This is a genomic window from Rhodococcus sp. P4_F3_2 (genome assembly GCF_056401335.1).
This window is the reverse complement of the sequence record NZ_JBFUJN010000016.1, coordinates 1-57,671: the sequence shown is the minus strand read 5'-3', so window position 1 is coordinate 57,671 and position 57,671 is coordinate 1. Positions and strand designations below refer to the sequence as shown.

Genomic DNA, 57,671 nt, shown 5'->3' with positions numbered 1-57,671 from the left:
ATTTCGACCGGTTCGCCGAGTTCGCCTGCGCCGTACGCGACGGCTGCGGTGAATCCTGCGATTCCTCCGCCCAGTCCGCCGAGAACGAATGCGGGGGCGCCGGCGACGAGGGCGCCCGTACCGGCGCCGACGGCGGTTCCGGCGAGACCACCAGCTACCCAGCCGATTCCGGGGACGAAGACGTTGCCCAGTCCGAGGCCGATGTTTCCGCCCACGGCGCCGCCGACCAGCGCTCCCCCGATGGCGAACGGGGTCGCGAGGCCGATTCCTCCGGCGAGTGCTCCGGCTGCGGCACCGCCGACTTGGGTGGCGGCGTCGCGGCTGGCTTTGTCAACGGGGACACCGAAGGAGTTCCAGCCGGTGGCGACTCCGGATTCGATGATGGCGGTGGTGTTGTTGGTCCGTTCGAGGTCGACGTCGGAGACCCAGTTCGGTTGTGCGATGTGGAATGTTCCGATGCGGAGGGTGTCGCGTGGGGCGATGATCGGCGCGACGACATCGACGGGGCCGGGGAGATGGAGCTGGGTGTAGTCGGTCGGGGTGGTGTCGGTGTAGGTGGGTGGTGTGTAGGTGTTGGTGTCGTAGTCCCAGTTCGGTAGCGGCTGGTAGTCGATGTTCTGGTATTGCGCGGGTGGGTCGACCCAGTAAATGGGCTCGGTCTGGGCTGGAGGTTCTGTGGCCGGCGGCGGGGTGGGTTCGGTGGTCACCCCGGACTGTCCACCTCCGTCGGTGATGCCGGCTTGCCCTCCTCCGTCGGTGATGCCGGCTTGCCCGGGCGCTGCGAGTGCTGGTGGTGCGAGCGTGATTCCGGCGGCCACTGCTGCGGCCGCGACGACGGCGATGGCGCTCTGGCGGGCGAGGGTGTGGCGGCGGTGTCGGCCGTGTCGGTGTGCGCGGCGGGCGGCTCGGTTTCCTACGGTGGTGTCGATGCTCATGTGGTGCCTTTCGTTGAGGAGGGTGCGGATGGATGCAGGGAGGGAGGCCCGTGTGCGGGGCCGGCTGATACGAGGTCAGTCAGCGGTATGGGCGATGAGATCGATGACGGTCGAGGCAACAACGGTCAGGGCTTCGGTGGTGCTGCGCCGGAGCTTCGAGGGCGCGATGCGCTCGCCGGAGGCGAAGAGAGGTTCGAACGGCATCCGGGCGACCGAATGGACTCCGGCGTCGAGAAAGGCGTCGACAGCGTCGATTTCGACCATCGGTGCGTCTCCGGGTCCGTCGGTGATGACGACGATGGTGCGAGCCATCATCGCCGGGCCTGCGGTGGCGGCGAGGTCGAGGAGCATGCGGTGCGCGGCTGCGGCGGCGTCGCGGCGGAGCGGTACCGGTACGAGGAGGACGTCCGCGTGGATGGTTGCCCAGTGCCAGCTGCCGGCGAGGCGGTTGTTGCCGGTGTCGGCGATGAGGATCTCGCGGTGCTGAGACAAAAGCTGTGCCGCGGCGTGGGCGTCGTCGTAGCCGAGACTGGATCCGTGGGCGCCGTTGTTGCCGGCGACGATGTCGTCCCCGCTTGGTTGGCGGGTGAGGTACTGCGAGAGCGCCGAAGGTCGGATGCTGCCGGGCTCGCCTGCCTCGGCGGCGATCAGTGAGCGCACGTCGTGTCCGTCGCGGGGTGGGGCGCTGACGCGGTCGGCGAGGCTGCCGCCGACGTCGGCGACGTCGACGCAGACCGTGGTTGCGGCGCCGCGGTGTTCGGCGATGATCGCGTTCAGCCCTACCGCGAGTGGGGTTTTGCCGACGCCTCCTTTCGGGTTGGCGATGGTCACGATCGAGAACCCCGGGAGGGGGCCGGTGATGGATGCGATGGCGGCGCGTTGGCGCATTTCGGCGGACTCGGGTTTCGCGGCGATGCGGAGGTTGAGGAGGGTGTTGAGTCGGCCGCGTAGTCCGGTGCGGGCGGGTTCGTGCGAGCCTGCCGCGATCTCGGGTGCTGCGAGCACTGATGTCGAGGTCGGTGTGCGCGCCGCGGGGACTGGCCGAGCATGAGCGTCGGCTCCCCCGGATGGCGGTGAGTCGACGAGGGGTGTCACCGCCATCGTGACCGGTTCGTCCACATGACGATCCGGCCGCGTCTGTGGTGTGTCGGCGGGTGCGGGGATGGGTCCGGCGGGCAGCGATTGCGCCACCTTCCCGTCCGGGGCGACGGTGAGTTGGCGGGAGCGGCCCGCTTCCTGCACGGTGACCTCGACGGGTGAGCCTGCGTCGGCGGAGTGCTGTCGGCTGAACTGTGCGATCACCGCGTGGATCGACTGCCCGTTCTCGGCGGACAGTTCCACTTTCTCGTCCCCTGCCCCGCTCACGAGTGCGGTTCGCTCGGAGGTGATTTCGATGGCAAGGGTCGACATCACGCGGTGGTTCCGGTGAAGGCTCCGACGCCGGAGAGTTCGGTGTCCATTTCGAGGACGATGGTGTCGGCCTTGTCGAGGGCGGCCAGGGCGTCGTCGCGGGCTTTGCCGTCGGGGAGTACTTCGATGATCTGGCGGCGGGTGGCGACGGCTCTTTTGATTTCGTCGAGTCGCGGAGCGGTCAGTTCCTGGTCTTCGCTGAGTTTCGGCAGCCACGTGGGGATGGCGTTTTTGAGGACGCGGCGTAGTTCGGTGATGACGGGGTCGCCGCCGCCTTTGGGGGCTGCGAAGGGGTTGCGCAGCACGGTGATGTCGTCGGCGGTGGGGGTGATCGATTGGGAGATGCGGCGGCTCATGGGCGGACCTTTCGGGTGAGGGTTGTGCGGGTGTGTCAGCGAAGTCGGGGCTCCGTTGTCAGGTCGCGGGTGCGGTGGTGTCGGGTTCGGGGAGCAGGACGACTTCGTGTGGTCCGTAGGTGATGTGGTTCTTGACCCGTCCGGTGCCATGGAAGGTCAGGGTCGTTTCGGTGACGGCGCCGCTGTCTTTGTCGCGGATGACGGTGACCGCTGCGACGGTTGCCGGGTGCTCGTTGCCGCGGCTGTCGTCGATGAGGACAGTCATTCCTTGCGTGACCGCGGAGGCGGGTATCGCATCGGCGAAGTCATCCCCTGCGTCGACGGCAGGTGTGTCGTCGTGGTGGCCGAGGACGGTGGGCTCGGGAGCTCGACCGTAGGCGCGGGCCGCGACGGCGACGGAGCGTTCGGATTCGACGAAGTGGCGCAGTTCGGTCGAGTAGAACGCGATGTGCGGTTCCTGCTGGGGCCGTAGCCCGTCGATGATCTTCTTCTCCGAGGTCGAGAGTTGATTCCATTTGTTGGGGTGCGGGTCGACGTTCGGTGTCCACCACATCTGCGCATCGACGGGCACACCATCGTTGCCGAGGGCGACTCCGCGGCCGGGGACCGAGGTGTCGATCTCGCGGCCGATCTGCGAGTCGCCCCACAACATCATCGCGCCGTCCTGCGAGAGGTTGCCGAGGGAGATGCGGGTGCCGAAGTTGTCGCGCGCGTTGCCCGAGGCGCCGCCGAAGAGGGACGCGTCGGGTCGTTGCACACCGAGCAGGAGCCGGATACCAGCAGAGCGTGCAAGGACAGCGAGATCGGCCCACGCGCCCAGTGGGTCGAGTTCTTTAAGGAGATCGCGGGTTTCGTCGTCACCGGTTTTGGCGAGGCGCTGCCATTTGCCGGAAAGAATGAAGAACTCGTCGAGGACGGCGATCAGCAGCGGAAGTTGGGACGGCTCGATCTTCTTCACATGGACGTAGTGGTTGCGGGCCATCATTTCGCTGTGCAGGGCACGCACGAGCATCGCGGAGCGGACGGCGTCGTAGACGATGGCGGCGCACCCGGGGTAGCCCTCGAGTCCGTCGAGTTCGATCATTTTCGGGTCGACGCCCAGGAACGGGATTCCTCGTCGCGATGCTTCGGTGAGCAGGGTGCGGATCACCGATGTCTTGCCGCCGCCGGTGGGCCCGACGATCAGGCAGTGAGGCTTGTTCGACTTGGTGGAAATGTCCCAGAACATGTTCACCTCCGATGCTGCCGTCGCGTAGGGCAGGTGGCGCAGGTTCTCGTCGACGAGTTCGAGAGGGTGATCGACGCGGGTGGGCAGCGGGGCGCGCAGGCTCATCAGGAGGTAGCCCTCGGAGGGAAACCAGTCGGTGGCCCAGGTGCGGCCGGACTCGTGCTCGCCGGCGAGGGCAGCGAGGGCTTCATCGACCTTCTTCTGAAATCCGCGTGCTCCGCTGGAGAGGGTGGGTGTGAAGGTGATCTTGAAGGCGGTTTCGACGTCGCCGTCGAGCGCGGCGACGCTCACGGCCGGCTCTTTCAGCGGTCCGTCTTTGAGAGAGTTCGCCAGTGCCTTGTGCCGCGGTGATCGGAGGTCGGGTTGAGTCAGCGTGCGGGTGATGCGGATTCGGTCGCGGTGGGCGTCGTGGACGACGGTGTAGGTCCACTTGCTGGTGCGCCGGCTCGCGGAAGCTCTTACTGCGGTGGTGAATTCGTCGAGTTCTTTCGGTCGGATGATGGCGCCGCGGGCAAGGGTGATGGTGGCGTTGCGCAGGGTGGTGATGCCGGGCGGGTATCCGGTGGTGATTTTGACCGGTGTGTGGCGGGTGCTTTGCCGGATTTGGGCGTCGAGTCCGGCGCGGTGACGGTGGGTGAGGAACCGTGCGATATCGCAGGCAAGCAGGCAGACAGTGAGGGCGGCCAGTGGCCACCGATACTCGTGGACTGCGGAGACTGCGCTGCCGATCTGAGGGTTCGCGAATTGTTCGGCGAGTTCGAGGAGTCGCGGCGCGAGAAACGCGAGTGTTGTTGCAATGACAGCGAAAGGCGCCCACGCCCTGTACGGGCGGATGGCGAACTCCCCCGCCTGGCCTGTTCGCGCGTGGGGTTTGTCGGAGCCGAAGAGGTCGACGAGAAAGTCTTTGAGCGGGTCCTGCTGGCTTCTGCTCACCCGTCTACTCCTCTCGCTCGAATCCAGTCCACGACGGTCGTCGTGTGGGTGTGTGTGTGGGGGTGCACTGTCACAGAGCGCGGGAAGCAATCTCAACCCGCCTGTGGATAACTTCTTTCGCGGGTGCGTGGTTGGAGCGCGCATCACATGCCCTAGCTGTGATACCGGGGCGCGATAGACACCCACCGCCTCTACCCGCAGACGGTTCTGGTTGTGACGCTGCGCATTACCGATCGCAGGACCCGCGACGACATCGCCGCTACACCGTTTGGGGACTTGTTCAACCACCTACGCCGCGGGCCCGACGACGATGTACATCTCGGGTGGTTCTCGTCTTCCTGCGCCACGGTTCGCGGACCCCCTTCAGGCTCTCGAACGACTCGCTTCGTGAGGTACAGAACCCGGTGCGCGAACAGCCGAGAACGGTGTCGACGACACCGCGGCAGGCGCCGCGCCAGGAAGATCCTGGCGATACTCCGAACAGAACCCTGACCAGCAGTTGATCGAAATATGTTGGCGCGAAGCAATTTTGACAAGTACACTCCCCCTAGGCCCGAAGGGCCGGGGGAGTGACCCCGAAGGGGAAGAGTGAATCGGGCCCCTGAATTTCGCCCCGGTCCGCGACCACTGCACGCCCCTCGATGCGGGACTCTTTGAGCATGGGGTGCGCGGCCTGCTGCGTGTGCGTGCTGAACACGCTATGCATGCAGCGCATGCACATCACGCAGGCAATGGTGAAGAACTGTTCTTCGAACTTCAGATCATGACCACGGCACGGGTGCATTGAGCAAGCTCCAGCAGGGGTCACCCGCACAGCTGGCGGACACGTTCCGAAAAAGGTTCTGCGCCAAGTTCTTCAGGAGGACGAAGACCACGAAGCACAACGACGGAGACATGTGTCGATCGCCACGGTCTGCGGCGGGTCCTTCGACCATGCCGATTCGCGACCCTCTGCCGCTCCACTCAAGGAACGCTCCCGGCGGCGTGTGAGGAAGACTTCCGCGGACACCCGCAGCGAAGACCACGACGTCGACACGCATGCCCAACACTCGAAGTAGTTCCCCGCGAGCACCGAGAGATCCCCGACGGATAAATCGCGACACCTGACCACACTCCACACGACGACACGCGCCAACGCTGATCGACAAACCCGCCAACCGCGGAGCCGAAAAGTTATCCACAGGTCGCATTGAAATTCCTACCACCACTCTTCTACGTTTCCGCACAACCACATTCGTGGGGTCTGGTTTCACCACTGTGTTGGAGAGTGCTCATGTTTTCTCTTGCTTCCACCGTGATCGACGTGTCGATCCCGGCGACGCATCCACCGCTCGCCGCAGACGCGGTGACACTCGCGCAGTCGACGGACGTCAATACCGGTGGTCTGCGCGCGTGGATCAAGGACAACATCGTCTTCACCATCCTCATCGCCCTCGCGTGTGTGGTTCTCGTCGGTGGGCTCAAGGGCAATTTGTCGCGGGTCTTCACCGTCGGTGGACTCGGGTTGTTCGGGCTTGCCTACCTCGGTATCGCGACATCGGAATCGGCGGCCACGGGGATCGGCAATTGGCTTCTCGGGCTCGTCGGTATCTCGACCTAACCGCTGATGCCTGCGCAGAGAACATTCGAAGGGGATGCTCGGTGATCGACAACGACGACCTGATGTACCGCGTGGACCGGCACTACCTCGGTCCGACCGGTTATCCACTGCCCGTGCGGATCCGCTACACCGCCGGCATCGTCGGCGTGGTTGCTTTCGTGGTGGTGTTCGTGATCGGTCGCGGAATTCTGCACGTCCCGCTCGGATTTAAATCTCTGATGGTGATGGCCGTGATCACGGTGTGGCTTACTACCCGGATCGCGAAGTTCGTCACCCCGGACCGCCCACTGCGGTCGGTTCTCAAGGCCGCCCTCAACGACCTCGTTGCACCGCGCCCACCGAAGCGCGGTGCACCCGTGTTCATCTCGCTACCTCAGCGGTTGACTACAGGAGAACCTGCCGTCGTACCTGTTCGCCTCGACGGTGAGGATCACCGATGACCTTTCCCGAGAACGACATTGCGGCTCTGTTCGATCCGAAGCTCGACGACCCGGTTCCGGTCATTCCTCCCGGTGCCCTCCCTCCGTCGTGGGCAGCAGTACAGTCACATGCTCCGCAACCGGCGCGTGCGTGGTCCGAAGCCGAACACCCACACACTCCGGATGGTTCTGAACACGACAACGGCGAGGACGCCACCGACAGCCGCACCTCCCCTGCAACCGATCCGGACCACGTCGCAGACAAAGCGCTCGGCCGTCAGCGTCGCCGCATAGGCAAGAAACGGGCAAAGTCGGCAACAGATCGAGACAAGGCCGCAGCGAAGAAACGTGCAGACCGCGAACGAAAAGCGGTACGCCTGAAACTGACCGGCACATCAGCGAACATCACCCGCACTGCGACCACCTCCACTGCATGGTTCGTCCAACGCCAGGGGCCGTGGAATTTCCGCACCACCGGAAAGCAGCGCCGCTTCATCCAGGACGAAGCGATCATCCTGACCAACCTGCAGAAGGCCGGCGTCAGCACGCTGCATCGCCGCCTCGTGCGCACCCCGTTCCCCGTCGCACAGTGGGCGGTCGATCACGACACGTGGGCAACCCCGATTCCCGATGTTCCCGGCGCACTGTCATGGGCGGACTACCTGCGCGGGCAGCAGCATGCGATGTTGTGGTCCAACGCGACGATCAAAGGCCGCTACTGGGGTATCGAACTGCCGCAACGCTCCTCACTCGGCCAGGGGTTGGACTGGACCGCCCGGATGCTGCGCCACCTCGCTCACTGGCCGCTGCTGGGCAGAGTGTGCACCGGGGTGAACAGCTGGGCCGACGACGCCTTCGAACGGGAGCAGAAGGCCCTTGCCGATCACCTCGCCACACTCGAACGAATCATGTCCGGCCGCGGTGTGAAAGCAACCCCGGCCACACCGGCCGCGATCGACTACTTGCTGCGCCGATCAGCGACCATCGGTCTGCCACTGGAAGCTGGCGGTGCGATCGCCGGCGCCGGAGATTGGGAAGAAACCGACGTCGCCGCCCTCGAAGACCTCACCGACCTCTCCCTCACCCCAGGCGACGGGTACACCACTGTCTCCGGCGTCGTCGACGGCCGCAAGTACACCGGCGTGGTGATCGTGCTGACGATCGGCCGCATGGCTCCCCTACCGATTCCGGAACGGATGTTGCCGTGGCAGATCATCGGCGATCCGTCCGGTGAACCTCTCGAATGGTCCGATCGCATCGAGCTGCACGACAAAGCGAAAACGATCCGCACCATGCGCTCGCTGACCGGCAAGATCGAATCGCAGTTCGACCACTACACCGTCGAACACGATCAGGTCCCGCCGAAAGAGTTGGCGGAGCAGCACGCCCGCGCACAGGACGTGATCTCCGACGTCGAAGAAGACCATTCCGGACTCTCGACTCGAACCACCGGGTGGTACCGCCTCGCGGTGGTCGGCACCGACCCCGACGATGCGCGGCAGAAAGTCTCCGATCTGCAGGAGATGTACTCCCCGCACATCGCGCTCGAACAAGAGCACGGCCAATACCAGTTGCTGCGCGAGTTCATACCCGGTGAGCCGCAAGCCAACATCGCCAACAAACGGCACATGGATGTCGAAGCAGTCGCCGCCGGAATGGCAACTGTCAGTGACCGGATCGGTGACCGCCGGGGCGTCGTCCTGGGCGAGACCGGATCCATCTCGCCGCGCCCGGTGATCTGGGACCTGTTCGCCGCGCACGAGATCAAGCACAAGTCCGGTCTGACACCGATCGTCGCCGTACCCGGTTCGGGTAAGACGTTCCTGGCCGGCATGATCGTCTACCAAGCCGTGAGGGCCGGCGCGCACGGCGTTGTCCTCGACCCCTCCGGTCCGCTCGCTGCGTTGGCCGGTCTACCGGAGTTTCGCGACATCGCCCGCGTCTACGCCCTCACCGGTCGCGATTCACGCGCTGGCGCCTTGAACCCCTACCGCGTGATCACCGATCCACGTCGCGACGATCCCGAGTACGACGCCCGCAACGTCGAGTTCGCCCGGGATGCCGATCCGTTCGCGGCGGCGCAGTCGACGTTCGACGCGGATATGCGTGCAGCCGCCGCCGAGCGCGTCGAGGTCGCCGTCTCGGTGCTCAAGATGATGCTCACCGAACGGCATCTGCATCTCGAGCACACAGAACCCGTGCTGCACATGGCCGCGAACATGGTCGGCGGCGACAGCAACCACAACCTCCGAGAAGTCTTGGCCGCGATCCAGTCCATCGGAGTGAGCGATCCGGACCAAGCCGTCAAAACCTGCGCGAACGGGCTGTACCAGCAGCTCAGTCTGATGTCGGAGCTGACCGAGGCACGTGTGTTGTTCCCGGAGGAAGGCACGATCGGCAGTGGAGCGGATGCATTCGACGCCGACATCCGCCTGACGATCCTGACGATGCCAGGCCTGCAGCTACCGCCCGAAGGCACGCCGTCCTCGCAGTGGACACCACAGCAACGGATGACGGCGCCGTTGATGCACATGGCCGCGTGGCTGGCGAACAGACTCGTCTACGAAAAGCCTCGCCACGTGCGCAAGGTGCTCTTCCTCGACGAAAACAAATACCTCGAATCCACTGGCGCCGGCCGCACCCTCAACCTCCGAATCGCGCGCGACTCACGCAAATTCAAGGTCCGCGCCCTGGTCTGCTCGCAGCTCCCGGATGATTTCCTCGGATTGGACGGCAGCGACGACAAGACCGCACTGACCTACGAGGTGTTCGTCGGTGACGTCGGCGGTGACCCGCATGCAATCGAAGGTGCCCTGAAACTGCTCAAACTTCCCACTGGGCAAGGGTTCGAGCAGTTCCTCGCTGAACTGGGCAGCGGCGGCGAGGACACTCTCGACGAAGACACCGACACCTCCTATCAGGACGAAGCGCGGCGCTGGATGATCCGGATGGCCGACGACGTGGAGCTGGTGCGTTCGAGCTGGATTCACTACGTGCATCTCGCGCATGTGTTCGCGGCGCTGAATTCCTCGTCGGCGAAGAACGCGCTCGGCGGCGCCGCATGAACACCATCAGGCAGCTCAATCCACCCTTTGCAGAGCTGAATGAAGTAATCCCCCATCGATCGCGCCTTCGGGCGCTGACCGTCAATCTGGCGCGGGTTCTCGCCGTTCTAGCGTTGGCGCTGGTGCCCCTCGTCGCCCCGGCTGGGCCGATCGCATCTGCCGGCGGATTCGACTGCAAAGACGTCCCCTCCCCCGAGTTCCCGAACTCGGTCATGGCTGCCGAGTTCGATTCCTCGAGCAAAGACCGCAAACCGAAACCGGGCGGCACCGGCTACGAAACCTACGGGTGGGCCGGATTGCGCTGGTACACCTACGACCTCGGCTGCGGCAACGACCTGGTCCGTGCACCGGACGCCGTCGCGGACACCACCCTGGGCAACACATTCCTCGCAATCGGCAAGGGATTCGCAGCTGCAGCATTCTGGCTCGACGACCAGACCAAGACCGGAGCAGCTGCCGAAGAGGCCGGGATCGCCCCAGCGATGGTGCAGTTCGACCAGATCGTCGCCTCGATCTCCAACGGAATGCTCGGCGTCTACGGAACGTGGCTGGGTGTGGCATTGATCGTGGTCGCCACGATCATCACCTGGAACGCCCTCAAATCAAACGCCGCGGCCGTGACCCGCACCGTCGCGATCGCCGGGGCTGCAATGGCCATCGGAGCACTGTTCGTCGGCGCACCGCAAAAAGCCATCCAGGTCGCCGACGACACCTTCGGATCGGTCATCACCGACACACAAGGTCAGATGCTGTCCGTGTCCGGAAACACCGGAGACCCCCGCAATGTGCTGATCGACAAGATCTTCCTCGACGACTGGCGCAAGGGATGGTTCGGCGCGAATTTCAACGACCAGGAACTGCAACTTGGACCGAAGCTCCGCGACACCCTGGCATTTTCGTACGCGGAGCAGCAGAACGTGTCCGGCGACAACGAGGCTGCAAGTGAGCTTGCAAGCAAAAAAGGAGAGGATTTCGAGAATAATCTGGTTGAGAAGCTGAAAGATTTGAACCTTTCTTACAATCAGTTCCAGGGCAAAGACTCCGGACGCACCGGCACAGGGTTCATGGCGATGATCAAACTCGCCATGCCCTCCATCCTCTGGATCGGCGCATCCATCCTCAAACTCACTGCGCTACTGGCTATTCGACTCGCAATTCTCTTCGCACCGATCTGGGTTCCGATCGCCGCCGCACACGGCGGCACCCTCTCTCGCGTGTGCCGCATGATCGCCACCGCCTACATGTGGGGCGTGGCCGGCGCAGTCATCATCGCGCTGTATCTGATGGCGCTGGTCAAGCTGTACGACACCGACAACGGCCTCGTCGACGGCACGTGGCGGCTGTGGTTCATGGTCATCTTGACGGCGGTGTGCTGGTTCATCATGCGGCCGTTCAAACGGATGACTCAGACCTTCACCCAGAACCAAGCCGGCGCACTCAATCGCAAAGCTCGTCACGCGCAGACGTCGATGAAGCAAAAGTTCTTCAAGGCCGGCAGCGCCGTCGTGGGCGGTCCCGCGGCGTCGATGGTCGAGGAAGGTGTCGGAGCGCTTCGGAAGGCGACCAAACGCGGTGGTGACCTCGACAAGGATTCGGTGACACCAGTGCGTCCGGAAGGGCGCGAGTTGAATCAGCGACGTCGCCACGAGGTCGACAAATCGCGTGTCGAGGCACGCAAGACGATGGATCGTCAACAGCGTCTGACGGATTCACGGAGGGACGCCCAGGACGTGCGGCGCGGAAGCCTCGTCGATACCGCCAAGAGTTCTGCGGGCACCAAGCGGCCCATGTGGGATCGGCCACAAACCGCCGGTCCCGCTGCCAAACCTAGCCGCACCGTCGCTCGGCAGCTGGTCGGAATCGAGGCCGGTTCGCCGCGCAGCCCTTCGTTGGTGAGTGAGACATGGGACGGGGGTCCGCGGTCGAGTATCGCGCCGATGAAGGTGTTCACTCCGTCCTCGCGGGATGCCCCCACCGGAACTCCGATGCCTCGATCGGGCGCGACGCGCTCGAACTCGTCGACTCCTCCGCGGTCGACGGCACGACTGTGGACGCCGTCGTTGACCTCAGCAGGCACTTCGTCCGATTCGACCGACAGGTTCAGCTGATGCCCTCCAGCACAGCCAATCCCGTCCTAGCACCGATCCGGCGGTGGGTTCTCTATTCACGCACCAACCTGACGATCACGATCGTCTCTGCGTTCGGTGTGCTGTTCGTGGCGGGAGCAGTGTTCGGCCAGTCCCCCGCTCCGTCGAATACCGCCTCGAAGATCCCGGCATCCACCGCATCAACGACAGGAGCAGCGTCCTCGACCCCGGGTGATCTGAGCTACGAGTTGACCGAAGTGACCGAATCTTCCATTGCCGGCAAGTCGACCGCGTCGGTAGCCGAGAGCGCACCGGCGACAGCGATGGCCTACGCGCACGTCTACGTCGATCAGTCACTCTCGAACAGCGAATGGAAGACCAAGCTGGGCGTGCACACCGCCGAAGCGCCCGGCGTGACTGTGGTCAATGCCCGCCCGCTCGTACCGGTCGCGATCACCGGCCCGACGCGCAGTGAGATCGTGGCCGGCACCGGCGGCGAGAGCGCCGTACAGGTCATCGTCCCGACGCAGGCCGGAAATCTGCGGATCACGCTCAAAGTATCGGGCACCGACAAGGGGTCGACATGGCAGATCCAGACGCCGCTGCCCACCCTCGACCGCAGCGAGATCGACAAGCTCGGCGTACCTTCCCTCGCGAGCCCACCGACCTCGGAAGCTGCTACAACCACCACGACGCCGACATCGACGTCCTCGCCGAGCACTATCTCGACATCGACCACCTCGGTCGCTGTTCCCTCGGCGGACCTCGAACCGGCACCAGTTCCCGTCCCCGGCCCCATCCCGATTCCCGACCTCGACACACCGCTCCCAGGAACGCTGTGAGTCGCCGCCGTGCAGCGGTGGCCCTGACCGTCACCGCGGCCACCGCCGCGATCCTGGGGCTGTCCGGATGCACCCAGCAGCCGGTGATCCCCCACAACCGTTGCGGCGGAACCTCGTCGAGCGAGGGGGACGACAAAGCCACCTCGGCGACCGGGAACACCGAACTGAAAGCATCGGGACCGATCACCCAGCCAACCAAGGACGGAACGACTACGTTCACTTCCCCGTTCGGGCCTCGCTGGGGAACCGAACACAAAGGCGTCGACTTCGCCGGCCCCGTCGGGACACCGATCTACGCGGCACTCGACGGCATCGCGGTCAAGGCCGGGCCCGCATCCGGGTTCGGCAACTGGATCGTGCTCGACTCGCTCGTCGACGGCAAACCCGTGAGCACCGTCTACGGCCACATGTTCGACGACGGTGTCCTCGTCACGGAAGGCCAGCAGATCAAGGCCGGCGACCACATCGCGAACATCGGAAACAACGGCCAATCCACCGGCGCACACCTGCATTTCGAATACTGGGACGGGGGACGACTGCAGGGCGGAACCGCCGTCGATCCGATGACCAAGCTCGACGAAGCCCCCTTCCCCGCCAGCGAAGCGGGCAGTGATTCTCCTGCCATCGAGCTGGCCGCGTCATCATCGTCGATCGCCTGCGCCGACTTCGGCGTGGCAGGTGGCGGCGATCTCAAAGCCGGATCCGTTCCTCCGGAGATGGAACCGTGGTTCCGCAAGGCCGGATCGATCTGCCCCCAGATCAAGCCCTCCCTGTTGGCCGCAGATGCAAAAGCCGAATCCGGCTTGACCCGTGGCCTGACCTCCGGCAGTGGAGCGCAAGGTGTCACGCAGTTCATGCCGCGAACATTTGCTTCTTACGGCCAGGACGACGACAGAAACGGCAAGATCTCGATCTGGGACGATGGGGACGCGATCATGGCTCAGGGCCGATACTTCTGCTCCATCGCGGCGCAGGTCGACGGATGGATTGCCGACGGATCGGTCAAGGGCGATCCGAAATCGCTCTACATCGCTTCCTACAACGCGGGTGAAGGCGCGGTGAAGAATGCCGGCGGAATGCCCAGCGGCGGTGACTACACCACCCAGACACAGCCCTACGTCGCGAAAGTCCTTGCATACGAAGCAGAGTTCGCGTCCCCCGGAGGTAGCGGGGAACTGATCGTCTCGCCCGGTTCGGCGTCCGGATCGCAGGTCGTCGACGCTGCCCGCCAATTCCTCGGCACCCCGTACGTCTGGGGCGGCGGCAACATCAACGGCACCACCGGCGGTGGATTCGACTGCTCCGGACTGACCAGTTACGCCATCTACCAGGGAAGTGGAAACAAGATCACCCTGCCCCGGACATCCGAACAGCAGTGGAACGTCGGAGTCGAGATCCCTATCGACCAAGCACAAGCCGGGGATCTGGTGTTCGGTTCGTGGGCCGGAACAGGTCCGGGGCACGTCGGCGTCGCGATCGGCGGAGGCCAGATGATCCATGCTCCCACTACGGGGGACGTCGTCAAACAAGCTCCACTGCAGAGCGATATGAAAGCCAGGAGGGTTCTGTGAGCAACGCACGCAAGCTGGTTCTGCTTGCCGTCGCTGTCCTCCTCGTCGGTGGACTGGTGTACTTCCTCTTCGGTTGGGGCAACGAGACGGAAACCGAGACAGCTGAACAGATCGCCCCAGCACCGGCGCCGCTGACCATTTCGACTTCGCCGGCTCCGACAACAATCGACGTCACCGAAGATCCGGATACGGAGCGAGCCGAAAACATCGCTCGCCAGGCACTTTCCGTGGCGTTCACCTGGTACCCGGCAACGGACCGTAGCCCCACCAATGGATACGCACGCGCCCGGGAATGGTTCACCGACACCCTGGCACAGACCCTGCTCGTCGACACGCACACCGAACGAGGACCAGGAGCACAGTGGAAACAATGGGCCTCCGACAACGCCAAAGTGGTCGCCGATGTGACTGTGGGTTGCTCCGGCTGCCCACCAGATACCGATGCACTCGTCCGCCGAGTCGCCACCATCCGCCAGACCGTAATTACCGGAGATGCGACCAATCCTGTTGTACCGGAAACGACCGTGTGGGTCACGCTCTCCAAGGAGGTTGATCAGTGGCGCATCGACACCATTCAGTACTAAATAGCCCATCCACCGACGCAAAGAAGTGGAGGATCGTCCTTCGAAATCCAGTCGATAGACGACTTCAAGAATACAGTCGAATATTACTTGTACACAATGCTTTTCACGTCCTGCGCTACACCCATCACATTAGACCTGTATCGACGAGGAGACTCATGAAAAGACGTATTACTGTAGTCACGGCGCTCCTTACGTTACTGCCGCTCCTGCCTGCATGCTCGACACCAGCGACACAGAGGGTCGCCACCCCCAACCAATCCGCCAGCACCGATGGCGACCGAATCGGGGTCGTCACGCCGGCCGAATCCTCCCTCTGGCCAGGAAACTTAGCGATCGGCGTGGGAGACATCCAAAGCAATCAATTCATCACCACACCGGCCCCCGACCAGGTCCAAGCTAGGTGCATCGGAGCAGGAGACAATCTCACAATCGGCATCACCGCACCTAACGGCTGGAACGCCCTACTTACGCATGGATCCCAAACCATCGCCATCGAAAACAAGGAACTCGACTACCCCTTGCAGGAATTCACCACTCCGCAAGGCGCACTCGACAGCGAGAGCGAATCGAACAACAAGTTCGGAACGACCGACCTCTTCCCGCCTGGCGTGACGTGGGATCTCCCGCAGCTCGGCGACGTCGAGATTCAGTTAAGCCAGAAGACACCGCCCCACTGGCAAATCCGAGCAAGGGAGAGAGTCACCATCGACATGCACGTACGATGCGAAGGGACGTAGCCGCACGCTTAAGCCAGGAACGATACCGCCAAGGGCCATATAACCGGCAATAGCCGATTCACTCTGATACGCCAGCATCTGTGTCCCGTTTCGTTGCCGGATAGTGTGTGTAGGTGAGCTATTTTGATGGTCGGGTTGTCGCAGTGACAGGTGCAGGTGCGGGGGTGGGCCGCCAGCTGGCCATTCAGTTGGCAAGACAAGGCGCGTCACTTTCTCTGATCGACCGCGACCAACATGCACTCAATCAAACGATCAGCTTGATAGGCACGCAATCAGGTGTAATCCGCATGTCGGTTGTAGATGTTTCCGACCGTGACGCTATGCATGCCTGCGCCGCTGAGACATTCGACGCTTTTGGGAGCATCGACGCAGTATTCAACAACGCTGGCGTCCTCTACACCGGGGACGTGCTCGATGCTGAGTTCGATGACTTCGCACGTGTAATGCGGGTGAACTTCTGGGGTGTAGTCAACGGATCAAAAGCGTTTTTGCCCTTCATATTTCGATCGAATGAGGGAAACATCGTCAATGTTTCCTCGGCATTCGGTTTGATGTCGGCGCCCGGATACTCGGCATACAACGCAGCCAAATTTGCCGTCCGAGGTTTCACCGAATCGCTACGGCAGGAGATGTTGATTCTGCATCCGCAAGTCAAGGTGTCTTGCGTCTTCCCTGGTGGAATCAAGACCTCGATTGCACGGACTGCCCGTATGGCTGCGCCGATAGACAGACAAGCAGTCATCGAGTCCTTCGAACACAGCATCGCGAGAACCGAACCGGAGAAGGCCGCGCAGGTTATCTTACGTGGCGCAAAACAAGGACGTCCCCGGATACTTGTCGGCGCAGACGCTCGTATCATCGACGCACTGACCAGAATCTCCGGATCTGGATACCAACGCCTGATACCGGCCACGAATAGGGCAAATCGCTCCTAGCCTGACCCAACGAAGTCCGTATGAGGACATTGCGCCCACCAGCCTGGGACCTTTTTCCGTTATCGGCGGTTACATGTACAGAAGAATTTGCGTAGTGTTCGTCTGTTCACAATCCGCGGGGAGAGGAACGACCACTGTGACAACAAAATGGTTGATGATCGAAACATTCGGCGACGCTGCACCATCCATTGTTGGGTTGGGTAGCGCACCAAGGCGATTCGTGCCAATCGAGAGAGTACTGAAAAGTAGGGACTCACTCGAACTTGTGAAGCGGATCATCGAGGAAGTCAGTGCTTCACCTGGAGAAATTGATCGGAGATCAGCAGACGGGCAACGTCGCCTCATCGTTGAGCCCCTGATCACGTTCAGCGGTCGCTTGCATGGAATACATCTGTGGTTCGGAAGATCGAACGAAACAGTACCCGAACATGATCCGGCTGGCGCATGGCTATTCAATCTTACGGCAGGCAAAGCAAGCGGGAGCGTCGCCCTACTGGATTTGTACGGCGTCCCTGAGGACGAACGCCACACAGAGAAGGCGATGGCGGGCGCGTTCACACGATTGCGGACAAATCATGACGAGAGCGACGCACTGTCAAAGATCGTCCAGTCGCAACCCGGAACGGTTCACCAAGCCGTCTGGACGGTGGAGAGGGATGATGGAGAACTGCGAGCAGCTCACTTCTCCTGCCGAATGCTCAAAGAGAACGATCCGGAAACAGGTCAACCCCAAGTGATCTTGCGCGGGATTACTCAAGATATCGGACCAGCAGTAGAAGTAACCTCCGCACCTCCTCCGGTGGTTCTCGAATACAGAGTGCTAGAGGCGGCAACCAATGACGGAGAGTATCGAGCCATCGTCAATCTCAAGACCCTGCAGTTGATTCGATGGGTCGGCGACGCCATGCCGGGACTTGCATGGGAATCGGTTGACGATCAGGTCGAACCCAGCATTCATCCGGACGACTTCCACATTGCACTTGCGATGTCAGAAGGTCTCGCACGGGGCAAGACCCACGGAGTCATTCGTTTCCGCCAATTGAGCGGAGCCTGGAAAACCTATGCGGTGGAGGCAACTCTGATGATGCTGGACCAGCATACGACGGCAGGCCTGGTCATGATTCGCGAGGCAAGTTCTCCGGAATAGGAGAGGCCCATGCATCTGACATTGCGCCTTCATCCTTCACTGGCCTAAAGATCATTTACGATTTCACCTCTGCCGCAATTGATTCGAAGACTTGGACCAGTCCCGGCCATCAGTGCGTGATGCCGATGAACATCGACTTCGGCGGCGTCGCGCGCAATGATCACCGAATGTTCAAGCGTTTTGGGACCTAGTACCCAAGATGCTTACGGCCTATTGCGGTAGAACACTAGGCATTAGTAACGTGCAACTGCGCGCCCTTCATGGGCTCCGGCAGCGAGTGGTTACAGGTGACTCCGCCAGGTAGCGCGGACGGTACTAGTTACCGCTCGATCCCGCACCTGAGACTCAACCGGAGGCCCGTTTGTGCCGCACACACGTCGACTACCTCAGTTGCCATGTCGATGCCCTTGCTTACCTATGCAGGCACCCCAGCAGGTCGAGTCCTGGCACGCTCGTAGCTTGCATGCAATTCAATTGCACTGATTCCCAGGGCATCCGCCAACTTTTGAGCACTCGCAGGCGTCAAGAGCACTTCGCCTCGCTCTATTCGCGCGATCATCGAGGTGCTGATGCCCGCGAGCTTTCCAAGCTGAGGTTGCGTAAGCCCGAGGAGGATGCGCCAGTCTCCGGGGAACCGTTCATCCTCCGGAACTATTACCAGTTCACTCATAGGGACATCAAGCGTGCGGGCAACCAAGGCCAACGTATCAACCTGAGGACTCCGGTTGCCGGACTCCCATTGCTGCACAGTCGCGCCGCCCACCCCAGCGCGACGAGCAAGATCTGCTCGACTGAGGCCTTTGCTCTCACGCGCACGACTAAGTCGCGCGGGTTCGAACCCGCGCATAACACGGCGACTCATGTGGGCATTCCGTTCGTCATTGCTAGACACCATGCCGCACCTCCTCTAGGGTCTAAACGTGCATGACTTTAATCGATGCAATTGTTGTAATAAGCACACGGCAGCAAGTCCGCATCTCACAGGCAAAGGGGTGATCTGACACATCGAAAGAAGTTCCCCCGGTCGCTACCAACGACCAGGGGAACGATGTCCAAACGGGTTGGCGCCCGTCCAGAGTTTTCTTCAGTTGCAGAAAGGATTCTGCGATGTCTATCTTAGTGGACCCATCAGGTCCGGATGACGTGTTCCGCAATCGGTATGCCGTGCTCTCGACGTTGACGCTTCGTCGGCTTGTTGCGCGGCATTCGTCGATCGGCGGGCGTTGCGATGGTTGCGGTTTCAGTGTTTCGGAGCTTGTTCCGTTGTGCCCGGAGGCTGCGGCCGCGTTGCGCGAGTTGACGCACCGTGAGGGCCGGGGAACATCTGCGGTCGTGTTGCCGCAGTTCAGTACTGACGATCTTCTTCGGGTTGCTGCTTCGCATCATCCTGATCGGGTTGGTCGGTGCGCGCGGTGCGGGTTCGTTTTCTCGTCGGAGTGCGATGTGTGCCCGACTGTGCGAGCTGTTCGTGTGGAGTTGGAGGTTCGGGGCGTGGTGCCGATTGTCGGTGCCGATCCGGGCAAGGGTTTGTGCGCGGGGAAGTCACGTTCGTGGGAGATGGATGGACGAACGGTGGTGGAGTGGCGCCGCGCGATCTCCTCGTGTGAGGCGTGCCCGTTGTTGGCGCGGTGCCGCATCGATGCGGCCGCGGCGGTGGAACGTGGGGATGGTCCACAGCGAATGATCATGGCGGGCAACGCGTATGACAGTCACGGCAATATCGTCGACGGTGAACGCTTGGGCCTGTACGAGTCGTTGACGACAGCAACGCGCCGTCGCCGGGATTCGGAGGTGGCAGCGTGAGGGCCGCGGTGCCGCCGCCGACTGTGTTGGCGTGCGCGGTCGATCCTCAATCGTGGGATCTGGATGAGGGTTCGTATCGCGCGGGTGTGGATGCGCAGGCGGAGTGTTTCCGGTGCCCGCGTTTGGCGGATTGCCGGAAGGAGTTGTCGTCGATGGTGGCGGCGGATACTCCGCCTCGGTCGATGATTTGGGCGGGTGTGCCGTTCAGTCATCGTGGCCGGCCGATTACCTCGGATGCGGTGTTGCGTTCGTACTATCGGCGGGTCGACGGGCATCGCCGTACTTCTCGTGGGAGCGCTGCGTGACCCCGATAGTGGGGGCGTTCGCTCCGGTCTTCACGCCGCCGCTCGACACACCGGCATCGGAAGAATCCGCGGCGCTGATCTTGAGGACATTCGAATCAGCGTGGTCGGTGTACGGAATCCTCGCCGACACGCACGGCCATGTGCCGGTACGGGACCGCTACGACCGGTTGTGGATCCTCGTCGAAGTCGCCGGCCGCCTGCGTAGTCGACGCACCTTCCTTCACGATCACCCGGACATCGGTGACTCACCGGATGTGTACGGGTTGATCGACGTGGACTCCCGCGCAGTTCTTCATGCCCGCGATCTGATCGACGCCCACGGCCCGTTGCGGGTCGACCCCTCAAATGCCGCGGTCCTCACACCACTCCGTACCGGTGCGACAGATTCCGCGCACCTTCCCACCTGCACGTCACACGCCTCGTTCGACGTCACCCGATTGGACTGCCCCACATGACAACACACCGATTGCTCGACGAACTGAACAACCCCCACCGCCCCCTCCCCGACATCATCTACGGGATCAGTACCGGGGCCCTCCCCTCCCCCGCCTCGACCAGCCTTCCCTCCGAACGATGGCAATGGCTCGCGGACCTCCTCACCCACCCACAGTGGGGAATGACCGCGATCGTCGACGGACTCGACCACGTCTGCGCCCCCGTCGCCCGACTGTGCCAACTCACCGCCCACCCCATCCACCCCCTCAACATGCGAGAACTATGGGCCGCAGAACAACTCCCCACCACCGAACTCATCGCAGCGCATTCCCCGCACGAGGACGGTCGCTGGGAAGTCCTCAACACTGCCCTGGAGCTGATCACCGACGGACTCGACCACTGCAACGGACTCGAGACCTCCGGGATCGAAGCAGTCACCTCAGCATTCACCGCCGTCATCACCGCACAGGACCCTGCCACCGCCCGCGCAACTATCACCGCGGCCGTCGAACAATGGATTCATCCCACACGCACCACCGCATCATCTGTTTCCACACAGTTGGGGGCAGCATCATGACAACAACACCGCATCGCTCGCCGCTGATCGAATCCATGATCAGCACCGCCTCCACAGCGCTCCTGAAAGAAGTAGGCATCACCTTCCCCACCGACGCCGAGATGGCCGAAGTACGCCAACTCGCCGAAACGATCGTCCGGGACACCGTCGACGCACTCGCCGGCCCTCGCGAGTTGTCGGTCGGGTTGCGCGACAACCTCATCGACGTGGCAGATCTCGTTGCCTCCGATCCGGAAACTGCGTCGGTCGATCAGATTCACGAAGTCGCGGTTGCGCTGCGCGGGCTTCTGGATCTGCACATCCCCGTTCGAGCGAATCATTCGTGATTGCGCTTGTTCTCGCTGTCGTGTTGGGGTGTGCCGGTGTTGTGGGAGCGGTGTTTTCGCTTCGCCCCACACGTTCCTGATATTCGAAACGCGACAGGATCCGCACATCGGGGCCAGCGTCCGTCACAGACCGCCAGCGGCAACTGATCTCAATAAACACCCGGCCTGACCCGAACACCGCCGAAAAGAGAGGCAACGCCACCACACAGCATGACATCCGAAAAACCTTGACACACAACTCCATAGACGCAGTCCAGAAACGACGAAACCCCCTTACGGGGGTTCGCCACACACTGAGCCAAATCAACAGCAAAGCCAGGCCCGGCTCGCTGTCACTGATGAAGCCGAAGTAACCACTCCGCCTTCTGTACTGCACTACTTCTTCACTCACATGAAGGGATTTACCTGTGACAGGTACATCTCAGGGTAACGCACTCCCTGAACCAGCTTCAACACTTCCACACAACACAATCCTCGACCGCTCACCATCAACGCGCCACGCCCCAGTCTCCGACACCGAATGGGCTCACGCCGTACAACAAGCCACCGAAAACGTCACCCGCATCGAAACACTCAACCGAACCAGCAACCAACGCGGAAACTCCTGGTCCCTCCCCATCCCCGACGGCACCTACAGCCGTACCCCCACCTGGACCAGCCGCACACACTGGCAACACCAAGTCCGCACACTCCTCAACTCCCCCACCGGCACGAGACTCTGCACAACCCACACCATCAGCACCGAAGCCGTCTTCGCCGTCGCCGTCATCCATGCCTCCCTCGCCGAAAGCGCAACTGGACGATCAGTGACCGCCTCACGCGAGACCATCGCCCGCCGTGCAGGAGTGAGCGCCTCCACCGTCAAACGCGCCCGACGAGTCCTCACAGCCCTAGGAGTCGCAGTGGAACTCGTTCGCGGTCGCTACCTCAGCCGCCTGGAAGCGATGGCTGCAGAATCGCACCACGGCCGTCACCAATTCCGCGCAGCATCGACATGGGCGCTCACCACACCTCGCTCCGTAGTCACGACCGTCACCCCTCGCTTCACGAAGCCCCGGATTCCCTCGCGCGCCACACTGCGCACCGCCGCATACAGATCCAGAACCACCACACGGAACCATCCACAATCCGGCACCCGTGACCCCCTATCCCCCTCCGGGGGATTTGCACTTAAAGCTCTTGCTTTCAAGATCTCACCAACGCGCGCACCAACACGCGTGGGCAAGACAACACACCAACCAACAACCACACCCCGACCCATCCACCTCCAACGCGCAGCAGCCGAACTCATCGCCCACGCACCAGCACTGACACCCGCCAGTCACATCGGAATGATCTGCCATACGCTCCAACAAAGCGGAATCGACACCACCCGCTGGACCGGACGAGACATCGCACACCAACTCACCACAGACACCCAACAACGAGGCTGGACCTGGCCCAACCACATCCCACAACCGACTGCATTCCTACGCTGGCGACTAACCCACATCGACTGGGCCACAACCACCCCCACCGAGCGGAACGACGAACACAATCGCACTCGACGCGCGGAACAGCTCACTCGTCACGCTGACTTGCGCGCGCGAGACGAACGCAGCGCCTCAGAAGCGACCCGAACGGAAATACTCCAGACATTCCGGAATGTCTGTACCACCGTGGCCGATCGACGCGTGCATGATGGCTCGCACCCGTCCAATCGACCGTGACATCTCTTCCAAATGGAAGGAACGCCATATGGGCCACACGACGACCTGCACCAACCGAATGCAGTTCCACTGCAATACGTTGCATGTATCGGCGTCGTTGACATCCAAACGACGAAGGCGCGAGGTGGAGGTTCATCCACTGCTCGCGCCAACGCACCAATCCGGACTTCGGGATTACCGGCGCAGATCCGTCAACTCCACGTCCGACTCGTCTTGCACACCTAAGCCTTAGCGGCTGAGCTCAACTCAGCTTGAAATCAGTGCATACGCATAACGCTAAGAGGCGATCGTCTGACCGGTATCAAAGTTGTACTAAATCCACCCGCGCTCGAAATCGACTTGTACGAGTCTGCTGTTTCCGACGACTTCGTGTTCATCGCTGGTTGGGAACCCGAGGCGACCCCCCTCATAGCCTTCCTGTCCATACCGATTGAAGATCGCACCATGGATCATATGAGCACGTCCAACCGGAAATCCGAAGTAGATATTGCCGTGCTCGAAGCGCTTGAACCGTCCCTGACCGTTGGGAGTTCCAACCTCACCACTTGTCGGCCAGCCCATCACGCCACCGGGGCCGGGAGTGCCGCGGCCCAGAATCTCGTATTTGTTGAAAATCGCTCCGAAGACTTCCCATGCGCCTGTTTCCGGTCTCCAGTACATGCTCCCGTTGAGGAAGTTCTGTTCGCGATGAGTGTACGAAGCGCTTGGATAGCGGATGATCTCCGGACTGTCGCACCGCCCCAGTGGGCCGTTGCCCCCGTTGATCTGGTTGTATCGAACGCCGAAAGCACCCGTGATCGTGCAGTCCGCAAGGTATGTCGCTGACCCATTTTCGTAGACATAACCACCCTGCACGTACTTTTCGCGGGCTATGCCAAAGAACGGGCCGTTGCCTTGGATCGGGCCAGTCCAATCCGACGAGAACCACGGCAGGTTTAGGTTCATGCAGAGGGAGGTTCGTCGCATCCCGAAACAATCATCGTAGACCGCCTGGTAGCGTGCCGAGAATTTTGAGGACGGCTGGTTTCCGGTTTCTGTCACAATGACCGTTCCCAACTCGGCCATGTACGACGGCGTGTCTGAGATTCGCTGGGGGAAGCCAATACCGATGTCGAAGCCGGATCGATTACATGGATCGCTGGCGTCGAACCCATCAAAATAGGCTTCGATGTCGTCGTCGTCTTTGGTCGCACTGGCGGCGGCCCAAAAAATCACTTCGTCATTGTTGGCCACGCCACGCGCCGCCCAGAAGTTGTCGTCGGTACCACTTGGGCACAGTGGATGAGAATTTCCGCCAGCAATCGTGCCGTTGTAGAGCGTAAATTCGAGCTCCATGCCCCACGCCATGTGCAAATTGGTGGGTTTGTTCGTGGTGCCGTTCCACGAGTACTGCTGATTAAATACTTTCTGTCCGGACCCATCTGTGTACGCCCTACTGACGACTTTGCTGGGCGCATATTCGCCTGTTGCCCGGGGATAGTTGGATTCGCGAGTGGCCACCCCGGTTCGCTGTTCTTGCGACGTCGATTTGCCGGGCCACAGACGTGAGTCCTCGACATCGAGGATGGTGCCCAGCGCGACCCTCTTCTGATCGTCGTCGAGATAGAAGATCGCAGACCTATAACTGGATCCGAAGTCTCGGCCCTGGTAGTTCAGTGTCGTCGGATCGTGAATCTGGAAGAAAAACTCCAACAACGCCCGAAAGTCCGTTCGCGCAGGGTCATAGACGATCTCGACGGCCTCCGCGTGACCCGGATGGTTGCGATAGGTCGGCCGATCATTTTGCCCTCCGGTATAGCCAACTCGCGTCGAGAGCACTCCAGGCTGYTGGCGGATCAGGTCCTCCATACCCCAGAAACACCCGCCTGCCAGTATCGCCCTACGGGTGTCAGTCATTCCGCCCCCTCACAATGAGCCATATGTATACGCAGCATTCCCCCTCGACGCTACCTGTCGAGATTCAGACAATTCCCGGCACCCAACGGCTCATTCATGATTCGTGCACGGCCTTCTCTGGTCGTCGTCTCTCTGAATCGCAGGGCTTGTCGGTACAAACCAAAAACTGGCTGAGCGTCCTCCTGCGGGTTTGGGTGTGCGTTTTGACCATCGTCATACCGGACACCACGAGGCGCGCCCGGACGCCGCCAGCGGCACCGATAGGTGGCAGCAATCCGTGTTGAAGAAGCCAGAAGTGTTGGAGATCAACGATTTACGGAAGATGTCACATACAGGACCAAATGCCCCACAATTTAAGGCTCCGTCAAAAGTACTAACTTTCACACACGGAAACCCACCCACCTGCATCTTAAACAAATCAGACCGGTCTGTTACCAAATTGATATGAATGATTCCTGTGAAACTGATGAGTAACTCTTTACGGTAAGCAGCGTTCGGGGTTCACAGTCATTTCGCAGGAGATTCCCAGCATTCTCAGTTTGGGTTGATGCGATTTCTTCGGTGTTGGAAGGTTTTGCGTGCCTGACATTCTCGTTACTCCTGTTGCCTCTGCCGTATTTGTGAAGAATCTGACCGGCTCGTCCCAAACCGGTTCGTGGGGCGTGGGTGGCACTGATCTGGGGTTTCCTGTGCGTTTGCGGGACGGTCGCTTCGGGTTCTTCTTCGGCGACACCTTCGAGTCCCTTGCCCCTGGTGGGCCGGGGTGGCGCAGCCCGGTGATGTTGCGTTCCACGACAACAAATCTCGATCAAGGGATCGTGTTCAACTCAGCTGCCGGCGGCGGATACGCGAAGGAGATCCTGCCGAACGCACACGACACCCGGCAGCTGCCGAGCATCGAAGCTCCCGGCACGGAGTTCACGGTCATCCCCGGCGATGCACTCACGATCGGAACACGCACGTACCTGTCGGTGATGAGCGTGCACGCTTGGGACTCTGAGGACTGGAAAACGAACTTCACCTACCTCGCTTACTCCGACGACGCGGGAGAGAATTGGGCTCTCTCGCAGGCACGTTGGGACAATCATCCCGGCGCCTTGGATCAGTGCTGGACGATGGAACGACACGGCGGATACGTCTACGTCATCTCCACCGCGTTCGGACGTAACAAGCCCGCGGGCATGATCCTGCGACGAGTCCCGGAAGCGCAGATCCTCACCCCCGCCGCCTACCAAGGGTGGGGGTGGACCGAGCAGACCGGCTGGGCCTGGGGCAATGCCCCGACACCGATCATTCCCGGTCGGATCGGCGAGATGTGTGTCCGCTACGTCCAGGGCACCTGGGTCCTCGCATATTTCGATCCGGAGGCTTATGCGATCGTCACCCGTACTGCGGCCCGCATCGACGGCCTCTGGTCCGAACCCACAGTTCAGGTCAAGGGCGGCGACTGGGGAGCAAATGACGGGACGTACGGCCAGATCTACGGCGGCTACATCCATCCCGCCTCCACCCTGGACAATCTGCATTTGATTGTCTCGCAATGGAATACGTCTACCGGTACTCCGTATCATGCGATGCAGTTCAAAACTTCCGTCACCCCTGCCGGCCCTGTGTACACCGTCGGCGGCGCAATCGGCGCCCGCTACACACAACTTGGCGCGGAAACGTCCCCTCTCGGCGCACCGACCGGCGACGAACAGGCGCTGGCGAACGGGCGGGTGCAGGATTTCGAGCACGGCCGCATCTACTGGAGCGCCGCAACCGGAGCGTGGGAAACGTACGGGCTGATCGCGCAGAAGTACCTCGACTTCGGCGGACCCACCAGCCCCCTGGGGTGGCCCACCAGCGGAGAACTCGGCACCCCCAACGGAATCGGCCGCTTCAACCGCTTCGCCGAAGGCAACATCTACTTCAATCCACAAGCCGGAACCCACTGCGTCTATGGCACCATCTTCACCGAATACGGCCGCCACGGCTACGAAGGCGGACGGTTCGGATTCCCCACCTCCGACGAATATGCCACTCCCGACGGACGCCGCAATGATTTTCAGGGCGGCTGGATCAAATGGGTTGCGGCGACAGGGCACACCGTCACCTCATAGCTACAGCCAGTCCTCAAACTTTCCACCTTCGTTCGAGTTCAATCTTTCCGCACGAAAAATCGAAAGGACAATCATGCTGTTCAAAAGAAAACTACTTTCACGCACTCGATACAAAAACCGGAAGAGGACCCTATTGGCAGCCGGTGCGTTATCGATTGTGTCGTCTCTGATTGTACCGACCGCGGCGCAAGCTGATGAGTTTCACGGGTACTGGATTGGCGGTAAGATTCTCGAAGAGTACATTCAGATTGGAGGTTTTCCCGTTGTCGGGAATGCTACCAATGTAGAGTTGCCCGCTGCCCGGGACGGTCGCTGGCAGCCGTTCGTCAACAATAATACGATCTATTGGCATCCCTTGGTAACCGGAGGCCATGCCAACCAGGTGGGTGGCGCAATCCTCGACAAATGGAACGATTACAGTCGAGAGAACGGCGATCTGCGCTATCCCACGACTCGTGAAACAAACACCCCTACCAAGCCAGGAAAATTCAACCACTTCGAAGGTGGCTCTATCTACTGGTCCCAAGCGTATGGTGCGCATGCCGTCTGGGGTCTTATACGAGACAAATGGGCTGGGCTTGGATGGGAGAATAGTCCTCTAGGATTTCCCGTCACTGACGAATATGTCACGACCGGAAACGGGCGAGGTCAACAGTTTCAAAGTGGGTGGATCTATTGGCACCCAGATACCGGCGCTCGCGTAGTGCTACAAGACATTGGTACCCAATGGGGCGCAGCTAACTGGGAAAATGGCAAGTACGGATATCCCATAGAAGATACACAAAATGTCGGATGTGGACAGACTGCTCAAAAGTTCCAAGGTGGCGCTTTAGTCTCAAATATTGGAACATACACACCGGGATACAGTTCCGTCGATAACGGAAATGAAATAGCCTACAGTGCGACCTTTGGTGATCCGAATTCGGCCACTGCATGGTCGGTAGCCGTCAACAAATGGAACGCACTAGGCTTGGTCAATGTCCATCCATCTGGCACATTCGGATATGACGTAACCGTCAACGACGTAAACCTCAGCGAGGTCGATTACAGTGGACGCTACAATTATCGCGGGCCACTGGCCGATCAAATCGTGCTGAACAAGCATTACACCGACAGTTACACCCCCGAAGATCGCGGCGCGGTGATGACCCATGAACTTGGCCACGCAATGGGATTGAGTCACTCATGCGACTCGCAGATCATGGGCCCCACGGACGATGATCGCACCACCACAAATATCGAGAGCCTTGACCAGGCTGTATACCGTCATCTATGGAGCTGAGAATGAGCGCAAAAAGTCTGAACATACGAAAATTCGCTCCTGTCGGAGGTGGAATAGCGACACTGACCATAGCCGTCCTCTTGTCCGGCTGCTCGTTAAGCGAAGATCCTTCTGTTAGCTCAACACCAAGCCCGGCGACCTACGAAACCAGCTATGCACATTCCAGCAGCGTCATTGACAGAGAAAATTTAGCTGAAGTGGCAGGATTCGCATCCGACATATTCTTCGCCGATATAGAGGAAAATCTCGGATCAACCGAAAAGCGGGGAGTCCTGGAGACGCAATTCAGTGGGACTGTCACCGAGACCCTCAAGGGTGGAGCCTCCGGAAAAGTTAAAATCAACCAGACCGGAGGACTAAAAGATGGGGTCGTCTCAGTAGAAGAGGGAAGCGCGCTTCTGACTCCAGGCGTGACATATCTGATCGCCGCACGCTACTCAGCGACGGAAGAATGGTATACGGCAATCCCTATCACCGGAGACGTTCCAGTGTCTGGCGACAACAGTCGATCCCGTGGAGCAGAGGGTCGTGACTCTCAGAATCAGGACAGTGTTCGAACTGCCATGCAGGATGCGATTGCCAACGAAATACCTTTTGCGGGCGCTGCCGGAGATCCAAGCCCACAAGGCGCAACGTCAGTACCAAGCAGCACAAGTCTGCCAACGGTCACGACGACTATCGCCCCTCCGCCGTCTGTCATACCCTCGGCAGAGCCGAGTGAGGGGCCTCGCCCAGGTGAAACATCGACAGCACCATCGACCACGACGAAGCCTGTCACTACGACGACTTCAGTGACACCCCCGACGACGCCGACCCAGACGCCGTAGAGGTCTCACAAAAACCAGATGATGGCAGGGTCGCGAAAGTGCCCCTGCCATCATTCGTCGCCGCTTCCAAGACGCAAGGCGTGCCACATCGCCGGATCCAATCACAGCCGATATATTTCCAATCAAGACAAGATTTTTCACGCAGGATATAATTGCCTGATGAAAACTTCCAAGAATTCAATCTTCCAAGTAGTGATAGTTGGCTGCCTTTTGGTCTGCGCATCATGTTCGAAACCGCCAGAAGATCCCGATTTCTTCACCGCCCGAACGCCGCTCCCTAGTTGCGGGGAGGCCAAAATCACGAACGCTAGCAAAGGAAACCGATTCGAATCATCTCAAATCGATTGCATGAGACAGTCACGCACTTCCGGAGGATCTGAATTTACCATGCGTTCAACAACTACAGAAGGAGACGAGATAGTCGATTACATACGTGTACTGCCCGACTCAGTTCAGGTTGAAGTAATAGTAGACAATTCACAAGATGAATATTCTAAACAAGGGTGGACTTCTTACTCATGCTCAATTCCTGAGATAACAGAGGAATCCATTACCGAATGCATGACAACAAGATAACTCGGCCTCGCACAGCTTCCAGGGACTTCGACGAATGGCTTCATCCCGGAATAGTCGACGGTGCGGAAACACGGATGCTGCGCGGCGAGGTTGTAGCCCCGATCGGAAGCTCGCCGAGCTCGATACATGGAGAATGAACCGGCAGGAGCAAGCAGATGAATGAAAGCCCCGGCAACGCCGAAAATCCCACTGCCCCAATAGGTTTAGATATCACGTGGACAATAATGGTGCTGGGATATTTTCTCCTTACCGTCGCTGCATTGGTTTCCATCTTTCGAACGCCACATGACCGCGCCGCATCCAAATTCTGGTGGTCCGCACTCGTCATCGTGATCCCCATTGTCGGAGCAGCAACCTGGTTTCTGTTCGGAGCACCTCCACTGCGACGACGCGCTCTGCCCCACTCGCTTTCGTAGGCTGCGCACCTAGCTAGATATCAAGAGGCATCGCCAGCAGCGCTCAAGTCCGAGAACCGGCTGAGAGCCTTCCTGCGGGTTTCGGTGTGCGTTTTGACCATCGTCATACCGGACGATCTCGAACGCACTCCTGCGTGCGATTCACCTGGGAAAATTTCGGCACGTTTCGTCCATTTTGCTGTCCGGTGAATAATCCGTTATGGCATAGTTTCTAGCGGACAGTTTGTCTGCTACAAGGCTGAACGCCGCAAATCGGGAGTGGAATGAAGATCGGCTACGCGCGAGTGAGTACGGCGGCTCAAGATTCGTCGATTCAGGTCGAGCTTCTCTCCAACGAGGGAGTCGATCGCGACCGGGTCTACGTCGATCACGGAATCAGCGGTCGACAGACCCGGCGCCCCGGACTCGACAATGCGATCAACGCCGCCCGCGAAGGCGACGTCTTCTGCGTGACCAAACTCGACCGCCTCTCCCGATCGGCGAAAGATCTCCACGAGACGGTCGGGCGCCTTGCAGCCAAGGGCGTTGCGTTGTCGATCGACGGGAAGATCTACGACCCGGCAGATCCGATGGGCAAGATGTTCATCGGTGTCCTTGGGCTGATGGCCGAATTCGAGTCAGACCTGATCCGGAGCCGGACCAGGGACGCCGTTGCGGCAGCTGCTGCAGCCGGCAAAATGAAAGGTCGTCAGCACAAGCTCACACCGGAAGAGCGCGCATACCTGCTGCAAACCTATGAGACTGGCCAGTTCAATATCGAAACACTTTGTAGGAATACAGGTTTGAAGCGTTCGGCGCTATACGCGAATATCGAGTTGGCACGCACCGAGCGGGACGCTGAAAGACTCCTGGCACTCTGATCTCGCGCAGTCGGGCGATCCGCCAAGTTTACGGCCGACCGCGTCCATCGAGCGCCCCATGCCAACTACTTCCGTGAAAAACCTGCCAACTAATTCCGAGAGTCACACCAGAACCTCGCATGAGCAAATCAATCGAACGACCGAAAACGGTTTACTCGCCCGTTTCGGTCGATTTGTTTTTGGATGAGTTCCGGTCGACAGTTTCGCGTGTCCGCCCGACCGCGCCGATTCGGGTCGATTCGTGGGCCGAATACGAATGTTTACGGCAGCGTTTGGGTGGCCGTGGTGCTGTCCGGATAGGCCTGATCAGCGAGTCGATCTGCAGACGCCGTATCTGAGGCATACGTGTGGAGTTGTTCGTGTTCTGTGATCGCTCCATGACGTCGTGGATAAGGAAACTTGCAGCGGCGCAGCGCGCGTCGAACCGCCGTCTACAGCCTGATGCCGGCAACGACCCCGCTTTCGAAAGCAACCCATACGACGCCGTCACCATCGAGAGCCAGGCCGTGCGGTTCCTCTCCGATGCCTGAGAGATCGAACTCGGCGAGGTCGCCCTCCGCCGTGATTCTGCCCAGCCTGTTCGTTCCCCATTCTGTGAACCAGCACCCGGTGTCGTCGGCGATCACCGCGTGCGGCCGGCTGTCGGGCGCGAGGGCGAAGTCGCTGACGTGCAGATCGTCGTCGATCCGAAGGATGCTTCCTCGAGCGATGTCGGCGGACCAGACATGCTCCCCTGCTGCCGCGATGCCGACTGGGGCTGCGCCGTCGGGCAGCGTGATGAGTTCGGTATCGCCTGCGGCATCCCTTCGCGCGAGCGCCCCGCGTTGGTTGAGCGAAACCCAGACGGAACCGTCGCGATGGGCGGTGGCCATTGCCGGGTATGCGCCATCCAGTGGGACGGCGAGTTCGCTGCGGATTCCGTCTCGACTGACCACGGCGAGCTTATTGCCCTGCGTGAGCGTCACCAACGCACCGGGGCCGTCAGCCGCGATGCCGTAAGGCCCACCTGGAACGTCGATGAAGTTCAGCCGATCATCGCTCGTGATGATGGCGATCCGATCTGCGCCGGTGACCGCGCACCAGGTCGCTTCGGAGGTCACGGTGAGCTGTCCGGGCCGCTCACCGATGGTGAACCGGCGCTCGCGCCCGTCCGGGGACCGCCGCACGAGCTCTCCGGTATTGACGAGCGTGACCCACATGTCCCCGCCGGGCCCGAAGGCAACGGCGTATGGACCGGCCATTCCATAGTCGAGCACCGCAACGCTGTGTGCAGCGATGGGCTCAGTCGTGTCAGTCACGTGTTCATCCGCCTTTCATCGTCGATGGCCGTGAGCTCAGCGGGAGTCCCGGCCATGATCGTCGCCGCGTGCTCTGTGATGAGTTCGATCGGCCAGTCCCACCAGCGACTGGACATCAGCCGCTGAACACCTTCAGGGGCGAACCGGACCCGGATCCGCCGTGCGGGGTTGCCTGCGACGACTGCGTATGGTTCGACATTCCGGGTCACAACGCTGTGCGCGCCGATGATCGCGCCGTCACCGATGGAGATGCCCGGCATGATCGTGGCTTCACGGCCGATCCATACGTCGTTGCCGACGACCGTGTCCGCGGGTTGTTCGATCGCCATGAAGGTTTCGAGAGTGTTGTCCCCCCAGGTTCCGCCGAACATCGTGAACGGATACGTCGAAGGCCCGACCATCGGATGGTTTCCTCCAGGCATGAGGAACGTCACGCCTGGTCCGAGCGCGGTAAACCTCCCGATGATCAGTCGTTGCGGACCATAGAGGTACTTCACGTTCACTTCTTCGAACCGGCCCCCTGCACCCTCATCGTCATAGTAGGTATAGTCACCGGCCTCGATCAAAGGCGAATTGACATCACTCTTGAGGAAACGCACGTTCGTCAAGTCTCCCCTGGTCGAGGGGGTCACATCATCAGGCTGCGGAATCTCGAGCACACTCATCCTCCAAACGTCATCTGAATCTGGCGAGTCGGTCGCCCGCTCCTGGTCAAAGTGTTCGTAGGCGCGGAGCAGCTGCGACGCCCGCTGGATCATCGCCAGTTCTGCGTTCACGACCCGTTCCCGCCCGCGCGCACGTTTGACGATGAGTCCAGCGCGTTCGAGCACCGCGACGTGCTTCTGTACGGCCGCGAAGCTCATGTCGTAGCGACGCGCGAGCGCACTGACCGACTGCTCCTCGCGCAGCACGCGCGCAAGGATGTCGCGCCGGGTGGCGTCCCCCAGCCAGAAAGCCACGGTCCGCCTCTCTGTGGGGGGTTCATCTGAGATCAAGTCGCACCTCCCGTCCTCCGTGTTGACATGGTTCGGCTCATCGAATCGGCGGGGGCGACCTCATGGATGTGCGGCGCTGAGAAACGACAGGACCGACGGAATCAGCGCGGACGGTTTCATCATCGGCGTCGCGTGATGTGCGCCATCGACCGTCGCGTAGCTGGCTCCGATCAACGATGACAGCTCACGGGTTCCGCTTTGCATGAACGGTTCGCTCTTGCTTCCGACGAGCACGAGAGAGGGCCCCCGCAGGCCTTTCCACCGGTCGGCGGTAAAAGGTACTCCGTCCTGCAGCCCCACGCAGAGCCGCGTGTCGTAGACCGTCGTCTGGGCCATCGCGACCATGGTTCGCCATGGACCGACCATCAATCGCATCGCCCCGATCATGAAGGGGGACGCACCGAGAGCGACTCGGTTGAACTCGCGAACCGCATCAGATGCACGCCCGTCTCTGACAAGTTCCTCGAGGCGGTCTGCGAGGTCTCGAGGAACGGGTGCGCGTCGATCGTCCACGATCACGGGGGGCTCGTAGGCGATGAGTCCTACGACCTTCGCGGGTAGCGCTGCGGCTGCGTCCAACGCGAGGACCGCGCCGGATGATGCACCCAACAGGACGGCCCTACCTCCGTGCGCATCGATGAGCGCCTCGATGTCCTCGATCTCGCGAACGACACTCCAGGCGCCGGTGTCTCCACTGTTCCCGCGGCCGCGCCGATCGTAGTTCACGACGGTGTGGGTGACTGCGAGCAGAGCGCCCAGGCGACGGTTGTCCCGAAGATCGGACAACGCCTGCGCGACGAGGATGACAATCTGTCCCTGCCCGCTGCGTTCAAACGAGATCTCCGTGCCGTCCGCGGACGTGACCTGGTACAGCGAGGGATCGGGAGCGGCATTGTTTTTCGGCATTGTGGTTCCGTCCGTTTCGAGAGGTCGACTGTCTCAGCGGCGAGTCATCGTGGACACGTATCCGCCTTCACCGGGGTATACCCAGGCACCATCGAGCACGCGATCGCCACCGCTGAAGGTGCCGGTGAAGTAGGCCGGGCTTCCTTGCGCTCCCGCCCAGATGGTGAGCTTGTCGCCCTCCAGTTCGTAGACGTAGTCGAGGGTGTTGCCCATCGAGTCATAGAACCGGGAAACGACGTCAGTGCCGGCAGGTTCTCCGAAGGGACGCAGCTGACCGATGACTTCGATGCCGGTGATGGCCTGGCCGAACTGCTCGAGCTCGACGTGCTGGAGCAGGAAGAATCGTCCAGCCATCCATTCGTACCGGATGACGCCCTCAGCGCCCCCTGACACTGTCCATTCGCCGACCAGTCGGTCAAGCGCCGTGACCGCGCTGCTGGGCGTGGGCTGCTCACCGAGTCCGTAGGCGTCGATCTGCTCGGCCGTGATGTTCTCCAGCGGGTTCTCGTTCATCAGATGTCCTTTCGCGGGCGGCCCGGCGGGCAGCCTTTTCAGATACCTCGGAGCCGAACGGTGCCGATTGACATCTGTGCGGAAACTCGTTGGAAACGATTCGCCCGCGGACGGTCGGACGAAGGTCGCGGCAGCAAGATGTCAAGGTTCGCCATTTGGCTCCGAGGTATCTGTGCAACGACCTTCAAATCGACACGAGGAGCACACGGTGACCATCAACCACTCCGCACCACGCACCACGCACAGCGCGGGCAGAGCTCTGCCTCGTTCGACGCGGTCCCTTCTGCTCGCCGGTGCGTTCGCCGGGCCGCTGTTCTATCTGTCTGCCATCGTGCAGATGCTGACACGCCCGGGATTCGACCTTCGCATCCATCCACTCAGTCAGCTGTCCACCGGTGATCAGGGCTGGATCCAAATCCTCACCTTCGTCCTGGTCGGGCTCGGACTGATCTGCCTCTCGATCGGCCACCGGCGAGTCGCCGCCAGCGGCCTCGGCCGCGCCGCCATTCCAGTCCTCGTCGCGATCAGCGGGGTGGGCTTCATCGCCGCCGGCGTCTTCCCGCAGGACCCAGCGAACGGGTTCCCCCTCGGCGTGGCCGACGGCCCGGTCGCCGAGCCCACGTGGCACGCTCTCGTTCACATGGTGGCGGCAATCGTCGCGTTCACCGCGCTGGCCGTGGCAGCCATCATCGCCCTCGTGCGCGCAATCCGCGAGCGTCGTGTGGCCGCCGGTATCGGCAATGGCATCGTCGCGATCGCCCTCCTCGCCCCTGTCATCCCCGACATCGCCAGCATCCAGGTGGCGATCACCGGACTCTTCGCCTTCGGCTGGTGCACCATGACGGCCATCGCCTTGCTGAAGTCGCCGACGTACCTCGCTAGCCTGGACTCCCGCCTACCCAAGGAGACGAGAACGTGAAGTTCCTCATCCTCGGCTACACGCCGAGCAGCAGCTGGGACGCCTCAACCGCGGATGCCCCCACCGAAGATGCGCTTGCCGCATTCGCCGCATATCAGGAATTCGAAGCGGAGCTGCGTGCCAGCGGTGAGTTCGTCAGCACAGAAGGACTCGGACACCCAGCCATGTCGACGACCGTGCGCAAGACCGACGGGAGCATCGTCATAACCGACGGTCCATTCGTGGAGCTCAAAGAAGTCCTCGCGTCGTTCGCTGTCATCGACGTGTCCGGATTGGAGCGAGCGAAAGACATCGTCGCACGGATGGTTGAGATGCTCGGCGAGCCGATGGAAATACGACCCATCATGGGCGACGACTTCGCGTGACCGCCCGAACCGACGCGATCGAGGACCTGCTGCGCTCCGAGGCACCGCAGGTCCTCGGAGCTTTGGTGCGTCGCTTCGGCCACTTCGACATCGCCGAAGAAGCAGTACAGGACGCTCTCTTAACAGCAAGCCAGCAATGGCACCCAGACGCGCTCCCCGAACACCCCAGATCCTGGCTGATTCGCATCGCCTACCGCCGGATGATCGACACCCTCCGCGCCGAGTCCGCGGACCGCCGCCGCGAAGAAGAGTACGTGGCGGCCCAGCCGAACACTCCTTTCTCGCACCCACCCCTGACCGACCACGACGACAGCCTGAACCTACTGCTGCTGTGCTGTCACCCCGCCCTGTCCTTCGCGTCCCGCATCGCCCTCACACTGCGCGCGGTGGGCGGGTTGACGACCGCAGACATCGCACACGCCTACGGGGTAACCGAACAGACCATGGCCGTGCGGATCAGCCGCGCAAAGCAGCAGATCCAAAAGAGCGGTGCCCGATTCGAATTCACGGTGGACGACGACCTCTCGGGCCGCCTCTCCGCAGTGATGCGTATTCTGTATCTGATCTTCAACGAGGGATACACGGTGACCACCGGTTCAGAGCTGACCCGAACCGACCTCACCGGCGAGGCGATTCGCCTCACGCGACTCCTCCACGCGCTCGTTCCCGATGATCCCGAACCGGCAGGCCTTCTCGCGCTCATGCTGCTGATCGATTCGCGCCGCGCAACGCGCACCACGGAGAACGGTGATCTCATTCCGCTAGCCGACCAGGACCGAACGCGGTGGGACCACGCAACTATCCAAGAAGGATCGGAACTGATCCTCACCGCATGGTCGCAAGGGAACGTGGGAACGTACCGCCTACAGGCCGCCATCGCCGCCGTTCATGCATCCGCTCCTATCGCCGAGGAAACCGACTGGAAACAGATCGCTGCGCTCTACCTGGCGCTCGAACAAGTCGAGCCCAGCGGGCTCGTCATGCTCGCACGAGTCGTCGCCGTTGCCCACGCCTTCGGCCCTGCTCGCGCCACCGTCCTGCTGGAGCAACTAGATCGCGACCACCGACTTCTCCAGCATCCCCTGACCCGGCATCGCGCGCACGCGATCCGTGCACACCTCCGCGAAGCGGAAGGAGATGCCGTCGCGGCGAGAGAAGACTTCCTCGCGGCCGCGGATATGACGAAGAACGAGCCAGAGTCTCGATATCTTTCCCGAAAGGCGAACGGCGAATAAAGCGGCCCCAATAGTGCACAAGCCCTCGATACCGATAGGACACCTTGATGCCCTGGTGGTACTCGCACACTCCCGATAACTCGCCTCGGCTGGCTGACTCGGTCAGCAACCAGATGATCAGGGCATGGCCGGTCCTGCAGCAGAACCCAGAACATAGGACCGGCGTCCCGAACGATGCTGGCCATCGTGGTGCCGCCCTGCTGCGCCTCGCCGACGCATCCCGATGCACTCCAGACGGGTAGGGACGGGATTTTGGCTACGGACGCCTGTGATGACACACCGGACCCGGATCCGGAACGATCGTTCACCGCCACAATTTCGTATTACACTAATAACTATGACTGACGAAACGATCAACGATCAGCCCGTCACCGACAACATGATGGAAGAATGGGCAGACGAAGCCGAAACCGGTTACGACGTCGAAAAGTTGCGCAAACGGGGCCGGCCCACTCTCGGAGCAGGCCCCGGCGCAGTAGTGCCCGTACGAATGGACGCCGCATTGCTCGAAGCGTTGAACGCCCGCGCAGAGCAAGAACACGTCTCCCGATCCGAAGCGATCAGAGAAGCAGTGCGTGCCTGGACCCAGGTCGCGTGAAAGCCCATAAATCCGCACTCAAACACGCAATCAGCGAAGACGCCGGCATCTACGCGGCAGAGCACCACGTGTTGGTCGCCGACTTGGACGACGACAATCCTGCCCGCCAGTTCCGGCTGGGCGTCGACCCGAACGGGCGTCTCTTAGAGCTGGTTGTGCTGCGCTTCGACAGCGGAAACGAGCTACTCATACACGCCATGAAGGCCCGACCTCAGTACGTTGATCTCCTGTAATCGATCTCGTTCGCGAGCGCGACGCAGGGGAAGTCGACCTGGTCGCCGGTACGACGAGGACATCGCCATCAACGCTCGATGATCGCAGCCTCCACCGACGCAGGTGCGTTCACCTCCACCGCCCCGTGCCGAGAACTGGCGCCACCGACCATCCTCGCCACCAGTGGGGTGCACATACAAACTCGCACGACATCCCCCGCGACATTGAATATCCACCCCACCCGGAAGGTGTTCAGTCACATGACAAATGAATTACCCCAATGCCAGAGAGGTAGCGCTCGACGACAGCCGCGTTCGGCGCTGACCCCGTCAACTCTATGGCGACGGCACTGAACCCGATCCACGACTCAGTCTCGCCAACGAACCCTCCTGGCGCACGAGCACCCGAGCTCAGATGCCACGCCTGTTGTTGCTGGATTTCTATATTGCCGCGATGGACTTAGGCGGGTTGGGCCTCGCGGATGACGATCCGACGAGCGACTTCAAGGTCGCCTCAAAGGTGTTGCCCCACAAATAAATTCAAAAAACTCCTGTCAAGCAGGACACGAAATGCCGTTCCCACCTCCCGACCAGGTACGCGACGCGGGATCAATTGCTCCGAACGCGAACACTACGAATACGGACAACGCCACTGTCCGTGCCGCCCTGCTCGGCTGAGACAATCCCCGGAGACAGACAGTCGGTTTCCATTGTCGGATGAAAGGGAGCACTTCGTGACCTATTGGGCGGTTGCTCGGCCAGACTCGGGTTCCGGTGAGGTTCTCGTACGCGATGGTTACGTCGTCGGTGACGATGCCGCGATCGCGCAGATCGCAGACGTAGGTCTGCAGTTTGCTACGGCGGAGGACGGTTCGCGGCCGATGATCTGGGTGTCGTTGGGAAGCGCGAACGCTCGGGTGTCGGGCTTTGGTGACCAGAGTCTTGGCCGTACTGAACTCGAAGCCGAGATCCGCCGGTGTGTCACCGAGGAGCAGAACGCACAGCGCCGCGCCGCTGTCGAGGCGATGATCGACGGTTCTTCGCACGCGCGAAGAGCCGCGCATTCAACGCCGGCGGGTTCAGTTCGTGATCAGTGGAACCGGATCACCGAGTGGCTGCGAGTCCACTTTCCCGGCATGGCGATCACTGGAGCCGAGCGTGACCGTGTGGACGCCGCGATCGAGAGAACGGGACAAAGCTGGCCGGCCGAGTTGATCGAGCTATACACCTTGGTCGACGGAGTTTCCGACGAAAGGTTGCTGGGGTTGCTCCACCGTTTCGCGCTTCTCACGTTGGACGATGTCCTCTGGTATTGGGAATCGTCTATTCAGATTTGGGACGAGAGTGCGCGCTTGTTCGGCGATGGCCCCGTTGAAGCCCCTACCGAGGCGGGATTTCAAGCCGACACCTTCCTCTCGGATTTCGTGCCTTTCGCAGGGATGGACGGCAATTTCTTGTGCGTCGACACCCGCCCCGGCCCCATGCACGGTTGCGTAACCGAATTCGACAAAACCGGGGCAGACGAACCCGGACCCCGTTGGGTCTCAATCAGCGCCATGCTGACTGACCTTGCCGACAGTCTGACGACCTCGCAAGCATTCGACGACGGCTGGTACTGGACGAGCGTCAATGGAGCCCTCGAATGGGAATCCGACCGCACGTGGCGGCTCAGACAGCTTGTTAAAAAACATCTTTCGCGGCCTGCACGCGAGGGGCCCAATTAGGGCAACTCTGAAAGAGGCCCACTTCGAGAGCGGCTGCGCGACTGCATCCCATCCGTAGGTTTCTTCGTCCGCTCCATCCGGGTGCTTCCGAAGATCACGCGCGTGGTGACAGAATCGAACAACTGACGGCTACGCGAGGGATATACCCTTGAGGGCACTGTCACGTTGTTGCTCACGGCAACTGGGAGAATGAATGGGCACCCCAATGCCGTCGGATAAAGGTCGCTGCTACCCGGTCGAGATCATCAACCGCTGCGTGTGGCTGTACTTTCGGTTTGCCGCTCAGCTTCCGTGAAGTCGAGGAACTCATGCTCGAACGCGGTGTCGTGGTCAGCGATGAGACGATCCGGCGGTGGTACGCCAAGTTCGGGCAGACATACGCAAACCAATTGCGGCGACGGCGGGCGCGACCCGGCGACAAGTGGCACCTCGACCAGGTTTTCATCCGAATCAACGGCCGGGAACATTACCTGCGGCGGGAGGTCGACCAGCACGGCAACCTACTCGATGTACTGGTCCAGCCCCGACGAAACGGCAACGCCGCCAAGCGATTCTTCCGTAAGCTACTCGAGCGGCTTGCACGATGTGCCGCGAGCAATCGTCACCGAAAAGCTCGGCAGCCACCAAGTGGCGCATCGCGAGCTGCTGGCCTCGGTCGAGCATCGCCGATCCAACTACTTGGACAATCAAGCCGAGAACTCGCATCAACCCGCCAGGCAGCGAGAACGGGCCATGAAACGGTGCACATCGGCCCGGCACGCGAAACGCTTCCTGTCCACCTTCTCGGGTATTTCACCGCTTTCCGATCCCGCCGACACAGACTCCCGGCGCCCGAATGGCATACCGAGATGACCCACCGGGTCGCGGTCTGGCGGGAAGTCGCCGCGACCGGTGTTGTTGCGTGAAAGTGAACGGGCCAGTGGCATCCTGTAGCCGACTGCACTAAACATGCTTCGCTGCTTCATTTTTCGATTAACGTGCCAGTGCCGTCGCCGGTGTCATCGACTGGTCCGAAGCCGCGCAGGGCGATCCCTTGTCCGAACTGGCAACATTGACCCTTGGCCACCCTGAACATCTCGACGACATTGTCGAAGGCTACGGCGCTGTCGTCGACCTCGAGGTCATCCGTGCCTGGTGGACACTTGGAGATAGGGATACTCCTATGCCTGATGGGCAGCTACTTCTTGCCGGGGAAGTGCTGCAACGAGAGCTGCATCAAAGGACATTGGTCCCAGAGCTGCAGCCCCCTTCGGAGAGCCTATGTCAGTGAAGAACTCGGCATTCGCGCTGGCATAGCCAGCCCAGATGTCAGGCAAATCCTCGTCAAAATAGATTGCTTCGACAGGACAAACCGATTCGCAGGCCCCACAGTCGATGCACTCCCCCGGGTGGATGTACATTGATCGCTCACCTTCATAAATGCAGTCAACGGGACAGGCCTCGACACACGACCGGTCCAGGACATCCACGCAGGGAAGTGCAATGACGTAGGCCATTTTTCACAGCTCCTAGACACCCGTATAGATGGTCTTGCCCCAGGAGAAGAACTCCAGCGCAGTGTGGCCCTGTTCCCGGAAGGTGTTTGTCGATGAATCCCCGATCCCGCCGAACGGTACGTTCAGATCCAACCCCGCAGTGGGTCGGTTGACCTTGACGACCCCGGCTTGGGCGCGCTGGGTGAAGTCGGTTGATCGAGCGAGGCTGTCGGTGCAGATGCCTGCGGTGAGGCCATAGGGGGAGTTGTTGATCTGGGCAAGCCCCTCCTCGTAGTCGGGGACTTCAAGAACCGCGACCACGGGGCCGAAGATCTCGTCGGTAACGACGGGGTCGTCGTTGGATACATTGGTAATCACCGTCGCTTCAAAGGCCTGGCCGTTTGAGCGGCCACCCTGCACCACGCGCGCACCACGCCGGGTCGCACCTTCAACGGCAGCGATGTCCGTTGCCAGCTGTTGTTCGCTCACCACCACGCCCATGGCGGTCGCCGGATCAAGGCCATCACCCGGGACATAGTTGCGTGCCAGGACCGCGAGCTCGTCGAGCAGCGCAGGGAAAATGCCGGGGGTCGCGTAGACGCGGGAAGTGGCGGTGCAGGCCTGGCCGGTGAGGCCGAAACCGCCGGCCGCGATCACTTGTGCCGCGTCACGCGGGGATGCATCGTCAAGGACAAGCACACCGTTCTTGCCACCCATCTCAAGCTGCACGCGGGCGCGGCGTTCGCTCAGCGCGCGGTGCAGACCGAGACCCACGTTTGTTGATCCCGTGAACGAGAGTGCGGCAATGCGCTTGTCATTGGCCAGCGCCTCCCCGATGACCCGTCCCTTGCCGTGGACGACGTTGAGTACGCCTTCGGGCAGACCGGCATCCATGAGGGCCATGGCCAGGTGTGTTGCCGACATCGGCGTGAGCTCTGCCGGCTTGAGCACCACGGAGTTGCCGGCCAGGAGCGCGGGGGCCATCTTCCATGCCGGGATGGCGATCGGGAAGTTCCATGGCGTAATCAGCCCCACCACCCCGAGCGGCTCGCGGCGCGTGTGGATGCTCGTTCCCGGCAACCCGCTGGGCAACACATCGCCGCTTGCGGCCCACCCGAGTGAACCGAAGAAGCGCAACACATCGATGGCACGATTCACCTCGCCCGTGGCCTCGGCGAGGGTCTTCCCTTCTTCGCGGACAAGGTCGGCGGCAACGATGCCAATCCGGCCTCGGAGGATCTCTCCGGCGGCCATGAGGATTGCGCCGCGGGCCGGCATGGGGAGCGCCGCCCATTTGCCTTGCGCGGCGCTTGCGGCGCCGATGGCATTACTCAGGGTTTCGACCGTGGAACTTGGTGAAACGGAGGCGATCTGGCCGGGGCGGGCCGGATTCATGCGTTCAAAATCCGAGGTTCCGGCCCATTCACCACCGATGAGGTTTTGGGCGATGGCTGAGGCTTCGAGGGTGCTGGTCATGGTGTTCTCCAATGCCGTGTCAGGTTAAAGGGAGCGGACAAGTCCGCCGTCGCACCGCAGCGCAACCCCCGTGATGTAGGAGGCGGAGTCGCTGCAGAGGAAGGCAGCCGCGGCGCCGAATTCTTCCGGGCGGCCGTAGCGGCCCGCAGGTATTGCCGCGAACGATTCGGCGCGCACCGTTTGTACGTCGGTGTCCCGCCGTGACGCGGCCGCCGCGTCAAGTGCATCGACGCGATCGGTGTTGATGCGGCCGGGCAGCAGCAGGTTTGCCGTGACTCCCTGATGGGCTTGTTCGGAGGCAAGAGTCTTGATGTACGCGGCGAGCGCCGAGCGCCCGACGTTGGACAGCACGAGGTTTGGCAGGGGCGCAGTGATCCCGCTCGAGCCGATGGCGAGGATGCGACCCCAGCCGCGCTTGACCATGCCGGGCAGCACCGAGGCAATCAGCCGCTGTTGGGGCAGCAACAGTCCGTCGATTGCTTCGGAAAGGTCTTCGGCGCTCGTGTCGCTTGCGAGCTTTGGCTTGGGGCCGGGCCCGTTCGTCACGAGTATCTCGACAGAACCCAGCTCCACGGTGACCCGGTCAACGGTTTCCGCAGGCGCACCCGGGACGCCGAGGTCCAGGTGGAAGGCGGTGGCGCCGGGCAGTGTCGCGGCCACGGACCGGGCACGTTCAAGATCGCGCCCGGTAACCACCACGCGTGCACCCTCGGCTGCCAGGGACGTGGCCACCGCAAGCCCGAGGCCGCCGGTCGATGCCGCAACGAGGGCGACGCGTCCCTCAACTCCGAGATCCACTATGCCTCCACGGGAGCTGAAGAAGTCTGCAGCAGATCGCGCTCGAGGGCTTCCCGGTGCGTGACAAGCGAACCGTGCAGGATCTCCGGGAACGCCGCAGCGGGAAGGCGGGCTCCGGACTCCTTGATGAAGCCCCGCTGGCGCAGCAGCTCCTTGCGCACGGCGAGGGCAATGCGGGGCTGCTGCTCAAAATTGATGAGCGGCAGGTACGGGGCCAGCGCCTCGTGGGCGGCTTCGAAACCGCCGCTCTGCCAGGCGTCAACGCACGCGATCAGTCCCTCCGGGTAGGAGAAACCGGTCATCGCGCCCGCGGCGCCCGAGAGCAGCTCGTCAAGCAAATTCTGTCCGCCCAACCCGCCAAAGACCGGGACGTCAACGGATTCGCGGAGCTCCGCGATCGCAAGGTTGGTGGGCGGGGCCTCCGACTTGACCGCAATGACGAACGGGCAGGCCCGCACGATGGCGGCGACGGATGCGCTGGACATCGATACCCCGCTCACCGCCGGGTAGTCCTGCAACACGATCTTGACGCCGAGGGTGTCGTGGATTGCCGTCAGGTGGTCCACCACGAGGTTCGGACGCGCCGAGTTGATCTGCACCATCACGGCAGCAAGCCGGTCCCCCACGGTTTCCAACGCCAGCCGGGATTCCTCGAGCGCGGGGCGTGTGTGCAGGCTCGCCACCCCGACGACCAGCGGCAGCGTCGTGCTCTCGACCACGACCTCCATCACGGTCTCGCGCTCGATGGCGGTCAGGCTTGCCGCCTCTCCAAAGACGCCGAGCACGGCGAGGCCTGTCGCCCCGATTCGTTCGTAGTGTTCGACAAGAGTGGCAAGGCTTTCCTCGTCGATGTCGAAGGTACTTCCCTGGAACGGCGTGGCAACGATTCCCCAGACCCCGGGGACAAGCCCTTCCGTGCGCTTCGTGGTCATATTCAAACTCCTTGGTGTGCAACATTCCGGTGGTTGCTTCACTTGCTTGCTTCGTTTGGTTGCTTCGACGCGCGGTTTCCGGCCTAGCGGCCGCTCCAAACCGGTTCCCGCCTCTCCTGGAAGGCCAGGACTCCCTCTTCCTGCTCCTCGCTCATGAGTGCGTCGGTGAGTGCCGGCACCAGGAGCGCACGGGCGTCGCGTGCCGACAGGCGCTCGGTACGGGTCACCATCTGCTTGACGGCACGAACCGAAGTGGGTGCGCAGCGCAGGATCTGCTGGACCCAGCGTTCGACGGCTTCGTCGAGCTCGGCGTACGGGACAACCTCGTTGACAAGCCCGTGACTGTGCAGCTCCTGCGCGCTGGCCTTGCGACCGGTGAGCAGCATGCCCATGGCCACGTTGTGCGGAATCTTGCGAACCAGAAGCGCGATCCCACCGTCAAGTGCGAGCCGCCCGACGTTGGGTTCCGTGAGCCCCAGACGAGCGTGCTCGGCGGCAACAACGATGTCCGCACCGAGCACAATTTCCATGCCGCCGCCAAGCGCGTAGCCGTTGACCCGGGCGATGACCGGCACGTCGAGGGTGTTGCGCAGGCTGAGGCCGCCGAACCCGTTGGGATCCATGTCCGCCCAGTACTCCAGGCCGGTCTTGGCGACCGCGGAGGGGGTCATGTCTGCCCCCACGCTGAATGCGCGGTCCCCCGCACCGGTCACCACGACCACGCGGACATCGCTGTCCGCCTCGATGCGATCCCAGATCTCGTTGAGTCGGCCGAAGGCGGGTCCGTCCACCGCGTTGAGCACCTGGGGCCGGTCGATCGTCACCCGGGCGATGTGGTTGGCGACTTCGAAGCTCACGCCGTCGCGCGTCTCGAATGGCGTGCTCATCGCAGCACCCCGTCCGCGCGCAGCTTTTCGATGGTCGCGTCGTCCACGCCGTACTCACGGAGGATCTCGACGTTGTGTTCGCCGAGTTGGGGTGCGGCCCGGCGCACCTCGGGCGGGTTGGCCGAAAGCCTGATCGGCGCGTTCAACATCTTCACGGTGCCGACCACCGGGTGCTCGGCCTCGACGATCATGTTGTTGGCGGCGGTCTGTGGATCCGCGAGCGTCTGTTCAAGGGAATTGACCGGGGCGTTGAGCAGCCCTTCGTTCTCCAGCCGTTGGCACCAGTACGCGGTGGTGTTGGTGGCAAACTTCGCGGCGAAGATCTTTTGCAGCGACGGCTTTTGGGCGAACTGCTGTTCAAGCGTTGCGTACTCGGGGCGCTCGCTGAGGTCGTCCTCGAGGTCCAGTGCCCGGGACAGATGGTGCAACGGGTTTTGGGTGAATCCGCCGACCAGGCACAGGGCGCCGTCGGTGGTTTCGAAGACCCCGCTCAACGGCATTTCGGCCCAGTTGACCTCGTAGCCGCGGTTAAGCTGCATGCAGGCCTCCTGCATCTGCATGTGCAGCATCGAGTCGTACATCGTGACTTCCACTTTCTGGCCCTGACCCGTGAGGTCGCGGGTGCGCAGGGCGAGCAGGATCCCCTGGGCCAGGTGCATTCCGGTGGTGTAGTCGCAGAGGGTCGTGGGGTACATGGACAGGGGGATCTCGGGCGATTCGCGGCGCCACATCACTCCGGAGTAGGCCTGCGCAATCGCATCCTGCCCGCCCTTGTGTGCGTACGGCCCTTCGTTGCCGAATCCTGTGCCGGAAGCCCAGATCAGGCCGCGGTTTTCACGCGAGAGTTCCTCGTAGCCGAAGCCCATGCGCTCAATGACACCGTGGCGGAAGTTGCTGACCACTACGTCGGCCTCGGCGATGATGCGTCGCAGTACCGCGCGGCCTTCCTCCTCCCGGGTGTCGATCGAGAGGCTGCGCTTGTTCCGGTTGATCGAGAGGAAGATCGGGTTGTCCTGCCCGTCCTTGTCCGGGAACGAGTTGCGGGCGATGTCGCCGAGGCCCGGGCGCTCGATCTTGATGATGTCGGCGCCGAAGTCCCCGAGCATCTGGGTGGCACTTGGCCCCATGAAGACCTGGGTGAAGTCAACAACGGTGATCCCGGCCAGCGGGAGCGGCAGGGCCTTTGCCCCTGGTTCGCTCAGGTCATTCGGACGGGTGTCGGTGATACTCATACCAGTGCCTCCTCGGGGGCGTCGATGGTTGCGTTCGTGGCAGGAACGTCGCCGGGGTCGGCTCCGTGCAATTTCATGCCTGCCTGAATGTCGGTTGCGGAAACATCCCGGACCAGGAGGTTCTTGTCCAGCGCGATGGCTGCGGCCACGCCGACGGCCTGTCCCATGGCCATGCACGGGGGGATTTCCCTCGAGGACTTCTGGGCGTCGGGAGTCGCCGAGTAGTGGCGGCCCGCGACGAGCAGCTGGTCGACTTCCTTGGGAAGTAATGAGCGGTACGGGTAGTAGTAGTCGCGACCGCGTGCTACCGAGTCGGCGAAGTGGCGGCGGGTGGTGACATCGTCCTTGGTCATCACGTATTCGCCCTGCAGCAGGCGCGTTTGGCGCACACCGATCTGTGGTGCGGCATCGACGATGTAGCTGTTCTCGAAGCCCGGCAAGTTCTCCCGCACATAGGACGCAGCCTCGGCGATCCGGTCGCGGGCCGCCAACTCGGCGCGGGTGAGATCGACGGGGTCAACGCCGTTGTAGCCAGTCATGTGCGGAGCGTTGCACCAGACCACGCCGGGCAGCGGGGTCTTCAGCCACCACAGTTCCCAGGCTCCGCCGAGCAGGCGCTTGATGATGCGGTTGATGGCGCGTGCTTCCTTGGGGTTTTCCTGTTCGAAGTGCTCCGCGGCATCCGTGTCCACGCCGCCGAGCCGGAACACCAGGGTGGTCAGGTAGCTGTCCTGGATGTGGCTGGCGCCCGCGCGGGAGGCAACGTCGATGTCGCCAGTGGTGTCGATGACGATGTCGGCGAGGTATGCCTGCGGGCCGGCCTTGGATTCGCAGATCACGCCCTTCATCACGCCGTTCTCAACGACGGGCTGGCTGAACCAGGTGTGGAGACGCAGGTCGACGCCGGCTTCCCGCACCATGTCGTTCGAGACCCGCTTCCAGCCATCGGGGTCGAACGCCGCTGCATAGCAGATCGGCTTTGGCTGCACATGCGAATGGAAGTCGAAGAGACCGTATCTGCCCCACTTGTTCCAGGTTTCGCGCGATGCGTAGCGGTCTTCCTCCGGTGCAACCACCACGAGGCCAAGCCGGTCCATGCGTTCGATGTACTCGGAGACGATGCCCGTGACGGAGATTTCCGACCCGTTGACCATGTCATCGAGTACCAGGACCATGCCGCCGGAGGCGAGCCCGCCGAGGTATGAGTACCTCTCCAGCAGAGTGACTTTGGCGCCGGAACGCGCTGCGGTGACCGCGGCGGACACACCGGCGGGTCCACCGCCCACGACGATGACGTCGGAGCGCGAAACTACGGGTGCTTTCAAGGTCGCGGGGGTGACTCGAAGGTCTAGTGCAGTCATTGTGGTTCTTCACTTTCCGATGTAGAGGCCGTTGGCACGGCGGGCAAGGATGTAGAAGACGATGCTGAGAATGAGGAGAACTGCTACATAGACCGGGAAGAGCCATGAAGCACCGACCGATTGCAGCCACACCAACAGATAGGAAGCGGTGCCTCCGAAGAGTGCGACGCCGACGCCGTAGCCCAGTGATACGCCGGCACCACGTGAAGCCTTGGGCATCAGGGAGCTGGAGACCACGTTGTAGAGGGTCAGGTTCAGTACGAGCACCACCGAACCGCCCAGAAGCACCACGGCGAATCCTCCGATGCCGGGCTCGGTGTATGCCAGCATGAGGAAAACGGAAGGGACCGCGAGTATCCGCGTCACGATGAACCAGCGCGACATGGGTCGGCCGTCAACGAGCTTTCCAATGATCCAGCTGCCGGCCACCATGATCACGCCAAGAATCGTGGTCACGGCAAAGACCGAAGTCGGATTTTCCTTGAAGCCGCTGCGTGCGGCGCTGGGCAGGCCGGTGGTCCAAGCGTAGCTGTAGGCCTGGACCGCACCGACAACAAAGACGATCGCGAGAACGCTCAGCCAGTTCTTGCGTACACCGGCCCAAACAGACTTCGTCGTCGTTTCCGCCAACTCTTCCGGCTTCATCGTTTCCGGGAGCGTGCGGCGCAGATAGAGAACCACGAACCCGAAGACTGCCCCGATGATGAATGGGATGCGCCAACCCCACGCGGTCATCTCATCACCGCTCAGAGCCAGGCTGCACAAGAAGCTGACCATCGAGGCGAGCAAGACACCGATGTTGACGTAGAACGTCATGATGCCGGCGACGGCACCTTCGCGGCCTTCTGGCGCCAGTTCCAGAGCGTGTGCGGTGGACAATGGAGCCTCGATACCGGCCGAAATTCCCTGAACAACGCGGCACAGCAGCAGGATGACTCCTGCCCATGGACCGATCTGTGCGTAGGTGGGAGTGAGTGCGATGACCAATGTTGTAGCTGCCATCATCATGATCGACAGGAGCATCACGCGCCGGCGGCCGATCTGGTCGGCAAGGGTGCCAAGCAGGATGCCGCCAAGAGGGCGGAACGCGAACCCCACCGCAAACACGGCCAGGGCACCGAGGGTTGCGGTAACAGGATCGTGAGAGGGGAAGAAACTTGGCCCAATGAACGCCGACAAGAGACCGAAGATCATCCAGTCGTACCATTCGAGGGCATTGCCGAGTCCGAGCCCGAACAGGCCTCGGCGAACCTCGGAAGAGAAGCGTGATGTGTTGCGTTTTGCCGCTGGGGAGACAACGGTTTCTACCATGATTTCCTTCTTTCACTTGCGCCGTCAGAGCGCATGAAGGATCGACTGAGGAACCGGTGGGCACAATGCACAACGGTTTAGAGCCAATCAGTGAGGGGAAACGCCTGCTAGGTGTAGCGAACTATTACCAGGTGGGTGGAGTATTCACCCAGATGGAGACGCAGGCTTCGTCGTATGGATTCATGTACCAATGGGGGACATCGGAGGCATAGGTGATCGAGTCGCCGGCCTCGAGAACGTACAACTCTCCGTCGAGGTAGACGTCCTTCTTCCCGGAGAGCACAACACCGAATTCTTCTCCGCCGTGGCGGAAGGGGGTGGCGCTGGTGTCGGACCCTGGAGGGCTGACAATCCAGTGCACCTCCAAGGATCCGTTGAGATTGGGGGTCAAAAGTTCGTAGACCTCTCCCCCGTCGGATTCTCGCGCAGTTCCTTTGAGGTTGCGCCGTTCATCCTTCCGCACGACCGGGGACGTGGATTCTTCTTGGGTAGGGAAGAACCGTCCAACGGGGATCCCCAGTCCGTGGGCGAGCTGAGCGAGTGTAGTAAATGACGGGTTCGCTAGTCCGCGTTCAATCTGGCTCACAATCGCGGGGCTCAGCCCCGTGAGTTCAGAAAGTTGCGAGAGCGTGAGACCCCGCTCCTTGCGCAATGCCTTGACCTGGATTCCGACGCTAACGAGGAGGGACTTCATGACAGCTGGCGATGTAGCATCAAGCGTCATTAGAAGTCCTTCCTGTGATGTGCGCTACGTTCAATATACTGAAAAAATTTACTAAGTCAACGATTTTGTGAAACTCGCAGAGCCACAGGCCGAATCCCCTCGGCTGCGGATATCCGCAGGGCAGTAAACACGTAAAAACGCATCGAACTTACGCGCGGAACCTGGCTCAATGAAGCAATCCCACGCCAAGCAGTTCCGCTGAGACGGTCATCCAGCCCTTGACCTGACTACCCGCAACGGGGACCCCACAACGCGCTTGCCTATTCGCTGAGATCCTGGCGGCCTACATTCTCCGGGGCCCGCGGCATACGCAATCGAGAGGCAGATACGACCCCACGTCCAACTCTGGCCGCAACAAATCGGCGCCCCGCACCTCGTCCAGTACCGAGACCGGTTCACCGGCAACCGTATCCGAACAGACGACACCATCGAGGAACAGCAGCCCACCGCATAGCCGAGAAACGACTCCCGCTCTGCGTCGCGGATGACTACCTTCCCACGGCGCAGTCCGGCTCTGGCGCTGTTACCCGATCCAGGAGTTCTGTGCCGAATCCGCTTTCGAAGAGCGAGACGCGCCGCGGGGTGCTTCTAGTCTGCAGGGGCAAGGTCTTCGTCGTTGGCGAAGATCAGTCGTCCGTCATCCAGTGCGATCGCCCAGCGATGTACCGGAGCCCAGTCCCGCCCTACCGACCCGGAGTCGATGACCATGTCCGCGTAGTCCTCGATCACCACACCCGTGCATGTCACGGCGCCATCAGCATCGGAGTCTGACACCGTGATTCGAACTCGGGCACCTACTGCGGCCACGTCTTTGCTTTTGCCGTTTTTGTCGGTCATCTGCCTGATTCTGACAGAGCAACTTCGTTCGGGCCCAGCGTCGCATGCTCAGGAAACGCGCGGAGCCGAGTGTGCTGGATGCCGCTGTCGTTCGCTGGAGCTGTTACCCGTGTCCGTCCGAGACCACCGTGAGCACGGCCCTGTCGGTGCACGCTCCTACAGTCGGTTCGGGTAACAGTCCGGATCGAGTGCCAGGAGCAGCTGATGACGTTCGTCAACGATGCTCCATCGCCCTTGCCTGGCATGCCCGACAACACTCCCGCGCTGCCGGCGTTCCAGATGATGTTGATCGGGCAGCCCCACCCTGTACGCATCCCCGAACGTCTGTGGCGTTCCTGGCTCGACGATCCTGCCGTCGTGTCCCGCTTCGAATCCAAACGCTACCGACGGCGAGAGCAGTGCTGGCCGTGGATCGGCGGAGTGTCCTCGACCGGGCACGGATCTTTCCGTGCGGCGAGCCTGCCCGGGCTGTCACGACACGGGACCGTGCCGGCGCATCTGTTCGCCTACCAGCCCGAATACGGCGTCGCATTGATGGCACAGCACCGCATCGTCGACTTCGCCGGCTGCACCAACCCGGCACACATGCAGTTGGGAACCAATCGCAGCAACCCGTGGCGAATACAAGCTCCGGCGACGCAACATCGCCAGCCCACTCGCCGACGTTCGCGGGCCCGCGGGTCGCACTCGTGCCATCGCCGCCGCGATCCGGACCGGGATCGAACAGGACGTAGGAAGCGACGTCATCGACGAGCGAATCGCCGCGGCCGAGGCTGCAGGACGTCCGCTCCCACTCTGGTAGCGACACCGCGATGCACGTTCAATGCGAATGTATTTCGTTGCTGCACTGCACATTTCGATCATTGTTGACAACGCTGCATATCAAGATTGGTCGTATTGTTCCGAGTTCGTGGGGAATGAGCCAGGCTGGGGGGCGCGCCCGCGACGTCGGGTGTGGACCACTGGGCTGAGAGACTGGCTCGGTGCGTCACCACGATTTGTCTTTGAGTGCCACGTGGTCTCCCTTGCTGGGGGTTCGGGTGGTGCACTCGGACTTGTCTGAGCCGTGGACGTTGGCTTTGTCTCGATTGGGCCGCGACCTGTGGGTGCGCCAGTACGGCAACGATATTGAACACGTCGATTGGGAGATCGACTACGACCCCGAGATCGACGGTGTGTTCCTGCTGAGCGCGGTGACGGTTGCCGGCGTCGATCCGGGCGAATTCGATGGTAGCTGGATCGGGACCCACGTCGACTCGGACGAAGAATTCGCGCTGTGGGCGATGGCTGATTCGGTCCAGGACGTTGTGGCCGACCTTGGTACCGCATGGCCGTGGGGTGACGGCGGCGGATTCATGAGCGCGCGACTCGTGGAGGGTTCCGCTGTGTGGAAGGACAGGAGCGGTTGTACGACACGCATGGGAGGTTTGGGCGGCATCGTCTGACCAGCCCAAACCTCGACTCCAGCTAGCACTGCGCCCTAATTCGTTCGACGGCTGGCTTTCGAATACTGCATAAACCGCGGTGCAGTTTCGCGGTGGCAGCTGGACTGCCACTGCAAGCGAAAGACGCTGCGGCACAATATATGCAGAAGTTAGCATGGCAAAATATAAGTTATCGGCAATGAATTTTCGCACTTGGATCGCACACTCGAAGTACTATCTGGCATTTTGAACGCGGAAATTGGATATCATTTCATTGCTGCGGCGATTCTGAGTGATCAGTTCGGCCGCGCAAGGCCTGCCCTCCGGCTGTGCACTCGCCGGGGGTGGGTCTCTCCAAACGCTCACGCCGCCACGTTGAACCGTAGGCACTATGGACGCGCTGGCGACGCGCCTGCCTGATACTTAAGTACCGTGTGCAACCGCCAAGCGCGGTTCGGCCCCATACTCGAGAAGTAGTATCGCTCGTGCACGTTCGCCTTTGCCGGCTCGGCGTGCGCGGCCCGCCTAGGTGTAACTGACGAACACTGTGGGCGGGCCATCCGGCGAATGAAGAACTCCGTTTACGCGCACAGGAATCGGCGGCCCTCCCAAGTCTCCGGCAGTCCGGCGCCGAATCTCGTCGAGAATCTGCTTGTTCGACAATTGCTGCAGCGACATTCTTGTCGGCGACAACGGCACGTTTTCTTCTTCAGTCATGAACCCGGCGGCGATCAACACTTCCTGCACAGGCGCATCGAACAACGCTGCGACGCGCCTCAACACTTGCGGGGTCGGTGATCGCGAGATCCTCGTCCACTGAAGCATCTGCGATGGATAGACACCCAGCGCCCGAGCTGCCTCCTCGGGGCTCTGATAGCCGCAGGCCGCGATCTGGTCACGAACCCAAGTTGCGAATCCTGACGACATAGGTGTCATTTTCCCACGGAGTTTCTGAACCTTCGCGCAGCGAAACACTTCGAGAGTTGCGCAGCCGGATCAGTAATCCCCATGCCCTGTGCATGAATAGGGGATAGTTCAACACTCAAGTATCTGTGACGCCGCGAAGATTGGTATCGGAACCCTCGGATCCGTAGATTTTCCTCGGCGGCATCGCTCGAACCCCCAAACTTCGAGTATGGCGTAGCCCTGCCGACGCGATCCCCCAGACAGCCGGCGGGGCACCACAAACGGTGCGCCGCTACAGGCCTCGGTTCTCGGCGCACCCCGGGCCGCCAGCGTGCTGATCACACACTCGCTGGTGGCCCTTCTTGGTAACCCCTGGATTTCGAAAATGCCCGACGAGATTGAGGTCTGACCTTCCCCTCACGCGGTAGACAGCTGCCGCGGCAGCTCGATGTCGGTAACCCGGTCAGCCACACGGCCCAGTCCGACGAGTTGCCAGCGCTCACTTCGACTGCGCCGACTAAGATCTTCTACGGGTCGGGCCCCGGACGCCGAGAGTTGTAGTAGCTGATGAAAAACGGTGCATACTGCACGCAATGCCGACGCTGCAGCAGCGTGGTTTACAACGGCCCATGGATCTCGCCGACCGAACGGCTGAGACTGCAGCAAGATCACCGAAGTTCCTGCCCTGCGGATGTCATTCCGATCCGAGAGTCGCTCTCGACGTCGTCTCGGGTTGCCACTGCGAACTCACACATCACGCGCCCCGCCTAATTGAGGCAGAGGGCGAAGTCGGAGCTGAAAAGACCCCGAAGTTACGATACGGCTACCGTTGCAGGTATGGTCGGATTGTAAACGCATAACGCTACAGTTGTTCGTGTACCAGCCCTGACGGTCCCCTATCTTGTGTGGCCGTCAGGGCTGCCTTGCTACGGAGCGCAGAACGCCAAATCTAGTTACCCTCGGCAACTACCTGCGGCAGGAAGCCCGTCGTATCTAACACACCTCGAAACGGAGATGTCGTGAAACGAAAAGCACTGCTCCTCATAACCGGAGCTCTCGTCATCGCCTTCGTAACCCGATCACTCGGTTCGGTGGCCACGACTCAGCCCTTCGGCGTACCTCTCGGGCACCGCCTCGTCCGCTGAAGTCCCAACAGAGCCCACCCACCGCTGCTGCGGGGCCAACCAACTCGGCCCAGTTTATTCGGCCAATCACGCCGTATGAAACAGCAAAAGACGCCCCCACCGAATCCCGGTAGAGGCGCCCTTTTTTACAGAACGGTAAAGCCGATTCGTGTGAAGATAGTGGTGCCGAACTGGCTGATTCCGTTGTACTGAACCTTCACCCTGTCCCCGGCGGTCAACGGGTAACCGACTGCAGTTCCGCCGCGAACGTCATAACCCTCGATATCGGAACTGTTATTCACCACATTGCCATTCACGAGGATCCGGATTGCAGACCTACCGTCCGAGCGACAGTTCACATTGGCCGTGAGGATGGCGCGCGGATGACTCTTCGAAACCACGGAGGAAGTGCCATCCATGACGGTGCCGGGATTAGGCGTAAACACGATGTCGGACCATCCCACGGGCGGAGTCTGATCAACTTCGGTGCCTCCGCCCCCCCACCGCTCGCACTCGTGTGGTGCCGGCGCTCGGCGGAATCGGATGCGTCGCGCTGGCGGCATTCTTGCCGACCGCATCCGTCGCCATCGGCATCGGTGTACTCACGATCGGTACGCTCATCTACGCCGCATGCCGCAGGACCACGAAACTTGTTCGGTGAGATCAGTTCTCAGGCCACGACGGGCCGAGCACTTCACGTGCCAATTCCGCCAAAGACGCACGGTCCTCGACCAGCGCTGCCTCACCAGCCGGGGTGGCGCGGTCCGGATCGACGTCGGCGAGAGATAGTGGGCCGTGCGCATCACCAACACCGTCACCTCGTCGTACTGTTCGAGTTTGGGGCGTTGATGCGCATGCACCGAGTCCTCGGCGACCAATTCGTGCAGGCCGTAGGTCTGTGCGACGGCCGTCATCTGCTCGAAGGTGGGTGCGAACAGCCCGAGCCACACGAAACCTGACCCGCGGCGCCAAACCTCGCCCAACGCACTCTCCGGTGTGTGGGTGCCGGGGAGTCGCATCCCGTCGACGTAGACGGCGCAGTCGACCACAGCAGCGGCCGTACTTGATGCTGGTTGCCGATCCATCCCCGCAGCTCACCGTCCCCGTAGATTCCTGCCCGCGAAGTGGAGGGCGACTCAGGATAGCCGCTCGACCGCGGGCGGAGCCTGATCAATGTTGCAACGGAAGTCCATCGGCTGCAGAGGAATGATCAGCCGGACAGTTGGTGGCAAGAAAGCGAAGGATCAATTGCTCGACCAGACGATGAACTCGGTGAAGGTCCTTACGCAGGGCAGCCGCGTCGGTGCGCGCTGCCGATGCCTGAGCCGATCCGGCCGGACGCGTACCCCGCGCCAGTCGCAGCGCGGATTCGATACGCTCGGACAGTTCGTCGATCTCCGAATTAAGCAATGCGAGAAAGACTCTCGCCTGTTCGATATCTGACTTTTCTGCCGCGGACACCTTCGGCTACGACGCGACCAGCAAGGAAAGTTTCTCCCCCGCCATGCGCTCGACGAGCAGAGGAACGCTCCGCACCGTAAGACTGCGACCAGGTGCCCTCGACGTGCTGCACCTGTGGCTCGGCGAGCCGCGAACCCCCGCAGAACACCGAGCCGACCGGCTCGGCATCCATCTAGCACTCACGCCCCCGAAGGAAACCTGACATGACCCGCGTTCGCATGGATCTATTCATCTCGCTGGACGGTTACACCCCGTCCGACCCGACCCCGGACAACCCGATGGGCGAAGACTGGGGGCGCCTCACAACTGCGTACGCCGCGACCCGTACGTTCCGGGAGAACGTCTTCGGCGACACCAGCGGCGCAGGCACGACCGGCGTTGACGACCGATACGCCGCCGCGCACTCCGAGGGAATCGGCTCCGAGATCATGGGCGCGGGGATGTTCGGGCTCCATGCCTTCCCCGACGATGCGCACTGGAAAGGCTGGTGGGGCGATACACCGCCGTTCGGCACCGCCGTCTACGTGCCCACCCACACCGCACCACGCCCGTCGCGCCCGATGCAAGGGGGGCACCACATTCCACTTCCGCGACACCGCAATCGAGGACGTGCTCGCCGAGGCAACAGAGGCCGCCGGCGACCTCGACGTGCGCGTCGGCGGTGGGTACCGCACGGCGCGTGACTTCCTGCGCGCCGGACTGGTCGATGACCTGCACCTCTTGGTCGCCCCGATTCTCCTCGGCCGCGGCCATCGACTGTGGGACGACCTGCGCAGCATAGAACTCACCCACACCATTACGACCGAAGTAGCCGAGAGCGGCACAATCCACATCACTCTGACCCGATAGGACGCACTGATGACGACGCAACACCGACTCGCTCGCTCCGGATTCACGCTCACCCGCGACTACCCCGCCCCTCTCGATGCCGCTTCGAGCGGCCACTTGCCGAGAGGCGCAAGACCGGCGCCGACCCTGTGAAGCCACTGGACACCTTTTCGGTTCCGGCGGCTTCGTCAACTCCTGCGGGAGACCCACCATTCCTCGCGGGCCCTGTGCGTTACTTGCTTGCTACGAAATATGCGAACGCGAATGAGGCAACATCGGACCGTGTTGCCACGACGGTAAGCCATTCTCGGCGTGCTCAATTCACGGATAGACGGCAATCTCGATGAGATTGCCATCCAGATCCCGACAATAGTGCGACACCATCTCTCCGAGGGCACCTAGCTTGGTCACGGGCCCGTCGAGCACCTCCACCCCACAGCTCTCCAGGTGGGCACTGACAGCATCAGGCGAAGCCGACGTGACGAAGCACAAATCCTCGGAACCTGCCGCCTCGACGGCACCGGTCGTCCAGCCCGGGTCGTGCTCCACCCTTCCGAGCGGCCGCAAATTGATCTTCTGATTTCCGAACTTCACCGCAGTGCGCGCCGTAGGGCCGAATCGCTCGATCGTCATTCCGAGTACTGTCGCGTACCACTGGGCTGTGGCGTCGACATCACGACAGTTGATCACGATGTGGTCAAACCGCTCGACCGAGAATCCCATTGTTTCGCACCTCATTCAACACCCTAAACGACTCGACGACGTCACCCTACAGCGCCGGCCCTACCTGCGTTCTTGTGCACGATGCCCCCATAACCACTATCACTGTCGTCGACAGGCGCGTGCTCGGGCGACCCAGCTCACGAACGATAATGGACGACATGGTTCAGTACTCGAGCGAGATGAGCGAGACTTGCAGAGCTGGATGAGGTTCAAGAGTGGAGCCCGGCCCCCGACGAGGGCGAGGACGGCACGATGCTGACGACGGATGGCCGGTGGGTTTAATGGTCGGTGGGCTTACCGGTACAAGGACGGCGCGGAACTGATCATGATGAAGATGCCGGAGCGTCCTGCCCCGGCGTAGGGGTATAGCAGTGAAGCCCGCACCGAATCCGTRCGGGCCTTCTTTGGTGAGTTATTCCTACTTGCTGTCCATGCTGTTCGCGA

The 57,671-nt window shown here is 61.7% G+C and carries 57 protein-coding genes and 4 pseudogenes (1 of these 61 running past the window's edge); 32 read left to right on the top strand and 29 right to left on the bottom strand.

The window, feature by feature from the left end; genetic code table 11:
• The 6 genes from AC1DWA_RS18320 to AC1DWA_RS18295 form a co-directional block, all read right to left on the bottom strand.
• On the bottom strand, positions 1-935 hold the 5' portion of the coding sequence (locus AC1DWA_RS18320) for an insoluble domain protein (protein WP_477846721.1). The gene continues 292 nt to the left of window position 1, outside the view; 935 of the gene's 1,227 nt are visible here — the first part of the coding sequence; its start codon is at positions 933-935; the stop codon falls past the left edge of the window.
• Positions 936-1,010: 75 nt separating this feature from the next.
• A complete protein-coding gene (locus AC1DWA_RS18315) occupies positions 1,011-2,345 on the bottom strand; it encodes a ParA family protein (RefSeq protein WP_477846739.1) in 1,335 nt (444 codons plus the stop codon).
• Positions 2,345-2,701, bottom strand: a complete 357-nt coding sequence (locus tag AC1DWA_RS18310) for a hypothetical protein (protein ID WP_019749726.1) — start codon at positions 2,699-2,701, stop codon at positions 2,345-2,347. The genes AC1DWA_RS18315 and AC1DWA_RS18310 overlap by 1 nt, the downstream gene beginning before the upstream one ends.
• A gap of 58 nt (positions 2,702-2,759) precedes the next feature.
• Entirely contained in the window at positions 2,760-4,862 is a 2,103-nt protein-coding gene (locus AC1DWA_RS18305; protein WP_477846720.1) for an FtsK/SpoIIIE domain-containing protein, read from the bottom strand.
• Positions 4,863-5,409: 547 nt separating this feature from the next.
• Positions 5,410-5,559: a hypothetical protein gene (locus AC1DWA_RS18300; RefSeq protein ID WP_477916889.1), complete on the bottom strand. Its 150-nt coding sequence runs from the start codon at positions 5,557-5,559 to the stop codon at positions 5,410-5,412.
• Positions 5,560-5,623: 64 nt separating this feature from the next.
• Positions 5,624-5,965 (bottom strand): hypothetical protein, encoded by a 342-nt coding sequence (locus tag AC1DWA_RS18295; RefSeq protein ID WP_477916887.1) that lies wholly within the window; start codon positions 5,963-5,965, stop codon positions 5,624-5,626.
• Positions 5,966-6,135: 170 nt separating this feature from the next.
• Here AC1DWA_RS18295 and AC1DWA_RS18290 point away from each other — a divergent pair, with 170 nt between their 5' ends.
• From AC1DWA_RS18290 to AC1DWA_RS18245, 10 genes are all read left to right on the top strand, one after another.
• Positions 6,136-6,462, top strand: a complete 327-nt coding sequence (locus tag AC1DWA_RS18290) for a hypothetical protein (protein WP_073513654.1) — start codon at positions 6,136-6,138, stop codon at positions 6,460-6,462.
• 41 nt (positions 6,463-6,503) lie between these two features.
• Positions 6,504-6,902, top strand: coding sequence for a hypothetical protein (locus tag AC1DWA_RS18285; RefSeq protein WP_024487967.1), 399 nt, complete (start codon positions 6,504-6,506; stop codon positions 6,900-6,902).
• Entirely contained in the window at positions 6,899-9,946 is a 3,048-nt protein-coding gene (locus tag AC1DWA_RS18280) for an ATP-binding protein (protein WP_477846719.1), read from the top strand. Before AC1DWA_RS18285 ends, AC1DWA_RS18280 begins: the two co-directional genes overlap by 4 nt.
• Positions 9,943-12,054 (top strand): hypothetical protein, encoded by a 2,112-nt coding sequence (locus AC1DWA_RS18275; protein ID WP_477846718.1) that lies wholly within the window; start codon positions 9,943-9,945, stop codon positions 12,052-12,054. The genes AC1DWA_RS18280 and AC1DWA_RS18275 overlap by 4 nt, the downstream gene beginning before the upstream one ends.
• Positions 12,054-12,875, top strand: coding sequence for a hypothetical protein (locus AC1DWA_RS18270; RefSeq protein ID WP_477846717.1), 822 nt, complete (start codon positions 12,054-12,056; stop codon positions 12,873-12,875). Before AC1DWA_RS18275 ends, AC1DWA_RS18270 begins: the two co-directional genes overlap by 1 nt.
• Entirely contained in the window at positions 12,872-14,446 is a 1,575-nt protein-coding gene (locus AC1DWA_RS18265) for a peptidoglycan DD-metalloendopeptidase family protein (protein ID WP_477846716.1), read from the top strand. Before AC1DWA_RS18270 ends, AC1DWA_RS18265 begins: the two co-directional genes overlap by 4 nt.
• On the top strand, positions 14,443-15,030 hold the full coding sequence (locus tag AC1DWA_RS18260; protein WP_477846715.1) for a hypothetical protein: 588 nt from the start codon (positions 14,443-14,445) through the stop codon (positions 15,028-15,030). Before AC1DWA_RS18265 ends, AC1DWA_RS18260 begins: the two co-directional genes overlap by 4 nt.
• A gap of 155 nt (positions 15,031-15,185) precedes the next feature.
• Positions 15,186-15,767: a hypothetical protein gene (locus AC1DWA_RS18255; protein WP_477846714.1), complete on the top strand. Its 582-nt coding sequence runs from the start codon at positions 15,186-15,188 to the stop codon at positions 15,765-15,767.
• 113 nt (positions 15,768-15,880) lie between these two features.
• Positions 15,881-16,702 carry an SDR family NAD(P)-dependent oxidoreductase gene (locus AC1DWA_RS18250; protein WP_477846713.1) on the top strand — a complete coding sequence of 274 codons (822 nt, stop codon included), beginning with the start codon at positions 15,881-15,883 and terminating at the stop codon, positions 16,700-16,702.
• Positions 16,703-16,838: 136 nt separating this feature from the next.
• Entirely contained in the window at positions 16,839-17,849 is a 1,011-nt protein-coding gene (locus tag AC1DWA_RS18245; protein ID WP_477846712.1) for a GAF domain-containing protein, read from the top strand.
• Positions 17,850-18,264: 415 nt separating this feature from the next.
• Here the strand turns inward: AC1DWA_RS18245 and AC1DWA_RS18240 are convergent, their stop codons facing one another.
• Positions 18,265-18,711 carry a helix-turn-helix domain-containing protein gene (locus AC1DWA_RS18240; protein ID WP_477846711.1) on the bottom strand — a complete coding sequence of 149 codons (447 nt, stop codon included), beginning with the start codon at positions 18,709-18,711 and terminating at the stop codon, positions 18,265-18,267.
• Between the two features lie 245 nt (positions 18,712-18,956).
• On the opposite strand from AC1DWA_RS18240, the gene AC1DWA_RS18235 reads away from it, so the two are divergent.
• From AC1DWA_RS18235 to AC1DWA_RS18215, 5 genes are all read left to right on the top strand, one after another.
• On the top strand, positions 18,957-19,652 hold the full coding sequence (locus AC1DWA_RS18235; RefSeq protein ID WP_477846710.1) for a hypothetical protein: 696 nt from the start codon (positions 18,957-18,959) through the stop codon (positions 19,650-19,652).
• A gap of 112 nt (positions 19,653-19,764) precedes the next feature.
• Entirely contained in the window at positions 19,765-20,412 is a 648-nt protein-coding gene (locus AC1DWA_RS18230) for a hypothetical protein (protein ID WP_477846709.1), read from the top strand.
• Positions 20,409-20,969: a hypothetical protein gene (locus tag AC1DWA_RS18225; RefSeq protein ID WP_477846708.1), complete on the top strand. Its 561-nt coding sequence runs from the start codon at positions 20,409-20,411 to the stop codon at positions 20,967-20,969. Before AC1DWA_RS18230 ends, AC1DWA_RS18225 begins: the two co-directional genes overlap by 4 nt.
• Positions 20,966-21,295, top strand: a complete 330-nt coding sequence (locus AC1DWA_RS18220; protein WP_007728248.1) for a hypothetical protein — start codon at positions 20,966-20,968, stop codon at positions 21,293-21,295. Before AC1DWA_RS18225 ends, AC1DWA_RS18220 begins: the two co-directional genes overlap by 4 nt.
• A gap of 407 nt (positions 21,296-21,702) precedes the next feature.
• Positions 21,703-23,004 carry a hypothetical protein gene (locus AC1DWA_RS18215; RefSeq protein ID WP_477916885.1) on the top strand — a complete coding sequence of 434 codons (1,302 nt, stop codon included), beginning with the start codon at positions 21,703-21,705 and terminating at the stop codon, positions 23,002-23,004.
• Between the two features lie 312 nt (positions 23,005-23,316).
• Here AC1DWA_RS18215 and AC1DWA_RS18210 read toward each other — a convergent pair whose 3' ends face one another.
• Both AC1DWA_RS18210 and msrA read right to left on the bottom strand, forming a co-directional pair.
• A complete protein-coding gene (locus AC1DWA_RS18210) occupies positions 23,317-23,949 on the bottom strand; it encodes an LGFP repeat-containing protein (protein WP_477846738.1) in 633 nt (210 codons plus the stop codon).
• Positions 23,950-24,531: 582 nt separating this feature from the next.
• Positions 24,532-24,900, bottom strand: a pseudogene (gene msrA / locus AC1DWA_RS18205) (peptide-methionine (S)-S-oxide reductase MsrA); the annotation flags it as partial.
• 578 nt (positions 24,901-25,478) lie between these two features.
• Here msrA and AC1DWA_RS18200 point away from each other — a divergent pair.
• From AC1DWA_RS18200 to AC1DWA_RS18185, 4 genes are all read left to right on the top strand, one after another.
• Positions 25,479-27,002: a DUF4185 domain-containing protein gene (locus tag AC1DWA_RS18200; RefSeq protein WP_477846707.1), complete on the top strand. Its 1,524-nt coding sequence runs from the start codon at positions 25,479-25,481 to the stop codon at positions 27,000-27,002.
• A 73-nt stretch (positions 27,003-27,075) separates the two neighbouring features.
• Positions 27,076-28,284, top strand: coding sequence for a hypothetical protein (locus AC1DWA_RS18195; protein ID WP_477846706.1), 1,209 nt, complete (start codon positions 27,076-27,078; stop codon positions 28,282-28,284).
• A 1,558-nt stretch (positions 28,285-29,842) separates the two neighbouring features.
• Positions 29,843-30,103 (top strand): PLD nuclease N-terminal domain-containing protein, encoded by a 261-nt coding sequence (locus AC1DWA_RS18190; protein WP_477846705.1) that lies wholly within the window; start codon positions 29,843-29,845, stop codon positions 30,101-30,103.
• Between the two features lie 263 nt (positions 30,104-30,366).
• On the top strand, positions 30,367-30,963 hold the full coding sequence (locus AC1DWA_RS18185) for a recombinase family protein (RefSeq protein ID WP_477846704.1): 597 nt from the start codon (positions 30,367-30,369) through the stop codon (positions 30,961-30,963).
• A gap of 431 nt (positions 30,964-31,394) precedes the next feature.
• On the opposite strand, the gene AC1DWA_RS18180 is transcribed toward AC1DWA_RS18185, so the two are convergent.
• From AC1DWA_RS18180 to AC1DWA_RS18165, 4 genes are all read right to left on the bottom strand, one after another.
• Positions 31,395-32,261, bottom strand: a complete 867-nt coding sequence (locus AC1DWA_RS18180; protein ID WP_477846703.1) for a Vgb family protein — start codon at positions 32,259-32,261, stop codon at positions 31,395-31,397.
• On the bottom strand, positions 32,258-33,220 hold the full coding sequence (locus AC1DWA_RS18175) for a helix-turn-helix domain-containing protein (RefSeq protein ID WP_477846702.1): 963 nt from the start codon (positions 33,218-33,220) through the stop codon (positions 32,258-32,260). Before AC1DWA_RS18175 ends, AC1DWA_RS18180 begins: the two co-directional genes overlap by 4 nt.
• A gap of 96 nt (positions 33,221-33,316) precedes the next feature.
• Complete coding sequence (locus AC1DWA_RS18170; RefSeq protein WP_477846701.1) at positions 33,317-34,162, bottom strand: alpha/beta fold hydrolase; 846 nt, start codon at positions 34,160-34,162, stop codon at positions 33,317-33,319.
• Positions 34,163-34,195: 33 nt separating this feature from the next.
• Entirely contained in the window at positions 34,196-34,675 is a 480-nt protein-coding gene (locus AC1DWA_RS18165; RefSeq protein ID WP_256520826.1) for a hypothetical protein, read from the bottom strand.
• A 208-nt stretch (positions 34,676-34,883) separates the two neighbouring features.
• Here AC1DWA_RS18165 and AC1DWA_RS18160 point away from each other — a divergent pair, with 208 nt between their 5' ends.
• The 7 genes and pseudogenes from AC1DWA_RS18160 to AC1DWA_RS18130 all read left to right on the top strand — a co-directional run bounded on the left by AC1DWA_RS18160 (position 34,884) and on the right by AC1DWA_RS18130 (position 40,633).
• A complete protein-coding gene (locus AC1DWA_RS18160; RefSeq protein WP_477846700.1) occupies positions 34,884-35,594 on the top strand; it encodes a DUF998 domain-containing protein in 711 nt (236 codons plus the stop codon).
• Positions 35,591-35,959 (top strand): YciI family protein, encoded by a 369-nt coding sequence (locus AC1DWA_RS18155; RefSeq protein WP_477846699.1) that lies wholly within the window; start codon positions 35,591-35,593, stop codon positions 35,957-35,959. The genes AC1DWA_RS18160 and AC1DWA_RS18155 overlap by 4 nt, the downstream gene beginning before the upstream one ends.
• Positions 35,956-37,194 carry an RNA polymerase sigma factor gene (locus AC1DWA_RS18150; RefSeq protein WP_477846698.1) on the top strand — a complete coding sequence of 413 codons (1,239 nt, stop codon included), beginning with the start codon at positions 35,956-35,958 and terminating at the stop codon, positions 37,192-37,194. The genes AC1DWA_RS18155 and AC1DWA_RS18150 overlap by 4 nt, the downstream gene beginning before the upstream one ends.
• A gap of 337 nt (positions 37,195-37,531) precedes the next feature.
• Entirely contained in the window at positions 37,532-37,792 is a 261-nt protein-coding gene (locus AC1DWA_RS18145) for a ribbon-helix-helix domain-containing protein (RefSeq protein ID WP_477846697.1), read from the top strand.
• Positions 37,789-38,025, top strand: a complete 237-nt coding sequence (locus tag AC1DWA_RS18140; protein ID WP_477846696.1) for a toxin — start codon at positions 37,789-37,791, stop codon at positions 38,023-38,025. The genes AC1DWA_RS18145 and AC1DWA_RS18140 overlap by 4 nt, the downstream gene beginning before the upstream one ends.
• A 713-nt stretch (positions 38,026-38,738) precedes the next feature.
• A complete protein-coding gene (locus AC1DWA_RS18135) occupies positions 38,739-39,728 on the top strand; it encodes an SMI1/KNR4 family protein (RefSeq protein ID WP_477846695.1) in 990 nt (329 codons plus the stop codon).
• A 193-nt stretch (positions 39,729-39,921) separates the two neighbouring features.
• A pseudogene (locus AC1DWA_RS18130) lies at positions 39,922-40,633 on the top strand (IS6 family transposase).
• 255 nt (positions 40,634-40,888) lie between these two features.
• Here the strand turns inward: AC1DWA_RS18130 and fdxA are convergent.
• The 10 genes from fdxA to AC1DWA_RS18080 form a co-directional block, all read right to left on the bottom strand.
• Positions 40,889-41,224, bottom strand: a complete 336-nt coding sequence (gene fdxA, locus AC1DWA_RS18125) for a ferredoxin (RefSeq protein WP_477846694.1) — start codon at positions 41,222-41,224, stop codon at positions 40,889-40,891.
• A 12-nt stretch (positions 41,225-41,236) separates the two neighbouring features.
• Positions 41,237-42,679: an aldehyde dehydrogenase family protein gene (locus AC1DWA_RS18120; RefSeq protein ID WP_256520818.1), complete on the bottom strand. Its 1,443-nt coding sequence runs from the start codon at positions 42,677-42,679 to the stop codon at positions 41,237-41,239.
• A 24-nt stretch (positions 42,680-42,703) separates the two neighbouring features.
• Positions 42,704-43,477 carry an SDR family oxidoreductase gene (locus tag AC1DWA_RS18115; protein ID WP_477846693.1) on the bottom strand — a complete coding sequence of 258 codons (774 nt, stop codon included), beginning with the start codon at positions 43,475-43,477 and terminating at the stop codon, positions 42,704-42,706.
• Entirely contained in the window at positions 43,477-44,409 is a 933-nt protein-coding gene (locus AC1DWA_RS18110; RefSeq protein WP_477846692.1) for a dihydrodipicolinate synthase family protein, read from the bottom strand. Before AC1DWA_RS18110 ends, AC1DWA_RS18115 begins: the two co-directional genes overlap by 1 nt.
• A gap of 83 nt (positions 44,410-44,492) precedes the next feature.
• Positions 44,493-45,296 (bottom strand): enoyl-CoA hydratase-related protein, encoded by an 804-nt coding sequence (locus tag AC1DWA_RS18105; RefSeq protein WP_446696574.1) that lies wholly within the window; start codon positions 45,294-45,296, stop codon positions 44,493-44,495.
• Positions 45,293-46,528, bottom strand: a complete 1,236-nt coding sequence (locus AC1DWA_RS18100) for a CaiB/BaiF CoA transferase family protein (RefSeq protein ID WP_477846691.1) — start codon at positions 46,526-46,528, stop codon at positions 45,293-45,295. The genes AC1DWA_RS18105 and AC1DWA_RS18100 overlap by 4 nt, the downstream gene beginning before the upstream one ends.
• Positions 46,525-47,889, bottom strand: coding sequence for an FAD-dependent oxidoreductase (locus AC1DWA_RS18095; RefSeq protein ID WP_477846690.1), 1,365 nt, complete (start codon positions 47,887-47,889; stop codon positions 46,525-46,527). The genes AC1DWA_RS18100 and AC1DWA_RS18095 overlap by 4 nt, the downstream gene beginning before the upstream one ends.
• Positions 47,890-47,898: 9 nt before the next feature.
• The gene (locus AC1DWA_RS18090) at positions 47,899-49,200 is read right to left on the bottom strand and encodes an MFS transporter (protein WP_446696577.1); all 1,302 of its coding nucleotides are present in this window, start codon (positions 49,198-49,200) and stop codon (positions 47,899-47,901) included.
• Positions 49,201-49,324: 124 nt separating this feature from the next.
• Positions 49,325-49,924: a helix-turn-helix domain-containing protein gene (locus tag AC1DWA_RS18085; RefSeq protein WP_073513708.1), complete on the bottom strand. Its 600-nt coding sequence runs from the start codon at positions 49,922-49,924 to the stop codon at positions 49,325-49,327.
• 588 nt (positions 49,925-50,512) lie between these two features.
• Positions 50,513-50,761, bottom strand: a complete 249-nt coding sequence (locus AC1DWA_RS18080) for a hypothetical protein (protein WP_192713390.1) — start codon at positions 50,759-50,761, stop codon at positions 50,513-50,515.
• Positions 50,762-50,965: 204 nt separating this feature from the next.
• Between AC1DWA_RS18080 and AC1DWA_RS18075 the strand changes: the two are divergent.
• A pseudogene (locus AC1DWA_RS18075) lies at positions 50,966-51,563 on the top strand (hypothetical protein).
• A gap of 181 nt (positions 51,564-51,744) precedes the next feature.
• Positions 51,745-52,206, top strand: a complete 462-nt coding sequence (locus tag AC1DWA_RS18070; RefSeq protein ID WP_477846689.1) for a hypothetical protein — start codon at positions 51,745-51,747, stop codon at positions 52,204-52,206.
• A gap of 504 nt (positions 52,207-52,710) precedes the next feature.
• Here the strand turns inward: AC1DWA_RS18070 and AC1DWA_RS18065 are convergent.
• Positions 52,711-53,112 (bottom strand): helix-turn-helix domain-containing protein, encoded by a 402-nt coding sequence (locus tag AC1DWA_RS18065; RefSeq protein ID WP_477846688.1) that lies wholly within the window; start codon positions 53,110-53,112, stop codon positions 52,711-52,713.
• 998 nt (positions 53,113-54,110) lie between these two features.
• Here AC1DWA_RS18065 and AC1DWA_RS18060 point away from each other — a divergent pair.
• On the top strand, positions 54,111-54,236 hold the full coding sequence (locus AC1DWA_RS18060; protein ID WP_477846687.1) for a hypothetical protein: 126 nt from the start codon (positions 54,111-54,113) through the stop codon (positions 54,234-54,236).
• A 125-nt stretch (positions 54,237-54,361) separates the two neighbouring features.
• On the opposite strand, the gene AC1DWA_RS18055 is transcribed toward AC1DWA_RS18060, so the two are convergent.
• From AC1DWA_RS18055 to AC1DWA_RS18040, 4 genes and pseudogenes are all read right to left on the bottom strand, one after another.
• Positions 54,362-54,679 carry a hypothetical protein gene (locus AC1DWA_RS18055; protein ID WP_477846686.1) on the bottom strand — a complete coding sequence of 106 codons (318 nt, stop codon included), beginning with the start codon at positions 54,677-54,679 and terminating at the stop codon, positions 54,362-54,364.
• 13 nt (positions 54,680-54,692) lie between these two features.
• On the bottom strand, positions 54,693-54,821 hold the full coding sequence (locus AC1DWA_RS18050; RefSeq protein ID WP_477916882.1) for a hypothetical protein: 129 nt from the start codon (positions 54,819-54,821) through the stop codon (positions 54,693-54,695).
• Positions 54,822-54,973: 152 nt separating this feature from the next.
• A pseudogene (locus tag AC1DWA_RS18045) lies at positions 54,974-55,300 on the bottom strand (CorA family divalent cation transporter); the annotation flags it as partial.
• An 85-nt stretch (positions 55,301-55,385) separates the two neighbouring features.
• A complete protein-coding gene (locus AC1DWA_RS18040; RefSeq protein WP_477846685.1) occupies positions 55,386-55,676 on the bottom strand; it encodes a hypothetical protein in 291 nt (96 codons plus the stop codon).
• 203 nt (positions 55,677-55,879) lie between these two features.
• Between AC1DWA_RS18040 and AC1DWA_RS18035 the strand changes: the two genes are divergently transcribed.
• Genes AC1DWA_RS18035 through AC1DWA_RS18025 form a run of 3 tightly spaced genes read left to right on the top strand, consistent with a single transcriptional unit; the run spans position 55,880 to position 56,657 of the window.
• Positions 55,880-56,359, top strand: a complete 480-nt coding sequence (locus tag AC1DWA_RS18035; RefSeq protein WP_477846684.1) for a hypothetical protein — start codon at positions 55,880-55,882, stop codon at positions 56,357-56,359.
• Positions 56,325-56,525 (top strand): dihydrofolate reductase family protein, encoded by a 201-nt coding sequence (locus AC1DWA_RS18030; RefSeq protein WP_477846683.1) that lies wholly within the window; start codon positions 56,325-56,327, stop codon positions 56,523-56,525. The genes AC1DWA_RS18035 and AC1DWA_RS18030 overlap by 35 nt, the downstream gene beginning before the upstream one ends.
• 9 nt (positions 56,526-56,534) lie before the next feature.
• Positions 56,535-56,657 carry a hypothetical protein gene (locus AC1DWA_RS18025; RefSeq protein ID WP_477916880.1) on the top strand — a complete coding sequence of 41 codons (123 nt, stop codon included), beginning with the start codon at positions 56,535-56,537 and terminating at the stop codon, positions 56,655-56,657.
• Between the two features lie 168 nt (positions 56,658-56,825).
• Here AC1DWA_RS18025 and AC1DWA_RS18020 read toward each other — a convergent pair whose 3' ends face one another.
• Positions 56,826-57,227 carry a VOC family protein gene (locus tag AC1DWA_RS18020; RefSeq protein WP_397509193.1) on the bottom strand — a complete coding sequence of 134 codons (402 nt, stop codon included), beginning with the start codon at positions 57,225-57,227 and terminating at the stop codon, positions 56,826-56,828.
• Positions 57,228-57,671: the final 444 nt, after the last annotated feature.

Bases quoted from the DNA above. Each gene is read 5' to 3' on its own strand.
- AC1DWA_RS18315 (WP_477846739.1), bottom strand. From the start codon at position 2,345: ATGTCGACCCTTGCCATCGAAATCACCTCCGAGCGAACCGCACTCGTG.
- AC1DWA_RS18310 (WP_019749726.1), bottom strand. From the start codon at position 2,701: ATGAGCCGCCGCATCTCCCAATCGATCACCCCCACCGCCGACGACATC.
- AC1DWA_RS18290 (WP_073513654.1), top strand. From the start codon at position 6,136: ATGTTTTCTCTTGCTTCCACCGTGATCGACGTGTCGATCCCGGCGACG.
- AC1DWA_RS18280 (WP_477846719.1), top strand. From the start codon at position 6,899: ATGACCTTTCCCGAGAACGACATTGCGGCTCTGTTCGATCCGAAGCTC.
- AC1DWA_RS18275 (WP_477846718.1), top strand. From the start codon at position 9,943: ATGAACACCATCAGGCAGCTCAATCCACCCTTTGCAGAGCTGAATGAA.
- AC1DWA_RS18270 (WP_477846717.1), top strand. From the start codon at position 12,054: ATGCCCTCCAGCACAGCCAATCCCGTCCTAGCACCGATCCGGCGGTGG.
- AC1DWA_RS18255 (WP_477846714.1), top strand. From the start codon at position 15,186: ATGAAAAGACGTATTACTGTAGTCACGGCGCTCCTTACGTTACTGCCG.
- AC1DWA_RS18240 (WP_477846711.1), bottom strand. From the start codon at position 18,711: ATGAGTCGCCGTGTTATGCGCGGGTTCGAACCCGCGCGACTTAGTCGT.
- AC1DWA_RS18235 (WP_477846710.1), top strand. From the start codon at position 18,957: ATGTCTATCTTAGTGGACCCATCAGGTCCGGATGACGTGTTCCGCAAT.
- AC1DWA_RS18225 (WP_477846708.1), top strand. From the start codon at position 20,409: ATGACAACACACCGATTGCTCGACGAACTGAACAACCCCCACCGCCCC.
- AC1DWA_RS18220 (WP_007728248.1), top strand. From the start codon at position 20,966: ATGACAACAACACCGCATCGCTCGCCGCTGATCGAATCCATGATCAGC.
- AC1DWA_RS18210 (WP_477846738.1), bottom strand. From the start codon at position 23,949: ATGAACCTAAACCTGCCGTGGTTCTCGTCGGATTGGACTGGCCCGATC.
- AC1DWA_RS18195 (WP_477846706.1), top strand. From the start codon at position 27,076: ATGCTGTTCAAAAGAAAACTACTTTCACGCACTCGATACAAAAACCGG.
- AC1DWA_RS18190 (WP_477846705.1), top strand. From the start codon at position 29,843: ATGAATGAAAGCCCCGGCAACGCCGAAAATCCCACTGCCCCAATAGGT.
- AC1DWA_RS18185 (WP_477846704.1), top strand. From the start codon at position 30,367: ATGAAGATCGGCTACGCGCGAGTGAGTACGGCGGCTCAAGATTCGTCG.
- AC1DWA_RS18170 (WP_477846701.1), bottom strand. From the start codon at position 34,162: ATGCCGAAAAACAATGCCGCTCCCGATCCCTCGCTGTACCAGGTCACG.
- AC1DWA_RS18165 (WP_256520826.1), bottom strand. From the start codon at position 34,675: ATGAACGAGAACCCGCTGGAGAACATCACGGCCGAGCAGATCGACGCC.
- AC1DWA_RS18145 (WP_477846697.1), top strand. From the start codon at position 37,532: ATGACTGACGAAACGATCAACGATCAGCCCGTCACCGACAACATGATG.
- fdxA (WP_477846694.1), bottom strand. From the start codon at position 41,224: ATGGCCTACGTCATTGCACTTCCCTGCGTGGATGTCCTGGACCGGTCG.
- AC1DWA_RS18120 (WP_256520818.1), bottom strand. From the start codon at position 42,679: ATGACCAGCACCCTCGAAGCCTCAGCCATCGCCCAAAACCTCATCGGT.
- AC1DWA_RS18110 (WP_477846692.1), bottom strand. From the start codon at position 44,409: ATGACCACGAAGCGCACGGAAGGGCTTGTCCCCGGGGTCTGGGGAATC.
- AC1DWA_RS18105 (WP_446696574.1), bottom strand. From the start codon at position 45,296: ATGAGCACGCCATTCGAGACGCGCGACGGCGTGAGCTTCGAAGTCGCC.
- AC1DWA_RS18100 (WP_477846691.1), bottom strand. From the start codon at position 46,528: ATGAGTATCACCGACACCCGTCCGAATGACCTGAGCGAACCAGGGGCA.
- AC1DWA_RS18095 (WP_477846690.1), bottom strand. From the start codon at position 47,889: ATGACTGCACTAGACCTTCGAGTCACCCCCGCGACCTTGAAAGCACCC.
- AC1DWA_RS18090 (WP_446696577.1), bottom strand. From the start codon at position 49,200: ATGGTAGAAACCGTTGTCTCCCCAGCGGCAAAACGCAACACATCACGC.
- AC1DWA_RS18085 (WP_073513708.1), bottom strand. From the start codon at position 49,924: ATGACGCTTGATGCTACATCGCCAGCTGTCATGAAGTCCCTCCTCGTT.
- AC1DWA_RS18080 (WP_192713390.1), bottom strand. From the start codon at position 50,761: ATGACCGACAAAAACGGCAAAAGCAAAGACGTGGCCGCAGTAGGTGCC.
- AC1DWA_RS18065 (WP_477846688.1), bottom strand. From the start codon at position 53,112: ATGTCGTCAGGATTCGCAACTTGGGTTCGTGACCAGATCGCGGCCTGC.
- AC1DWA_RS18035 (WP_477846684.1), top strand. From the start codon at position 55,880: ATGACCCGCGTTCGCATGGATCTATTCATCTCGCTGGACGGTTACACC.
- AC1DWA_RS18025 (WP_477916880.1), top strand. From the start codon at position 56,535: ATGACGACGCAACACCGACTCGCTCGCTCCGGATTCACGCTCACCCGC.
- AC1DWA_RS18020 (WP_397509193.1), bottom strand. From the start codon at position 57,227: ATGGGATTCTCGGTCGAGCGGTTTGACCACATCGTGATCAACTGTCGT.